A 57,671-nucleotide genomic window follows, 5' to 3' on the forward strand; every position below is an offset into this window, starting at 1 on the left:
GCGATCCAGCATTCCGCCTCCGAACACTTGCCCTTGTCGGCGCCAGCATACGGAATGTGGAGATTCGGCCCACGGAATTCTTCGAAGAACCTTTTTTTTGGGGGTGACATGCGTACTTGCACGTCCGCGTGTTTTTGTCGAGAAGCAGGGTAGACGAAGCGATGTCCGCCTGTAGAGGTCAAGTCTCAACTATTCTCAGCATGCGTCCATCTATGGAAGGAAGGGATTTGAACCGCACGGGTTCACCTCTATCGCTACTCCGCCGCCAGTGCAGCCATGGTCTGCGTGAGTGAAACAACCGATCACGTCAGGTGAGCGTGTGTGAACCAGCTTGCGTGGTTGTGAAATGCGCACGCTCTGGAGGTTGGCCGTCCATTGCCTTGCGCGTGTGCAATACGGGTATCGGTCGTGTTCCGATGGCGCTGGCAGTCGGCAGTCGGCAGTCCGACGGTAGCGGATCGGAAGGCAGGCATGCACACACAGGTTGAAGGCGGCGGTTTCGTGACGGGACCGCCGATTTCGGGTTCCGCGCGGTATTTCCCGCCGTGGTTTTGGCACAGTCGGTGGCAGATGGCCTGATGCAACGCTAGGCGGCTCCAGCCGGCCGCTATGTCGGCCACGGAAAATGAGGAAGCCCCCATGAGCGGAGAACGCATCAACAATCGCCCCGTCCAGGCGACGCCCACCCCATCGACGCCCACACCTGCACCCGCCCATACCGCCACGGGGGAAGGGCCGAGCGCGCCCGGCCGCCTTGCAAGCCGCCCTGCAGAGCTCGCGGGCCTCGGCCGGCCGCCTGGGGCATCGTCTTCGTCCAGGTCGTCCGCCAGCAGCCGCTCCAGGCGCGCGAATCTCCAAAGCCGGAATGCGGCGGCAGATTCCCCGTTGGATGAACCGGCTATCGCCGAGGCGAGAAAGACGCTGGACCACGCGATGCGGTACTCCTTTACGTGGCACCAGGTCGCCGCGACGGTGCTGGGCGTGGCGTCGAGGATGTTGCCGCTGGCCAAGAAGGGGGTGAAAACGGCCGACGAGGCCGTGCCCGCGCTTGAGCTGCTTCGGACCCGCAAGCTGATCGCCAATGGCGATGAAGCGTTGGCAGAAATCCTGGATTTGCGCCTCAAGGCGGCGATGATGGGCGTTCAGGCACACAGCAATGTGCTGGCAGAAGCATGGGACCGCAAACAAATGCGCGGCGACAATATGCCCGCGGAGGCGTTACGCGAGCCAGCCTCCGTCACCATCCTGGAAACGCCGGCCGAATTGAAGGTCGCCCATGACGATCTAGTGGCCTATCGCAAGGTGCTGGATCGCTTTGCCGAGACCTGCCGAGACCCGAATACACCCAGCGCCATACGGCCACAGCTCAAGTCGATGTTGCCAATGGTGGCCGCATATCAGGCGCAAAGCAGCCGGTCGCTGCGGATCATGCAGGCCAATGCGGTGTTGAGCACCACCGAGCGCCTAATCCGGATGGCCCACGACCACGGCCTCCAGGACGTCATTGAGCGCACGCAGTCGTTGCGCAATGCACTCCATCACCGTGGCGACGAGGTACCGACCGCACTTTCCGCGTTGGATGCCAAAGCCCATGAGGGCGTGGGCGAAGGGGCCGAGCCGCAAGACCGATTGAGTGCAGAAGACCTGGCCAAGGCGATTGCCGTGGTAGACGAATACGGCAGCGGCGTCGCTCGGGTCGGCACGCTGCTGTGCCTGGACGCGGCCGCACTGATTAAGGCGGACGATACGTCCGGGCTTTGGCAGGCCATGACCGAGGTATCGCTCGCGATTGCTGCGTATCGGGAGAACCTCCTGGACGTCTGCGAGCGGGCGGGTGGCACCAGGCCATCGCCATCTTCCAGCGGCACCGCGCCATCGGCGCCTGTGTCGGAACGCGTTGCTCGCCCCACGGGAGGTGCCAGCGGGCCCAGCCGCAAGCCACGCAAAGGGCGCAAGGGCGCGGGCGGTGCCTCCGTCGCCGCGCCCGCCGAGCCATCCTTGCCTGTCACGCCGGCTCCAGGTGCCGACGCCAAAAAACAGGCGGACATGCTGCTGAAGAAATATCCGTCGGATCGGCTGATGGCGGCACACTCGGCGGCCGACGTGCTGGAAGTTGCGCGGGGCGCCGGCAAGGACACCGCCAGCGTGGCAAACATGATGCGAGACCCCAAGCGCGATGCTGTCAAGACGGCGGACTTCGTGCGTGGAATGGCTCGGGGCTGGTTTGGCGAAGCAGGCCCGCTGCGTCGCCTGCAGGCGGCGCTGCCTGCCGGCGATGAACGCGTAGCGCAATTGACGGAACGCCTTCGGGCCCTGGAATTGATGGAGCACCACCTGAACGCGTGGGAAGCCGATGAGCTGAAGTGCGATCGGCTGCCTCGGCTCAACCATCTCGACCGCTTGCTCAAGGCAGCGGAGATCCAGCACGTGGGCGCGCCGGTCCGTCTGCCTTCAGCAGGGGATGTTGGTGAGCGTGGTTTGCTGTTCGAGATCGCAATCCAGCCCAAGCCACTTTCTAACCGCACGGCGGCGCTTCCCTTGTTCGTGCATTTGCATTTGGCGGAACCGGTCGAGGCGAGTGCGCTGTCTACACTCGAATACAGCGACTTCGCACGGGTGCACTTGAAAACGAAAGAGCAAAGAGCGCTGGGTGCCAAGTGGGAAGACACGATGCACAGACTTGGAAACACCGAGGCAAAGGTGCACCGCGAGCAGATCGGCCCGAGGCTGTTGAGCGAACTGTTTGCGCGGATTCAAACGAAAGCCAGCGTTGCCAGGGCCTAGGGTTTTGCCCCATAAATTCGCCCGTGTAGTCGGACGAATCTATCGATGGTGCAGTCGGCTGTGTCAGTCCAGGCGAAGGGGCTTACAAGCTTCGTGCAGGTGTCGACAAACTTGATGATCTTGTAGGTGAGCTTCTTCGCGCTGTCGAACTCCCTATTGGCCGGGCTTCACCACGGGTATCCACAATGTCAAAATCAAAAGCGCCATCGATCCGGGCACGCAGAACGTCCATCAACGCTGCATGAGGTGTTGTACCCGAAAATGTCCGTAGCCAACGACGGGTAGCAAAGTGGCTGGAGAATTTCTGGTGATCTCACGTTGCAATGGCTGCGTATCTGCTTAGCTGTGAGCGGACAAAAGAAGGGCGACCCACTGGCCGCCCCTTTTTTAGCGATGCGCGTCAGCGCCAGCGCGCCGCGCCTATACGCACTCCAATTAGCGGGACTTCTTTGCAATGTCTTTCGCTGCTTCCTTGACGTCACCCACGTCCTTGCGAGCTTGGCCGCCGGCCTGCTGGAGGTCGCCCTTGAGCTCACGTGCAGGATTGTTCGTCACTTTGCCAAGGGCCTCGTTGACCTTGCCCTTCACTTTCTCGACTGTGCCTTTCACTTGGTCCTTGTTCATGCTCTGCTCCTTTTGAAAATGCGCTCTTGCGCACTGCGGATGCATAGCACTTGGCGTGCCTGGGCTGGATTGTCCGCCACCGTCTTGAGCGCTACTTGCCGAGTTGCTCCGCGAGCCCCCAGAAGTATTCCCTCGGGGCCTTCGATGTAGCACAACCGGTAGGTGAGCCCGTCCCTCGCACCACGCTTACCTTATGTCGAGGTTTCTCCAAGCAACGGCACTACGCATCCGGTGTCCCAAGCGCTTGATTGATCCGCAGCGCCACCAGCGTCCCCACAACGCCTGAGAGCAGGTACAGGCTCACCGCTCCGAGCCCGAACAGCGACGACAGGCCTAGCGCCACGAGCGGCGCGAATGCCGCGCCAAACAGCCAGCCGAAATCGGTCGTCAGGGCAGCACCGGTATAGCGGAATCGGCTTTCGAAGTTGGACGTAACCACGCCGGCCGCCTGGCCGTAAGACAGCCCCAGCAGACCGAAGCCGACCAGGATGAAGATGTCCTGGCCCGCAACACCGCCATCGAGCAGCCATGGCGCGGCCAGGCTAAAGATGCCGATCAGCACGGCCATGGCCGCCAACGTGGTGCGTCGGCCGAAACGGTCTGCAATCAGGCCGGAGACCAGCGTACCCACGAACGCAATCGCTGCGCCGATGATCTGGACGGTCAGCACGGCAGGCACGCTCTGTGTCTTGCGCAGCGACACCCATGACAGCGGAAACACGGTGACCAGGTGGAACAGCGCATAGCTGGCCAGAGCAGCAAAGGCGCCCAGGAAGATGTTGAACCCCTGCGCGTTCACCATCTGCAGGGTGCTGATCGGTTCCAGCTCTCCTTCCTCGAGCAGTTGCGTGTATTCGTGCGTGACCACCAGCCGCAGCCGCGCAAACAGCGCCACAACGTTGATGGCAAAGGCGACGTAAAACGGATACCGCCAGCCCCAGTCGATAAATTCCTCAAACGTCAGGCTGGTATAGAGGAACAAGAACAGCGACCCAGCAATGATGAAGCCGGTGGGCGCGCCCAGTTGCCCGACCATCGCGTACCAGCCGCGCTTGTTTTCGGGGGCGTTCAGGGCCAACAGCGACGGCAGGCCATCCCACGAGCCGCCAAACGCGATGCCCTGCATGAGGCGGAAGAGCGCCAGCAAATAGATCGCCGAGTGGCCGATCGATGCGTACGAGGGCAGGAACGCAATGCCCACGGTGGCCGTGCCAAGCAAGAACAACGACGCCGTCAGCTTGGTGCTGCGCCCCCATCGGCGCTGGATACGCATGAACAGCGCCGTGCCGAACGGGCGGCCGATAAAGGCGAAGGAGAAGACCGTGAAGCTGAACAGCAGCCCCGCCAGTTCACTGGCGAACGGAAAGTAGACCCTAGGGAAAACCAGCACCGAGGCGATGCCGTAGACGAAAAAGTCGAAGTACTCCGACGCTCGCCCGATCACCACGCCTGTGGCGATCTCAGCCGGTGCAACTTCATGGTGTCCTGGTGCGGGGGGGGCAGTGGGCGACGCGCGATGCTGGTGGGTCAGACTTGCCATCGTGGAGTCTCCATCGAGATTCGGGGGAGGGGGATGTCGTACGGCGATCAAAAGTCCGTCATCACAAGACCAGAATAGCGCCTAAACTGCAACGACAAGTCGAAAGATCGTTGGGCCACCCCAGCGCGACGTTAACCAAACGCCACTTCCGAGACCCATGCCACGCTTCAATGCAGTAGTGACACCCCTTGGAGTTACGGGAAGGTCGCTCTGGCGAGGTGCAGCAATTGCCTTGTTGGTGACCCTCGCCGGTTGTAACAACGCCGTGCTGTTATCGCCGGCTGGCGATATGGCGGTGCGACAGCGGGACTTGATCATCATCGCAACATGCCTGATGTTGCTGATCATCGTTCCCGTGATTTTTCTTACGCTGTTGTTTGCGTGGCGATATCGGGAGAGTGCCGAAAATGCGCACTACAACCCCGATTGGGACCATTCCACCGTGCTGGAACTGGCAATCTGGGCCGCGCCGCTGCTGATCATCATCACGCTGGGCGCAGTCACCTGGGTCAGCACCCATCAACTCGATCCGTATCGGCCACTGACGCGGCTGGACCAGCACCGTCCGGTGCCCGCTGAGACCAAGCCGCTCACTGTGGAAGTGGTGGCAATGGACTGGAAGTGGCTGTTCGTCTATCCCGAGCAAGGCATTGCCACTGTCAACGAGCTGGCTGCGCCGGTCGACCGCCCGATTGCCTTCCGGATCACGGCTACCACGGTCATGAATGCGTTCTTCGTGCCGTCGCTGGCAGGTATGGTGTATGCAATGCCGGGCATGGAAACGAAGCTTCATGCGGTGATCAACCGGCCCGGTGTTTATGACGGATTCTCTTCCAACTACAGCGGCGCGGGCTTCTCGCACATGCGGTTCAAGTTCCACGGGCTGTCGAACGAAGCGTTCGATCGGTGGGTCCAGCAGGTCAAGTCGTCGGGCACGCCGCTGTCGAAGGACACCTACCTGAAGCTGGCCAAGCCCAGCGAGAGTGAACCCGTGCAGCGCTACGCCAGCGTGGCGCCAGACCTCTACGACCGCATCCTGAACCGCTGTGTGGACGGCCAGGCCTGCCTGGCGGACACCATGGCGAGCAACCGCAACGTGAGGCGCTTCGACCCGTCGGCGGAAATCTGTACCGCCAGCAATACGGCCGATGCCATGCCCATGTTTGCGCCGGATGCGGCCATCAACGATGGTCGAAGACTGTTGCGTTAGTACAGGGCCGCGCGTCGTCTCGGCCCTTTCAGCTTTTCAGCTCTTTCAGTCCCTTTGACGTTTTTCGCCAACATTGATCGGCCAGAATTGGTCAATACAGGCCCAGGTGACATCCATGACCGAGCGTTCCGAACTCGCCAACATGATCTTTGGCCGCCTGACGTGGGAGGCCATTCCGTATCACGAACCGATCCTGCTCGCCACCTTCGCGGTCGTCGCCCTCGGCGGCCTTGTGCTGGTCGGCGCGCTGACGTACTTCCGCGTCTGGGGCTACCTCTGGCGTGAATGGTTCACCAGCATCGACCACAAGAAGATCGGCATCATGTACGTCGTGCTGGGCATCGTGATGCTGCTGCGCGGCTTTGCCGATGCCGTGATGATGCGGATACAGCAGGCCGTGGCGTTTGGCGACAACCTTGGCTATTTGCCGCCGCACCACTACGACCAGATCTTCACCGCGCACGGCGTGATCATGATCTTCTTCGTGGCCATGCCGCTGGTGACGGGGCTCATGAACTTTGTCATGCCGCTGCAGATCGGCGCGCGCGACGTGGCGTTCCCCTTCCTCAACAACTTCAGCTTCTGGATGACCACGGGCGGCGCCATTCTGGTGATGATGTCGTTGTTCGTGGGCGAATTCGCGCGCACCGGCTGGTTGGCCTATCCGCCGCTATCGGGCATCCTTGCCAGCCCAGATGTGGGGGTCGACTACTACATATGGGCGCTACAGATAGCGGGGGTCGGTACCGTGCTATCGGGCATCAACCTGCTGGTGACCATCGTCAAGATGCGGGCGCCGGGCATGACGCTGATGCGCATGCCGATCTTCACGTGGACGGCGCTGTGCACCAACGCACTGATCGTTGCTGCCTTTCCGGTGCTGACGGCCGCCGTGACGCTGCTCGCCTTGGACCGCTACGTCGGCACCCATTTCTTTACGGTCGAGCAGGGCGGCAGCGCGATGATGTATGTGAACCTGATCTGGATCTGGGGCCACCCCGAGGTCTACATCCTGGTGCTGCCCGCGTTCGGCATCTTCTCGGAAGTGGTGGCCACGTATTCGCGCAAGCGCCTGTTCGGCTACGCGTCCATGGTCTATGCGACCGTCGTGATCACGGTGCTGTCGTACCTGGTCTGGCTCCATCACTTCTTCACCATGGGGTCGGGCGCCAGCGTCAACTCGTTTTTCGGGATCACGACGATGATCATCTCGATCCCGACAGGGGCGAAGATCTTCAATTGGCTGTTCACGATGTACCAGGGCAAGATCCGCTTCGAGCCGCCCATGCTGTGGACCATCGGGTTCATGGTCACGTTTGTCATTGGCGGCATGACCGGCGTGCTGTTGGCGGTGCCGCCGGCGGACTTCTCGCTGCACAACAGCCTGTTCCTGATTGCGCATTTTCATAACGTGATCATCGGGGGCGTGCTATTCGGCCTCATGGCCGGCATTACGTACTGGTTCCCCAAGGCGTTTGGCTACCGCCTCGTGTCGTCGTGGGGCAAGGCGTCGTTCTGGTTCTGGTTTGTCGGCTTCTACGTTGCGTTCATGCCGCTGTACTGGCTGGGCATGCTTGGTGTAACACGCCGCATGAACCATTTCGACGATGCGTCATTGCAGATCTGGTTCCAACTCGCCGCAGTCGGTGCACTGTTGATCGCCATCGGCATAGCGTGTTTCCTGATTCAACTCGTGGTGAGCTTCCTGCGCCGCGAAGAACTGCGTGACACGACGGGTGACCCATGGAACGGTCGCACGCTGGAGTGGTCGACCTCGTCACCGCCTCCGCAGTACAACTTCGCAATGACGCCGCTCGTGCATGATTCCGATGCCTGGTGGCAGATGAAGCAGTATGGTTATCGGCGTCCGCAGGAAGGGTTCAAGCCGATTCACATGCCGAAGGGCACCGCAGCGGGCATCGTGCTGGCGGGGCTGTCCACGCTCTGCGGCTTTGCGCTGATCTGGCATATCTGGTGGCTGGCCATCGTGTCGTTCGCGGCCACGATCTTCTCGGCAATCATTCACACCTTCAACTACAAGCGTGACTACTACATTCCGGCGGAAGAGGTGATCCGGACAGAAGCATCACGCACCCAACTGATGGCAGGCCATGGCTGACACGACCGCACCCCTGCATGTGACCGGCCCAACAGGTACGACCACGGTGGACGACATACCGCCGGGCGGCTACCAGTTCCACGTCACCGAAGAACCCCATGTGCCAAACGGCACGCTGCTCGGGTTCTGGCTCTACCTGATGAGCGATTGCCTGATATTTGCGTGCCTGTTTGCCGCCTATGGCGTGCTGGGCCGCGAGTACGCAGGCGGACCCACCGGGGCGGAACTGTTCGAGCTGCCGCTGGTGGCGCTGAACACGTCGTTCCTGCTGCTGTCGTCCATCACATACGGCTTTGCGATGCTGCAGATGCAGCAGAACAAGGTCCCCGCCATGCAGATCTGGCTGGCCATCACGTGGGTGTTCGGCGCAGCGTTTCTTGCGGTGGAACTCTATGAATTCGCGCACCTGATACACGAGGGCGCGGGGCCGACGCGCAGCGCATTCCTGACCTCGTTCTTCTCGCTGGTCGGCACGCACGGGTTGCACGTGACGTTCGGCCTGATCTGGCTGATTGTGCTGATGCTGCAAGTGTCGAGGCACGGGCTGATCACGGCCAACAAGCGCCGGCTGATGTGCCTGTCGATGTTCTGGCACTTTCTGGACGTTGTCTGGATCGGCGTCTTTACCTTCGTCTACCTGATGGGAACGCTGCCATGAGCGCGCAAGATCAAACGATGAACGGTCACGGTGATGCCCACGGAGGTCATCATCACGAGGAAGAGATCGGACCGCACGCCACGCTGGGCGGCTACCTGACGGGTTTCATGTTGTCAGTTTTCCTGACGGCGATTCCGTTCTGGCTGGTCATGGGCCACGTCTTCGATAGATCATCGACCACGGCGGTGGCGATCCTGCTCATCGGCGCAGTGCAGATCGTGGTGCACATGATTTACTTCCTGCACATGAACGCCAAGTCCGAGGGCGGCTGGAACATGCTCTCGCTGATGTTCACGCTGGTGCTGGTGGTCATCACGCTCAGTGGTTCGCTCTGGGTGATGTACCACCTGAATGCGAACATGATGCCGCACATGCGGCCGCCGGCGCAGTCGGCCCCCGTCAGCCTGCCGCCCCGAACGCAATAGGCCTGCATGCAAGCTCCACAAATCATCGTCACCGACGAGGCGGATGACGAGTCGACCAAGATCATCGGCAACGGGCTGAACCACTTCAACGATATGCACGTCGGCTATGGAGACCGGCAACCGCTGGCGGTGCTGGTCCGCGATCCGCAGAGTGGCGACGTGGTTGGCGGCGCGAGCGGGCGGACATCGTTGGGGCTGCTGTTTCTTGATCTCTTCCATCTGCCCGAGTCGTTGCGCGGCATGGGCATCGGCACAGAGGTGTTGCGCAGGTTTGAAGAAGAAGGGCGCCGCCGCGGGTGTCGCTCGGCGGTGGTTTATACGATCAGTTTTCAAGCGCCGCAGTTTTACGAACGCAACGGCTGGGTACGGTTCGGCGAGATACCGTGCGACCCGCCCGGCACGAGCCGGGTTTTCCTCAGCAAGACGTTGTAAGTCGGGCCCTCAAGGTTTCGGGTTCTCCTGCACAGAGCGGCTTCGCGGTATTCAAGAAAGCAGCTCACTACCGGCTCGGCATCGCTCGTGCGTCTTGATGAAAGCACGGGCGATTCCTTTTTTGCCGCCGGCCAGCGGCACACCACTTTGGCGGGAAACGTGCCCCAGTACGCGCAGCCCAGGTCGATCTGCTGGCATTGGATGACCTGGACCTGCTCTCCGGTATTCATCTCACGCAGGATGATGCCGATGTCTCCCGGCCGCTTGCCGGCCCCGTGGGCAAGCTGGTGGCTGCGCTCTGAGTTGTTGGCGCCCACCGGCGCCCTACACGAAACGCGCGGTGGCACACTTCGCGCACGTTCCCTACGATGACAAGGCAAGTCATACATAACGGGGAAGCGCGCCATGTCCATCTTTGACGAGAACGAGCACCGCGAGGCCTTCTGGGAAACCGTGCGCCAGGCGATTGAAGCGCGCCACCAAGCCGATGAGGCGCGTCGCGCCGGGCGGTTGACTGGGCTGGCAATCGGCCTGTCGGTGGCCGCGCTGGCGGTTGCGCTTATGGCTTGGCGACGCCGGTCCGCAGACGATGCGGCCTAGGGCCGTCTTGCTGTTCCACGCCGATTCTGAGCGCTGCCTTTCCAATTCCCGTTTGCGAACAGGGTTTTGCGCGTCTAAAATGAGAATGATTCTCATTTGTATGGACGCGATGCGTGCGTGTTCTGCGTGCGTCCGGTTGATTTCCGGGAGCCCGCATGCCTGCCGTTCAGCCCCAGCCGCTGTACGACACCGACACGTCCATCGACGCGCTTTATGTGCAGCACTGCGATTGGCTGTTTGCGTGGCTGCGCAAGAAGCTCGCGTGTGCGGAAGAGGCGGCGGACGTGTTGCACGACACCTTCATGCGTGTGCTGGCTGCGCCAGACAAGCTCAATGAAATGCGCGAGCCGCGCGCCTATCTGACCACGACTGCCAAGCATTTGATGATCGACCGGGCGCGTCGTCGACGCGTCGAATACGCGTGCCTGGATGAACTGACGTTGCGGTCCACGCAGTTCGGGCATGCGCTGTCGCCGGAGCAACGCCTTGCGCAGGCGCAGACGTTGCAGCACACGAGCGCGATGCTGGAAACGCTGTCGCCCAGCGCGCGCGAGGCGGTCCGGTTGCGCTACATCGAAGGGCAGTCCCATGCGTGCATTGCCCAACAGCTTGGCAAGTCAACGCGCATGGTGCGCAAGTACCTTGTGCAGGCCGTCGAGCGTTGTGCGACCTGTCGCGATGACCTCATCCAAAAAAAGTTCTGAGGCCGGTTCCGCTTTCGCAGTGTGGATCGTCGATGGCTGTGGAAACCACACGCATCTTCCAACACACCATGCCAAAGCAAACGAACACAACAACGGTTTTTCCATCCGATACGCTCTGCTGTACGACGCTGCGCCCGATCGCACTCGCCGCGCGGCTGGGTTGCGCAGTGCTGCTGGGGAGCGCGCTGCCAACGCAAGTGATGGCGCAGCGTACCACCGGCGAAGTCAGTGCCACGCTGCCCGCTACCACAGCAGTCGGCCGAGGCGAAACGGCGCAAAGCCCCGGTAAAGGCTTCGTTGCCAAGCAGAGCGCAGCCGGCACCAAGACGGATACGCCCATCATCGAAACGCCGCAATCGATCTCGGTGGTGACGCAGCAGCAACTGGACGACCAGAAGCCGCGCGGCATTTCGGAGGCGCTCAACTACACGTCAGGCGCATTCACCGCACTCGTGGGCGCATCCAACCGCTACGACTACGTTGCGTTGCGCGGCTTCAACGACAGCAGTGTCGACAACACCTTGCTCGATGGCCTGCGCCTGATGAGTGACCAGGGCAGCTACAGTTCGTTTCAGGTCGATCCGTATTTCCTGCAGCGCATCGATGTGCTCAAGGGGCCGGGTTCGATCTTGTACGGCCGTGCGTCGCCGGGTGGGGTGGTGGCGCTCACGAGCAAGAAGCCGCTCTTCCAGCCGTATCACGAGGTAGAACTCACGGTTGGCAATCGCAACCGCCTGGAAGGGGCGTTCGACATCTCGGGACCAGTCGACCAGAACGGCGTGATGGCTTTCCGCGTAACAGGTCTGGCGCGGGGCATGGACACGCAATTCGACCACGTGCGCGAACAGCGTTTTGCGATTGCGCCTTCGCTGGCGATCAACTTCACGCCCGATACGCACCTGCTGCTGCAGGCGTATCTGCAGCAGGATCCGGAGGGCGGCTATCACAGCGGCGTGCCGGCAGAAGGCAGCATCTTCCCGCGCAATGGCCGCTACATCTCCCGCTACTTTTTCGATGGTGACCCCACGGTCGAAAAGTACCGCCGCACCGAGCGCATGGTCGGCTATCAGTTCGAGCACGCGTTCAATGATCAACTGACGTTGCGCCAGAACTTCCGCTACGTGTTCGGCGATACGCGCCTGCGGCAAATATACGGCTTCGGCTGGGCCAGTGCGGACGAACTGACGCGCTATTACTCGGGCGCCAAGGAAGCCACGCACGCTTACACGGTCGATAACCAGTTGGAAGGCAAGTTCGTCACGGGTGCGGTCAAGCACACGATGCTGTTCGGCGTCGATTACCAAAGGCGCCACGTGGATGGCTTCTGGGAATCCGGCAGCGCCGACCCCATCAACGCCTTCAACCCGATGTATGGCAGCCCTGGCCTGACCGGCGTCACGGCATCCCCCATCGATCGCTGGCTGGAGCAGACCGGCTTGTACCTGCAGGATCAGATTGCAATCGACCGCTGGCGCTTCACGCTGGGCGTGCGAGAGGACCACGCCAAGGCGTCCAACCTGTACGGTACGGGCACGCCATCGGAGTGGAGCGGCTCGAAGTTCACCAAGCGTGCGGGCGTGGTCTATCTGTTCGACAACGGCATCGCTCCGTACTTCAGCTATTCGGATGGCTTCAACCCGAGCCTGCGTGCAGATCAGCAGGGCAATCTGCTGCAGCCGGCCACGGCCAAGCAGTTCGAGGCAGGCGTGCGTTATCAGCCGAAGGGCTCGAGCACGATGCTGTCGGCGTCGGTGTTCAATCTGGATCAGGAGAATGTGGCGACCAAGCCGGTGGGGCAGATCTACTACGTGCCCAGCGGTAAGATCCGCACGCGCGGCGTCGAGCTGGAAGCGCGGACGCAGGTGACGGACACCGTGGCGGTGCTGGCCAACTACACCTTCACCAACATGAAGTTCATTGAGTCGGCTGAAGGCTTCGTGGGCAATACGCCGTATCAGGTGCCGCGCCATATGGCATCGGCGTGGGTCGATTGGACGTTCATGCCGGGCTACACCGCCGGCGTGGGGCTGCGCTACGTCGGCACAAGCTGGGGTGACAACGCCAACAGCTTCAAGGTGCCGCCGTATACGCTGGTTGACCTGATGCTGCGCATTGACCTGGCACGCTGGGATCCGTCTCTCAAGGGCGCCAGGCTGCAATTTTCCGCCAAGAATCTCTTTAATAAAAACTACGTGGCATCCTGCTTGAGCAGCTCCTATTGTTATTGGGGCGACGCACGTAATGTAATGGCCACCGTTTCTTATCAATGGTAATTACATTTTCTTCACACAGGCATCCTGTTCTGCGTGTAGTATTGTGACTTGACTTGTTGCCCGGCGATTCATTTTCATCGCATCGCCGGGCATATCCAATGTGTTCTCAATATCGCGTTTGCGATATTCATGATCATTCAGCGGCCGGCACGCATCGGCCGTGATCAATCCTCACCTGAATTCACCCAGCCTAGGCGCGGCCTGAAGCGGCTAGCCGACGGAAAGCGTGCGCGCTCCGCCCGCTTGCCCGGCTGGCGTTGCTGGTGCCGTCTTTTTGTAAATGCAGCCTTTGCAAAATCAGGAGGTTCAAGCGTGATGAAATCCGATGTTTATGACTTTATTGCAATTGGTTTGGGGCCATTCAATTTAAGTCTGGCATGTCTGGCAGAGCCAATTGATGGTCTGGACGGTGTGTTTCTTGAGCGTGCCGAGGAATTTAATTGGCACCCTGGCATGCTGATTGATAACACCACATTGCAGAATCCATTCTTGGCCGATCTGGTGAGTCTGGCAGACCCGAAAAGCCGCTTCAGTTTCCTGAACTACTGCAAACAGGAAGGCAAGATCTATTCGTATTACATCCGCGAGAACTTCTACCTGAGCCGAGCGGAATACAACCGCTACTGCAAGTGGGTCATCGCCCAACTTAACAGCGTGCGTTTCCACCACGACGTGGAGGCGCTGGACTATGACGCTCATCGTGGGTGCTATGTCGTCAGCGGGTTCCGTGGCCCGGAGCGCGAGCCGTTCGTACTGCGTGCACGCAAGCTGGTGCTTGGCGTGGGGTCCTCACCTTCGTTCCCCGCATGCGTGCCGCGCGATGGGCATCGCTACCTGCACACTGCCGACTACATTGACGTGCGGGAGGCGCTGCGCGAGAAGCGATCCATCACCATTGTCGGCAGTGGGCAGAGCGCAGCGGAGGTCTACTACGACCTGCTCAAGGAGAGTGACAAGCACGACTACAGCCTAGTCTGGATCACGCGCTCACCGCGCTTCTTCCAGATGGAGAACACCAAGCTGACGCTGGAGATGATTTCTCCGGACTATATCGATTACTTCTTCAACCTGCCGGACAGCCGAAAAGAAAGCATCATCCGCAAGCAGGACAGCCTCTACAAAGGCGTCAACGCAAGCCTGATCAACCAGATCTACGATCTGCTCGACGACAAGCGGCTCGGCGACAGGCGCAAGGCGGGACCGCTGCGCACGCATCTCATCACCAACTGCGAGCTGCAGGCCTGTCGCCACAACCCCGCCACAGACACGTACGAGATCGAGTTTCAGCAGCTCGACAGCGGCGCGCGCTATGCACATCGCACCGAAGGGCTGGTGCTCGCCACCGGTTATGAACAGAACATCCCGGCGTTTCTGGAGGGCATTCGCCACCGTCTGCGGTGGGATGCCAAGGGCCGCTATCAGCTTTCGCGCAACTATGCGGCCGATCTCAACGGCAACGAGGTCTACGTGCAGAACGCCGGCCTGCACACGCATGGCCTGACCAACCCCGACCTCGGGATGAGCTGCTACCGCAACTCCTGCATCATCCGAGAGCTGACGGGGGTGGAGCACTACAAGATCGAGCAGCGCATCGCCATCCAGGACTTTGCGATACCGGCCACGCCCGATTTCATTCCGCTGGCTGCCAAGGGATTGGCCCAGCAGCGCGTGCCGGAAACGGTCGAGGAGACCGCCGGGGTGGCCGCATGACATTGCGCCTCTACATCATCCTGATGACAGCGTTTGCCGTCATTAGCGATGCGATCCTGATTCCCTTCTATCCGCAGTTCTTTGCATCGCGCTATGGGCTGGACAGCCCTGTGCATGTAGGCGCGTATGTCGCCGGTATCTCCATCGCAGTGATGTGCACGTTGCCCCTCTGGGCGCGTGTGGCCAAACGCGTGGAGCCGCTGCACCTGCTGGTCTACACGCAGTTTGCGGCGGGTACCTTCAGCCTGTTGAGCGACTGGGCGCCCGACGTGGTGACGTACTGGGTGCTGTCGATGCTGATGTTCATGTGCAAGAGCAGCTACCTGCTGATGTATCCGTACATGATGCGGCTCACTCCCAAGGCGCAGCACGCCGCCACGGTGGGCATCCTCTCGGTGGTGGTGCACTTTGGCGCCATCTTCGGGGCGGTGGTGGGCGGTTTCGTTCTGCAGACCTGGGGGCCGCGAGCAAGTATCGTCGCCATGGCGGTGGGCGATTTCTTCCAGATGGGGGTGTGCCTGTACCTGATCCGCAGCGGCAAGATCGTGCGTGTCAACTCGGGCGAGCATGCTGAAGCCGCTGCCACCGAGCCACGTCGCACACGTTGGCGTGATCGCCTGCCGATCCTGCGTCTGGCGCTCGTGATGCTGGTGTTTGACTTCAGCGCGTACCTGATTCGCTCGTTTTTTGCCGTGTACTGGCAGCAGGTGTCGGGCCACGACAGTGAGTTTGTTTCAGGCATGGTCTTCGCCATACCGGGTGCCATGGCCATCATGGCGCTGCGCTTGCATGCCCGCATCCGGGCACGCGGCGGTCAGCTGCCCGACCACACGCTGGGCAATCTGCTGCTTGGCGCTGCCGGTTTGCTGCTGCAGGCCGCGCCCAACCCAGGGCTGGTCGTACTCGGCCGCGTGTTGTATGGCTGGGCGCTGTTCCAGATCATCGTCAAGCTTGACGTGAACCTGTTCCGGCTATCCACACCGCAGCGCTATGCGCACGACTACAGCATCACCAATTTCTTCCAGAACCTGGGCGTGCTGCTGTCTTCGTTTGCGGCAGGGGCAATCGTCAACCGCTACGGGTTGCACGTGCCGTTCCTGCTGGCGGCGGGAGGCTTTGCACTGACAGCATTGCTCGATCGCCTGATCCTGAAGGTGCCGAGTGCCACGCACGGCAGCGAAGCGGGCAGGGCAGGCGAACCCGCCAACCTGGAGGCGCCTGCCCATGCCAATTGATAGGCGTGCCATCCACCGCCGCACCGACGCGGGACCTGTGCCGTACACGGATGCCGAGGGCTACACCTTCCGCTTGCTGCGCATTCCGGAAGACATCCCGACGCTGCACCGCTGGTTCCAGCCGGAGCGTGCATCGTTCTGGCTGATGCGCGACAAGACTGAGGCCGAGATCGGTCAGATCTATCAAGAGCTGATGGACTCGGGGCATGCCACGGCCTACCTCGTCTGGCAAGCGGGGCGACCGGTCTTCCTGGCCGAGTGCTACGACCCCGCGCACGACCGCATCCGCGCCTTCTACGACGTGCAGCCCGGCGATTTGGGCATGCATATCTTCATCGGGCCGCCGGATGTGCGCGTGCCGGGCTATACGCGCACGGTGTTCTTCGCGTTGATGCGTTTCATGTTCGAGCACCTGGGGGCGGCGCGCATCGTGGTCGAGCCCGATGCCGCCAACGAACGGATCCACGCCATCAACCGGGCCGCCGGTTTCGTCTACGACCGCAACGTCGCCTTTACCGAAAAGATCGCCAGCCTCGCCTTCTGCTCCCGGCGGGATTTTGAACAGGCTACCGCCGCGACTGCAACCACCGCTTAACAAGCCAGAGGATTCGCCATGAATGTGACTGTCCAGAACCAGCTTTCCCAACACCCGGCCCAGGCCGCGGCCCATCTCACGCCCGAAGTCTGGGCACAGGCCAACCGACTGTTGCTGCGCAAGGCGATTGCCGAGTATGCGCACGAGATCATCCTCGAACCCGAACACCTGAAGGACACGGTCAACGGCTTCGGGCTCTACCAGGTGTTTTCCGATGACGGCAAGGTCTGCTACCAGTTCGAAGCCCAGCGATTGGCGCTGCGCCACTGGTTTATCCAGCCGGAGTCGATTCGCCGCCTTGTCGACGGCGTTGAGCAACCGCTCGATGCATTGCAGTTCATCATCGAATGCCGCCAGCGTCTTGGCATCCGCGACGACCTGCTGCCCATCTACCTCGACGAAATCAGCAGCACGCTCTTCGGCAGCGCCTATAAGCGCATGAAGGCCGACGCGCCGAGTAGCGCGCAACTTGCCGACGCCACCGACTTCCAGACCATCGAAGTCGCGATGATGGAAGGGCACCCAGGCTTTGTCGCCAACAACGGGCGTCTGGGCTTCAACGCCGTCGACTACCAGGCCTATGCGCCAGAGGCAGGGGCCGACATCCGCGCGATCTGGCTGGCGGTACACAAAGACCACGCCACACCATCGACGCTTTCCACGCTGGATTACGCACAACTGCTGAACGAAGAACTGGGCCAGGACACGGTTGACGATTTCACGCGTCAAGTCGCTGCCAAGGGCGTCGATCCGGCCGACTACCACTTCATGCCTGCACATCCTTGGCAGTGGTTCAACAAGTTGTCCATCGCATTCGCGGGCTACGTGGCGCAGCGCAAGATCATCTGCCTCGACTACAGCGCAGATCACTACATCGCGCAGCAATCGATTCGCACGTTCTTCAACACGAGCGATCGCACCAAACGCTATGTGAAAACCTCGCTGTCGATCCTGAACATGGGGTTCATGCGTGGGCTGTCGCCGTACTACATGTCGGGCACACCGGCCATCAACGAGTTCATCAAGGGGCTGGTGTCGAGCGATGCGTTCCTGCGTGAGAACGGCTTCACCATCCTCCAGGAAGTGGCTGCCATCGGCTTCCGCAACTTCTACTACGAGGCGGCGATTCCAACGGATACGCCGTACAAGAAGATGTTCTCCGCACTGTGGCGCGAGAATCCGCTGCAACTCCTGCAGCCAGGTGAACGCCTTATGACGATGGCCGCGTTGCTGCACGTCGACAAGGACGGCGTTGCGTTGATGCCGGAGCTGATCCGGCGTTCCGGCTTGCCGGCGCTGGCGTGGGTGCGCCAATACCTGCAGGCGTATCTGACGCCGCTGCTGCATTGCTTCTACGCGCACGACCTGAGCTTCATGCCGCATGGCGAGAACCTCATCCTCGTGATCGACAACCACGTACCTGTGCGGGCCATCATGAAAGACATTGCGGAGGAGTCCGCCATCCTTGAAATCAAGGCGCGTGAATGGCTGCCCGAGCGGGTACAACGCCTGGCCGTGGACGTGCCGGACAACTTCAAGCTGCTCGGCATCTTCATCGACGTGTTCGATGGTGTGTTGCGCCACATCAACCACGTGCTGGTGGAAAACGGCTGCTGCAGTGAAGATCAGTTCTGGGGCGCGGTGGCAGATTGCGTGTACGACTATCAAGACGCCCACCCAGAGCGCGCCGCCAAGTACGCGCACTACGACATGTTCGTGCCCGAGTTCCTGCACTCGTGCCTGAACCGCCTGCAGCTTGGCAACAACGTGCAGATGGTGAATCTGGCCGACCCTGCATCGAGCCTCAAGATGGCGGGCAACCTGGTCAACCCGATCGCCAAGTTCCGACGTGCGGCGCAGGTCCGTTCGGCGGCAGCGACTGAAGCTGCGGAGGCGGCTGCATGACGGACGGCATGCGCGCCTTCGCAGAAGACGCCATCGGCCCCGGCTTCGCCATGGCTCAAGCCTGGCGGCCACCGCCTGCCCCGAATCTCACGCATGTCTGGGAGGCGGCGCGGCGCGTCATCTCCAGTTTGCGCGGCGAGCAGGGCGGTGAAGTGCCGGCCGGCGCACTGTGCCTGGGCGACGACGCTGCATTGCAGGCGCTATGCGATCACTGGGCGCGCGCCTATCCGGAAGCCGGCGCGCATTACCTCGCTCTACGGTGCTGGGGCTTGGCGATCTGGCAGCCGATCTATCTGTGCGTGATCGCTGCACATCTGGATGCGCCGGTGCCCAGGTTGGCAGGTCTTGCGCAGCCAGTGAAGAACGGCTTCCCGAGTGGCCTGCATTTGCCTGCGCATGTGCCAGTCGATGGCACGTTCGCGGTGCGGATGGAAGTCGCTTCTGCTGAACTGCGCATGTTCTGCGCGGCAATGCGGCGCGCGCTGAAACCCCTGGTGTCGTTACACGATCGCGCCGCCGATCGTCTGCAAGCCGAATGCGTGCTCGGGGCGCTCATGGCGGTGCGTCCGCATGCGTCGTTGTCCGATGCCGATATGGGATCTGCGGGCGAAGCCTGGCTCGCGAGTCTTGGCATCGCTGGTGGCTGTGGCTTCTTTGCGTACCGGGCTCGTGACGGCACGCCTGCGATCGCTCTCGACCGCAAGGTCTGCTGCCACGATTTCCGCCGCCACGACGGAGAAAAGTGCAGCACGTGTCCGAAGCTCTCGCTGGACGCACGCATCGCCCGCCTTCGGGTTGAGGCGTCCTGAGCGTTTTCGCGCGAGCCCGGTCCCCCGATACCTGATGCGGCGCACGCGGTTCTAGCCTGGGCCGAACCGCTCGCCGTTCCGTGTTGGAGACTCTCCGATGACTGATGTTGGACGCCTGGCGCACGTGATGCCAGCGCATACCCAATTGCCCGTCGCCGCGTATTTCGACGATGCCTTGTTCGCGTGCGAACTCGAAACCATCTTCAAGCATTCTGCGTGCTACGTCGGCAACGAAAAAGCTGTGCCCGAGTCTGGCGATTGGCGTCGCCTCGCGCACGAAGGAGGCGGCCGCGTGCTCGTGCGCAACGCCGGCGGCGTGGAGTTGATGTCCAACGTCTGCCGGCATCGTCAAGCGCTGATTCTCGGCGGTGAAACTGGGAAGATAACCGGCCCAGCCAATGCCACAGGCAACCTGCGCGCAGCCGGCGGAAATATCGTCTGCCCCTTGCACCGCTGGACGTACACCGATCGCGGCGAGCTGATTGGTGCGCCACAGTTCACCAGCACGCCATGCAAGAACCTGCAGCGCTTTCGACTGCGCAACTGCCATGGCTTGCTGTTCGAAGGCCCGCGCGATCCGGCCCGCGACATGGCGCCGCTGTTCGCCCGTCCCGAGTTCGACTTCGGTGACTACGTGCTCGACCACGTGGAAGTCCATCAGTGCAACTACAACTGGAAGACCTTCATCGAGGTCTATCTGGAGGACTATCATGTCGCGCCGTTCCACCCGGGCCTCGGCCATTTCGTCACATGCGACAACCTGGAATGGGAATTCGCCGACTGGTACAGCATGCAGCGCGTCGGCATCCACCAGGCGCTCAGCCAACCAGGCTCGGATATCTACGGCGCGTGGCATGACCGGCTGCTGGACTATCGATGCGGTGCATCGCCCGACTTTGGCGCGATCTGGGTCACGTATTTCCCGACCCACATGATCGAGCTGTATCCGCATGTGCTGGTGCTCTCCACGCTGTATCCGAAAGGGCCGCAAGATACGGTCAACGTGGTCGAGTTCTATTACCCGGAAGAGATTGCCGCGTTCGAGCGTGAATTCGTCGAAGCGCAGCGCGCCGCCTACATGGAAACCTGCATCGAAGACGACGAGATCGGCGAGCGCATGGACGCCGGCCGTCGGGCCCTGATGGCGCGCGGTGTGTCGGAAACGGGGCCGTACCAGTCGCCGCTCGAAGACGGCATGCAGCACTTCCACGCGTGGTACCGGCGCGTGATGGGCACGTTGCCCGTCGCTGACGTGTGACGGGGAGCAACTGCTTCAGATCAAGGCGCAAGGCAAGGGCGGCGTTACAATTCGCCGCTTCCTACCAAGGTGTTTCATGCCACGCGGCCTTGTTCTCGCCACGCCTCAGCTCACATCGGACGGCACGCCATTCTCCGCCCAGTACGACGACGTCTATCACAGCGCTGAAGGCGGTCTGGCACAGGCGCATCACGTCTTCCTGGGCGGCAACCGGTTGCCGGGCGCATGGCAGGGCAAGCGCCCCTTCACCATCGTCGAAACCGGCTTCGGCCAGGGCCTGAATTTCCTGGCCACGTGGGCTGCATGGCGCGACGACCCGCAGCGTTGTGCGCGGCTCGATTTCGTCTCGATCGAGAAGCATCCGTTCGATCGCGCAGGCTTGTCGATCGTGCATCCGAAAGGCGGCGCGCTGGCCCCGCTGGCTGAGACGCTCCGCCAATCATGGCCTGTGCCGGTGCCCGGTGTGCATCGCCTGGCATTTGAAGGTGGCCGCGTCACGCTCACGCTGCTGTTCGGTGATGCGATGGAGACACTGCCGCAGCTGTCGTGCGCTGCCGACGCTTTCTATCTCGACGGTTTCTCTCCTGCCAAGAACCCCGATCTGTGGCAGCCGCACGTGTTCAAGCAGCTCGCGCGGGTCGCTCGCGCCGGCGCGACATTAGCCACGTACACCGCCGCAGGCTTCGTGCGACGCGGCTTGCAAGAGGCAGGCTTCGCGGCGCACAAGGCGCCCGGTTTCGGCACCAAGCGCGACATGACCGTGGCGCAGTTTCCAACACATTGGCGCACGCGGCGTGGGCCGGCTGAAGCGCCAGTTTGGAGCCAACATCACGCCATCGTGATCGGCGCGGGGCTCGCGGGCTCCTCGGTTGCGGAACGGCTCGCGTCGCGCGGCTGGCGCATCACGCTCATCGATGCAAACGAGGGCCCCGCGCGCGGCACGTCGGCGCATCGCGCTGCGGCCATGCATCCGCATGTGTCTATCGATGACAGCGTGCTCTCGCGCCTATCGCGCGCCGGCAACCTGCTCGCACGCCGCCATTGGGACGCACTCGATCGCGCCGGCTTCGCGACTGGTTTCCAACCCACCGGCGTGCTCCAACTCGCCGAACATGCCGACGACGCCGTTGAGCAGCAGCGCATCGTGCAAGCCCTCGGCTACCCCCGCGATTACATCGATTGGCTCAATGTGGACGAAGCCGCCCGGCGCGTCGGCGCCAGCGTGCCGCAGGGCGGCTGGTGGTTTGCGCAAGCCGGCTGGGTCGCACCGCCCGACGTTTGTCTGGCCAACCTGGCCGCCGCCGGCGCTGCAATCAACGCGCGCTGGAACACGCACGTTGAATCGCTGCGCAAAGACGGTGATCAATGGCAGGCTCTTGATGCCCAAGACGATGTGATTGCGAGTGCGCCGGTCGTCATCCTCGCCAACAGTCTTGGCGCGGCACGTCTGGCACCGCTTAAATCCGCGTCGCTCAAGCCAGTGCGCGGTCAACTCACCGATGTGCCGTTCGCCAGTCTGGAAACGGGTGCCGCTTGGCCGAAAGCCGTTGTTTGCGGCGATGGCTACCTGCTGCCCGCCGAGCCGGGCGCGAAGACGGTACGCACGGGGTCGTCATTCCAACCGGGTGAATCCGATCTGGCCGAGCACGTTGCCGATCATGCGGCCAATCTCGGGCGACTGGCCCGGTTGCAGCCACAGCAATCAGACGCGCTGGCGAAGCTGGACCCTGCACAACTGCACGGCTATGTCGGTGTGCGTTGCGTCTCCGCCAATCGCTTGCCATTGATTGGCCCGCTGGCGGATGAGGCTGCCGCCATGGCGCCCGGCTTTCGTCTGCGCGGTGCGCATGCGCAACTGCCTCGCCTCGCCGGGCTGTATGCCGCACTTGCGTATGGCTCGCGCGGCCTCACTTGGTCGGTACTGGGCGCGGAGTTGCTGGCAGCCCAGATCGACGGCGGTCCGCTGCCGCTGGAATCGGATCTGGCCGCGGCGCTGGACCCGGGTCGCTTTATCCGGCGCGCATTGCAGCATGGGCGCATGCAAGAGCAGGGCGCCGCACCCCCGGAAAATGAGCCCGCAGATACGCGGGATCAACGCGCTGTTTGAAGGGTTTTCCAAGCGTTCCGACCCAAAAAATCAGGGCTGGCGAACGTTCCATGCCATAATATGCGTTTTGCGTTTGCCAGCCTGAACGCGCCCGTTGTGCCGCGCATTGTGCAGTCAAGCGGCCCTCGCGCCGCATTCCTGCAAGCCCGGCAAGACCAAGAACTTTCAACCACGGCTGCTGCTGGCGCTGCGCCGTTCGACGTAACCATCTTCTGAATCTGGAATTACGACCATGTCGACTATCGAAAACCTCGGCAAGCTTGATCGCAAAGTGACCCTGGCTGTCCCGAAGGCCGAAGTGGAGCAAGAGAAGCAAAGCCGTCTGGCGCGTCTGTCCAAGACCGTCAAGATGTCCGGCTTCCGCCCGGGCAAGGTCCCGATGAAGATGGTCGAGAAGCAATATGGCCAACAAGTCGAGTTCGAGGTGCGCTATGACAAGGCCGCCCGCCAGTTCTTCGACATCACCAACGAGCAAGGCGTGAAGGTCGCCGGCCAACCGCGCTTCGAACTGAAGACCGAAGGCGTGGCCGATGACGAAGTCGCCTTCGACGCGACCTTCGAGGTGTATCCGGAAGTCAAGCTCGGCGATCTGGCCGGCGCGGAACTGACCCGCACCAAGACCGAAATCACCGATGCCGAAATCGACAAGACCCTCGACATCCTGCGCAAGCAACGCGTGCACTACCACCCGCGCGGCGAAGCCGGCGAGCACGGTGACGGCGGCGCAGCCGTTGCGCAAGACGGCGACCGCGTGACGGTCGATTTCGTGGGCACGATCGATGGCGTGGAATTCGCTGGCGGCAAGGCCGAGGGTTTCAGCTTCGTGCTGGGCGAAGGCCGCATGCTGCCGGAGTTCGAACAAGCCACGCTGGGCCTGAAGCAAGGCGAGTCGAAGAAATTCCCGCTGGCGTTCCCCGAGGACTACCACGGCAAGGATGTCGCCGGCAAGACGGCTGAATTCACCGTCACGCTCAAGCAAGTCGAGTGGGCACACCTGCCGGAAGTCAACGAAGCCTTCGCACAATCGCTGGGCATCGCCGACGGCAACCTCGACAAGATGCGCGCCGACATCCGCGAAAACCTCGAGCGTGAAGTCAAGCGCCGTACGCATGCGCTGCTCAAGGACCAAGTCATGGAAGCGCTGCTGAAGGTCGCGGAGCTGGACGTGCCGAAGTCGCTGGTCGAGCAAGATCAAGAGCGTCTGGTCGAGATGGCCCGTCGCGACCTCGAATCGCGCGGTATGCCGAACGCCAAGAACATGCCGATTCCGGCCGAGATGTTCACGCAACAAGCCGAGCGCCGCGTGAAGCTGGGTCTGGTGCTGGCGGAAGTCGTGAAGGCCAACGGCCTGGAAGCCAAGCCGGAGCAGATCAAGGCCGAGATCGAAGAGTTTGCCAAGAGCTACGAAGATCCGAAGGAAGTCATCCGCTGGTACTACGGCGACCAACAGCGCCTGGCCGAGATGGAAGCCTACGTGCTCGAAAACAACGTGGTAAATTTTGTGTGCGACAAGGCCAAGGTCACTGACAAGGCTGTGTCGTTCGAAGAGCTGACCGCCACGCCGGCGCAAGGCTGATTCGATCGATAGAGTTTCCGAAATAAGCACCGGAGAACCGCATGATCCGCAATGAACTGATCGACCAGCTTGCCCGCACCCAGGCTTCCGCGCTCGAGACGCAGGGGCTCGGTCTGGTGCCGATGGTGGTCGAGCAGTCGGGCCGCGGCGAGCGCGCCTACGACATCTACTCGCGCCTGCTCAAGGAACGAGTGATCTTCATGGTGGGCGAGGTCAACGACCAGACTGCCAACCTGGTGGTGGCACAGTTGCTGTTCCTGGAAAGCGAGAATCCAGACAAGGACATCTCGCTGTACATCAATTCGCCGGGTGGTTCGGTATCGTCCGGTCTGGCGATGTATGACACGATGCAGTTCATCAAGCCAGACGTGTCGACGCTGTGCATGGGCATGGCTGCAAGCATGGGCGCGTTCCTGCTGGCAGCCGGTGCGAAGGGCAAGCGTCTGGCGTTGCCGAACTCGCGCATCATGATTCACCAGCCGCTGGGCGGTGCGCGTGGCCAGGCCTCGGACATCGAGATTCAGGCGCGCGAGATCCTGTATCTGCGCGAGCGTCTGAATACGGTGCTTTCGGAGGCGACCGGTCAGCCAGTCGACAAGATCGCCCGCGACACGGATCGCGACAACTTCATGAGCAGCGAGCAGGCCAAGGAGTACGGTCTGATCGATCAGGTCATCGCCAAGCGCTGAAGTGTCGAAATCCTGCGCCGATGTGCGCGGTAGACGGTGTTGCCGGTGCGTTCTACGGCACACCGGCTAACCGCACCAAACATGTCAAGCGGTGTCAAAAACGAGGCTTCGCGCCTCGTTTTTGCTTTGAACAACACCTGCGGATCGTCGCCAGATAATTTGGCGTATGATGCTGCCAAGAACTACTGGTAATCGTTATGGCGGACAAGAAAGGCTCGACTGGCGAAAAGTTGCTGTATTGCTCGTTCTGCGGCAAGAGCCAGCATGAGGTCAAGAAACTGATTGCCGGCCCCTCGGTCTTCATCTGCGATGAATGTATCGACCTGTGCAACGAGATCATCCGGGACGAAGCTGCCATCTCCGAAAAGGAAGGTGGCCTGGCGGTCAAGTCCGATCTGCCCACGCCGCATGAAATTCGCCAAAGCCTGGACCAATATGTGATCGGTCAGGAGCAGGCCAAGAAGATCCTGGCGGTCGCGGTTTACAACCATTACAAGCGTTTGAAGCACCTCGGCAAGAAGGACGATGTCGAGCTGTCGAAGAGCAACATCCTGCTCATCGGGCCGACTGGCTCGGGCAAGACCTTGCTTGCCCAAACGCTGGCGCGTCTCTTGAATGTGCCGTTCGTCATCGCAGACGCCACCACGCTGACCGAAGCCGGTTACGTGGGCGAGGATGTCGAAAACATCATCCAGAAGCTGCTGCAGAATTGCAATTACGAGGTGGATAAGGCCCAGCGCGGCATCGTCTACATCGACGAGATCGACAAGATTTCGCGCAAGTCTGACAACCCTTCCATCACCCGGGACGTTTCTGGGGAAGGCGTGCAGCAAGCTTTGCTTAAACTGGTCGAAGGAACGATGGCGTCGGTGCCGCCGCAAGGTGGTCGCAAACATCCGAACCAGGACTTCCTGCAGGTCGACACGACCAACATCCTGTTCATCTGCGGTGGCGCGTTCGATGGTCTGGAAAAGATCATCATGCAGCGCTCTGACAAAACCGGCATTGGTTTTGGTGCAGAGGTGCAGAGCAAGGAAGAGCGTGACGTCAGCGAAGTGCTGCCGCAAGTGGAGCCGGAAGATCTCATCAAGTTTGGTCTGATTCCCGAGTTGATCGGCCGCCTGCCCGTGGTGGCGACGCTGGCCAAGCTCGACGAGGCTGCCTTGATGGAAATCCTGGTTGAGCCCAAGAACGCAATCGTCAAGCAGTACCAGAAACTGCTGGCAATGGAAGGGGTGGAGCTGGAAATCCGTCCGAGCGCGCTGACGGCAATCGCCCGCAAGGCGATCAAGCGCAAGACGGGGGCGCGCGGTCTGCGCTCCATTGTCGAGCACGCTTTGATGGATGTGATGTATGACCTCCCCAACCACAAGGGTGTGCAGAAGGTGGTGATCGATGAAAATACGATCTCCGACGACGGCAAGCCCTTGCTGATTTACGAAGAGCAACCCAAGGTTGCAGGTTCCAACTGACGCGAATGCCCGGCCGGGATGCGCCGTATGCGTCCCATGCAGGAAGCCGTTCGCTCGCGAGCGGCTTTTTTTGCTTCGGGAAACCGGGTCGGCATGCGACTTGCAGCAGCGGTCTTGTAAAACCGTCGCTGTGCCCAATTTAGCCCTTACATGACTTTCTGGGGAAAATAATGTCCGGAACCCAACTTTTACCCGCTGAGCAGATTCGCCTGCCGCTGTTGCCGCTGCGTGACGTGGTGGTGTTTCCGCACATGGTGATTCCGCTGTTCGTGGGGCGCCCCAAATCCATCAAGGCGCTGGAAGCTGCGATGGAGGCGGGCAAGAGCATCATGCTCGTGGCGCAAAAGACTGCCGCCAAGGACGAGCCGACCGACAAGGATCTCTACGAGGTCGGCTGTATCGCCAATATTTTGCAGATGCTGAAGCTGCCGGACGGCACCGTGAAGGTGCTGGTCGAGGGCACGCAGCGCGCCAACATTCTGTCCGTCACCGACGACGAATCGCACTTTTTCTGCGAAGCCGTGCCCGTCGGCCCGGAACCCACTGAATCGGCGGAGACCGAGGCGCTGCGTCGCGCCATCGTGTCGCAGTTCGATCAGTACGTGAAGCTGAACAAGAAGATCCCGCCGGAGATCCTGACTTCGCTGTCGGGCATCGATGAGCCGGGTCGTCTGGCCGACACCATCGCCGCGCATCTGCCGATCAAGCTCGAGCAGAAGCAGAAGATTCTCGAGATGTTCAACGTGACCGAACGTCTGGAGAGCCTGCTGTCGCAACTTGAAGGTGAGATCGACATCCTGCAGGTGGAAAAGCGCATCCGCGGCCGCGTCAAGCGCCAGATGGAGAAGAGCCAGCGCGAGTACTACCTGAACGAGCAGGTCAAGGCCATCCAGAAGGAACTGGGCGAAGGCGAAGAGGGCGCCGATCTCGAGGAGCTGGACAAGAAGATCAAGGCCGCCCGCATGCCGAAGGAGGCCAAGAAGAAGGCCGAGTCCGAGTTCAAGAAGCTCAAGCTGATGTCGCCGATGTCGGCCGAGGCAACGGTCGTGCGCAACTACATCGACACGTTGGTGGGTCTGCCGTGGCGCAAGAAGAGCAAGGTCAACAACGACCTGTCGAATGCGGAGCAGGTGCTCGACCAGGATCACTATGGTCTGGAAAAGGTCAAGGAACGCATCCTTGAATACCTCGCGGTGCAGCAGCGCGTCGACAAGCTGAAGGCGCCGATTCTGTGCCTCGTTGGGCCGCCGGGTGTTGGTAAGACCTCGCTCGGGCAGTCCGTGGCGCGTGCCACGAACCGCAAGTTCGTGCGCATGGCGCTGGGCGGCGTGCGTGACGAGGCCGAGATTCGCGGTCATCGCCGTACGTACATCGGGTCGATGCCGGGCAAGATCCTGCAGAGCCTGACGAAGGTGGGCGTGCGCAATCCGCTGTTCCTGCTCGACGAGATCGACAAGATGGGCGCGGATTTCCGCGGCGATCCGTCGTCGGCCCTGCTCGAAGTGCTGGACCCGGAACAGAACCACACGTTCCAGGACCACTACATCGAGGTGGACTTCGACCTGTCGGACGTGATGTTCGTGGCGACGTCGAACTCGCTGAACATTCCGGCACCGCTGCTCGACCGGATGGAAGTGATTCGCCTGTCGGGCTACACGGAAGACGAAAAGGTCAATATTGCCCGCCGCTACTTGCTGCCCAAGCAGATCAAGAACAATGGTCTGAAGGAAGGCGAGATCGAGGTGACCGAAGCCGCGCTGCGCGACATCATCCGCTACTACACGCGGGAAGCTGGTGTGCGTTCGCTGGAACGCGAGGTCTCGAAGATCTGCCGCAAGGTCGTCAAGCAGCTGCTGCTGAAGAAGGAAGGCGGTACGTCCGTGAAGGTCGATTCGGACAATCTGGACAAATTCCTCGGCGTGCGTCGATTCGACTTTGGTCTGGCCGGCAAGGAAGACCAGGTGGGCCAGGTGACCGGTTTGGCATGGACCGAAGTGGGCGGCGATCTGCTGACCATCGAAGCTGCGGTGATGCCGGGCAAGGGCAACATCACCCGCACGGGTTCGTTGGGCGACGTGATGAAGGAGTCGGTTGAGGCTGCGCGCTCGGTGGTGCGTTCGCGTTCGGCTCGCCTGGGTATCAAGGATGAGATGTTCGAGAAGCGCGACATCCACATCCACGTGCCCGAAGGCGCGACGCCCAAGGACGGTCCGTCGGCGGGTATTGCGATGACGACGGCGCTGGTGTCGGTGCTGACCGGTATTCCGGTGCGCGCTGACGTGGCGATGACTGGCGAAATCACCCTGCGCGGCGAAGTGCTGCCGATCGGTGGCTTGAAGGAAAAGCTGTTGGCGGCACACCGCGGTGGCATCAAGCTGGCGCTGATTCCGGAAGAGAATGTCAAAGACTTGGCGGACATTCCGGACAACGTGAAGAACAGCATCGAGATTCAGCCGGTACGCTGGATCGACAAGGTGTTGGAACTCGCGCTGGTACGCAAGCCGGAGCCGCTGCCGGAAGAAGAAGCCAAGCCGGCACCCGCCAAGGGCGACGACGGCAAGTCGCAGGAAATGGTGCATCACTGACACCGTAGCCTGCCAAGGTTGAAGAAGGGCCCGACATGTTCGGGCCCTTTTTCTTTGCGCAGGCTGCGACTTGCGGCACGCAGTTCTTCGCCTTGACACGTCGATTGACGGCCACTTTAATGAATCCACACTAAGCGGGTGTTCGGGGAGGTGGCGCGATGAACAAAACAGATCTCATCGACCATGTGGCGACGCAAACTGACATGTCAAAAGCCGCCGCGGGGCGCGCCATCGACGCGCTGATCGACGGTATCAAAGATGCGTTGTGCGAGGGCGGGTCAGTCACGCTGGTCGGCTTCGGCACGTTCCTGGTCGGCAAGCGATCTTCGCGGAATGGGCGCAACCCGCGCACGGGGGCGGCCATCACGATCGAAGGCGGTAAAGTTGCGAAATTCAAACCTGGCAAAGCGCTAAAAGATGCGCTAAACTAGCGGGCTTTGGTGCTCGTGGGTGACAACACGGGCGCCGGACAGTCCGGCTCACGCCGGCAGTACGAACGGGTGCTTAGCTCAGTTGGTAGAGCAGCGCCCTTACAAGGCGCGGGTCGGGAGTTCGAGCCTCTCAGCACCCACCATCGTTCGTATTGCCGCTCACGCGTCGGGTGGTCCGACCCAATCTGGAGCGGTAGTTCAGTCGGTTAGAATACCGGCCTGTCACGCCGGGGGTCGCGGGTTCGAGTCCCGTCCGCTCCGCCAGATTCCTGTACAAAGGCCCGATGCGTTCGGGCCTTTGTCTTTTCAGCGGCGAATGCGTTGCAGGTCCTGCTTGCGCGCTGTGCCGTGATTGTCCGGAATGTCGGCGGCACCTGATAGAATCGTCGGATTTTCCATCTTCCATTCACCTCCGGTCCAGCATGCTTGATTTCGTACGTACGCATCGGCGCTTGATGTTTCTGGTGCTGCTGATTCTGGTGTTCCCGTCGTTTGTGTTCTTCGGTGTGCAGAGCTATTCGAGCTTCATGGACAGCTCGCATGACGCCGCCAAGGTAGACGGCAAGGTCATCTCCACCAACGAAGTCGACGCGCGCGTGCGCGAGCAGACGGAGCGTCTGCGCCAGATGCTGGGTGCGCAATATGATCCGCGCCAGTTCGAAGGTCCGCAGATGCGCCGCGACGTGCTCGACGGCATCATCCAGCAACGCGTGCTGGCCAATGAAGTCGTGCGCGCGAACCTGACGATCTCGAACGAGAAGATTCGCGACACGATCCTGCAGATTCCGGCCGTGGCAGCGCTGCGCAAGCCGGATGGTTCCTTCGATCAGGAAGCCTACGTACGACTGCTGTCTGCGCAGAACATGACGCCCGAGCAATTGGAGGGCAATCTGCGCTTCGAACTTTCGCAGCAACAGATTCCGCAATCGATCGTGTCGTCGGCGTTCGTGCCGAAGTCGCTGGTCGACCGCCTGATCCAGGCACGCGATCAGCAACGCGAAGTGCAGGCGCTGCTGTTCAAGCCGGCCGACTACGCTGCAAAGGTCAATGCAGACGACAAGGCGATTCAAGCGTATTACGACGCGCACCAGGCGGAGTTCTCTGTGCCGGAGCAAGTCAAGGCCGAGTACGTCGTGTTCTCGGGCGAAGACATGATGAAGCAGATTCCGGTCACGCCTGAGCAGATCAAGGAGTACTACGACCAGAACGCTGCGCGCTTCAAGACGCAGGAAGAACGCCGCGCCGCGCACATCCTGATCAAGCTGCCGGACAACGCCAAGCCGGCCGACAAGGAGGCCGCCAAGAAGAAGGCCGAAGAAGTGCTTGCCGAAGTGCGCAAGAGCCCCGCGAGCTTTGCCGAGCTGGCCAAGAAGTACTCGGGCGATCCGGGTTCGGCTGCGCAGGGCGGTGAGCTGGGTTTCCTCGGCAAGGGCGCGACCGTGCCGCCGTTCGAGAACGCGCTGTTTGCCCTCAAGCAGCCGGGTGACATCAGCGACGTGGTCCAAAGCGATTTCGGTTTCCACATCATCAAGCTGGAAGAAGTGAAGGGCGGCGGCGTGCAGCCGTTGGAAGCCGTCAAGCCGGAGCTTGAGCGCGAACTGCGTACGCAACTCGCCAACAAGAAGTATTCGGAGCTGGCTGACGCGTTCTCCAACACGGTGGAAGACCAGTCCGACAGTCTGAAGCCGGTGGCTGACAAGCTCAAGCTGCAGATTCAGACGGCCGACAACGTGACCCGCACGCCGAGCCCGGCGCAGTCCGGCAGCCCCATCGGTAACGACAAGGTGGTCAAGGCCCTGTTTGCCGACGACGTGATCAAAAATCACCGCAATACGGCCGCCATCCAGGTGGGCCCGACCACGCTGGTGGCAGCGCGTGTGGCGGAGTATCGCCCGGCCACGGTCAAGAAGCTGGCCGACGTGCGTGAGCAGGTCAAGGCCAAGGTGATCGCCGAGCAAGCTGCCGCGCTGGCCAAGAAGGCGGGCGAAGAGAAGCTGGCCGCCGTGAAGCAGAGCAACAGTGCTGATGGCTTCAGTGCCGCGCAGACGATCTCACGCCAGCAAGCGCAAGGCACGCCGCCGGTTGCACTGACGGCCATCCTGCGCGCTGATGCGACCAAGCTGCCGGCCACCATCGGCGTCGACCTGGGCGCTCAGGGCTACGCGCTGTATCGCATCAACAAGGTGCTGCCGCCGGCCAATGTGGATGAGGCGCGCCGTGCTGCCGATGCACAGCAACTGGCGCAGGCCGCTGGTCAGACCGAGTTCAATGCCTACTACGAAGCACTGAAGGCGCGTTCGAAGGTGAAGATCAACAGCAACGTGGTTGACACCAGCAAACCTGCCAACACGGCAGAGGATTGATACTGCGCGTTGCAGTTAGCCTGACGAAAAAAGCCCCCTCCGAAACGAGGGGGCTTTTTATTTGCGTATTTCTTTGGGGGGGCTAGTCTAACGGCTTGCCGATGCGCGCGAGGCGCGGCATGTACCAGTGGTCTGGGTCGAACGATAGTGCAACGTGTGAAGCGCGGGCGATCAGGTTCTTGCGCGGTACGAGGCCGAAATAACGCGAGTCTCGGCTGTTGTCGCGGTTGTCGCCCAGCATAAGGTAGTGGTCTTGCGGGACCGAGATGGGGCCGAAGCTGCGCAATGCACGGACTTCCGGCAAGACCATCACGGTGTGCTCGCGGCCGGGCAACGCCTCGGACCAGAGTTCGTGCGGCAGCGTTGCTGTCGCTTGGGGCAGCGTGCCGGGTGCCACGTCTGGCAACGCGGTATAGGTGATGCGCCGGTGATTGATGTAGAGCGCTTCGCCGCGCATTTCAACCACATCGCCAGGCAGACCGATCAATCGCTTGACCAGCTTCGTGCCGTCTTCGGGCGAGGCGAAGACAACGACATCACCCCGTCGGGGCTCGCTGCCGCGCTTGAGCCAGATGGTGGTGGCCGGTACACGCATACCGTAAGCCAACCGGTTCATCAGAATGTAGTCGCCCTCGATGAGGGTGGGGTTCATTGAACCGCTGGGCACGATCGCCCAGTCTGCAATGCAGGCGCGGAAGGCAAAGAGCAACGACATGCCGACCAGGAACCGCTTGTTGTCGCGTGCTGCACGCAGCCCGTTTGCCAGAAGCTTCATGGTGTTCGCCCGTGTGAGATGTAGCCGCCGTGCCCGAGTCAGGAATCCGCGGCGCGGCGGAATCGTCATCTTCCGACCCGCGCCTTGAGAAGAGGTTCCAGTTTGGGCCATACGTTATCCAGCATCGTCGGCTGCGCTGCGGCAATGGGGTGGATGCGATCTTCCTGGAACCAGTCTGGCCGTTGCGCAACGCCTTCGAGCAGAAATGGCACCAGTGGCAATTTGTACTGTTGCGCCAGCTTGCCGAACATGGCGAAGAAGCGTTCGCTGTAATCGGGGCCGTAGTTGGGCGGGATGCGCATGCCCACCAGCAGCACCTTCGCGCCCGCCGCTTGCGAGGCTTCGATCATCGCCTTCATGTTGGCCTCGCTGGAGGCCAGCGAGAGGCCGCGCAGTGCATCGTTGCCGCCAAGTTCGAGAATCACGACTGCGGGTTTTTCGCGTGCCAGCACGGCGGGCAGGCGCGAGCGGCCGCCGGCAGTGGTGTCGCCGCTGATGCTGGCATTGGCGACGCTATAATCGGGCTTCCGTTCTTTGAGGCGCTTGTCGAGCAAGGCGACCCAGCCTGTGCCTTGCGCAAGGCCGTATCCCGCCGACAGACTGTCACCCAGCACCACCACGCGATGCGATGCCGGCGCGCTTTGTGCTGCCGCCGTCTGTGCGAGCGGCAGCATGCCGAACACCGCGCAGCCAAGCGCTGCTACGAGTAACTTCACGCTGCGTCTTCTACTACCTACCAGTCCAATCATGTCGTCTTCCGCTACCTGGGTGATTGAAGTCGATTCGCTGCACAAGACTGTGCGCGATGCCACCGGTGAGTTGCCTATTCTGAGCGATGTTGCTTTCCGTGTGGAAACGGGCGAGACGCTGGCCATCGTTGGCGCTTCGGGCTCGGGCAAATCGACGCTGCTTGGTTTGCTCGCAGGCCTGGACTTGCCGACATCGGGTTCGGTCAAGCTGCTGGGTCATGACCTGTTCAAATTGGATGAAGATGGCCGTGCGGCCGTGCGCGGCAGCCACGTTGGCTTTGTCTTCCAATCGTTCCAGTTGTTGCCGCATTTGACAGCGCTCGAGAACGTGATGTTGCCGCTCGAATTGCAGGGCGATGTGAGTTCCGCCGAGATGCGCCGTCGCGCCACGGTTCTGCTGGAGCGCGTTGGCCTGGGCGCACGGCTGTCGCATTATCCAAAGACGCTGTCGGGTGGCGAGCAGCAGCGCGTGGCCTTGGCACGCGCGTTTGTGACGGAGCCCGACATTCTCTTTGCCGATGAGCCGACCGGCAGTCTCGACACCGCCACGGGCGAGGCCGTTATCGCGCTGATGTTTGAACTCAACCGCAGCGCCGGTTCCACGCTGGTACTGGTGACGCACGACCGCTCCGTCGCGGCGCGTTGCAGCCGTATTCTCACCATCGAAGTGGGGCATCTGATCGGCGACGAGATCGTCACCGAACTCTGAACGTTTGCGTCAGAGTGCGGCTTTGGCGCGGCGGATCAACGCTGCCGTCGATGCATCATGCGCCACAGAGGCGGGGGCACCTTCCAGCTCTGCCTGGATGGGCTTGGCGAGTTTCTTGCCAAGCTCCACGCCCCATTGATCGAACGAGTTGATGTTCCACACTGCGCCTTGCACAAAGGTACGGTGCTCGGCGCAGGCAATGAGCGCGCCGAATGACGCAGCGTCGAGCCGTTCCATCAGGATGGTCGTGCTCGGGCGATTGCCCTCGAACACCATGTGCGGCACCAGTGCTTCGTCGGTGACGCCGCCCGCGCGCACTTCATCGGCGGTGCGGCCAAGCAGCAGCGCCTCGCCCTGCGCGAAGCAATTGGCGAGCAGCTTGGCGTGATGGCCGGGCAGGCTGCGCACGGGCTCCAGCGTGGTGATGAAATCCACCGGCACGATCTGCGAGCCTTGGTGGATCAACTGGAAATACGCATGCTGTCCATTGGTGCCTGCTGTGCCCCAGACGATGGGGCCGGTGTCGGTATCGATGGCCGCCCCGGTGCGCTGGACAGATTTGCCGTTGCTCTCCATCTCCAGTTGTTGCATGAAGTCGGTCAGCAACTCCAGCGGTGCACAGTAGGGCACGGTACAGGCGCTCGCCGCGCCGAAGAAGCTGCGATACCAGACCGACAGCATCCCAAGAATGAGCGGCAGGTTTTCGCGCGGCGCTGCCGTGGCGAAGTGGCGGTCCATTGCGCGCGCACCGTCGAGCATCGCTTCAAACTGCTGCGGCCCGATGGCAAGGACGATCGACAGGCCCACTGCCGACCACAGCGAGAAACGCCCGCCGACCCAATCCCAGAACGTGAACATGTTGTCCGGGTCGATGCCGAACTGGACGACAGCCTCGCGGTTGGTGGAGACGGCGACGAAGTGGTGCTTGAGCTGGTCTTCTGTCACGCCGTGGTCGACAAACCAGCTCCGCATGCTGTGTGCGTTAGCCATCGTTTCCAGCGTGGTGAACGTCTTGGAGCAGACGATGGCGAGCGTGGTGTCCGGGTTCAGGTGGTCGAGCGTTTCGGCCAAGTCCGTGCCGTCGACGTTGGAGACGAAATGCACGCGTACCTGTGGTACGGCCAGATGGTCCAGCGCACGGCACACCATGCGCGGGCCGAGGTCCGACCCGCCGATGCCGATGTTCACCACGTCCGTAATGCGCCGCCCGGTGTGGCCTGTCCATGCGCCGCTATGCACGCGGTTGGCGAAGTCGTGCATCTGGGCGCGCACGCGTAGCACTTCGGGCATGACGGGCTCGCCGTCGGCACGATAATCGTCTTCAGCTTGTCCGCGCAGGGCCAAGTGCAGGACGGAGCGGTGCTCGGTGTTGTTGATGCGGTCGCCGCGCAGCATGGCGTCGCGCAGCGTCAGCACGCCGGCTTCGTCGGCGAGTTGCAGCAGCAGGTTGAGCGTGTCGGGGGTGATGCGGTTTTTTGAGTAGTCGACCGTCAGGCCCGCGGCTTCCAGCGTGAAGGCGCGTACCCGTTCCTCGGCGTCCGGCGCGGCAAACCAGTCGCGCATATGGGTCGCGCGGATCGATTCTGCATGTTGCGTCAGGGACTGCCAGGCGGGTAGGGCTGTGGGCATACGGCGTGATGTGACGTGAGGTTGATGCAGGAAAACGAATGCGCAGTATAACGGCGCTGTATGACGCCTTTCTATCGGCGAACGTCCGACGCCAGCAGGGCGTTGAGTGCGCGCCGTGCCGGCGCGCAAAGCTCGCTTGCGTGCAGGCCGATGGGGCCGATGCCCGCCAGGACAAGATCGTCGGCTGCACGGCCATGCAGCCATACCGCCGCGTGTGCGGCTTCGCGCGCACCCATGCCCTGCGCAAGCAGGGCGCCGATCATGCCGGTCAGCACGTCGCCCGTGCCGCCGGTTGCGAGCCCCCCGTTGCCGGTTGGGTTGATGGCCGGCGCGATGCCAGGCGCCGCGATGACCGTGCCCGAGCCCTTGAGCACGACCACCGTACCCGTGCGATTGACAAGCGCCTTGGCGGCGGCCAATCGATCGTGCTGCACGGTGCGTGCATCGGTATGCAACAGGCGCGCGGCTTCCAGCGGATGCGGCGTCAGCACCAGCGGCACGCCGCTTCCCGCCAGTTGCGTGAGGCGCGCCAGCAAGGCGGGCGTTTTCGCAAAGAGGTTGAGTGCATCGGCGTCAAACACGGCGGGCGTGCGCGCCGACAGCATGCGGTCCAGCAGATGCTCGAGCGCGACTTCCGATTCCTTGCCGCTACCCATGCCGGGACCCACGGCCAGCGCCTGCATGTCGCCCAGATCGAGGGTGCCCCAGGTGTGCAGCATCAATTCCGGTTGCGCGGGGTCGACACGGGGTGCATCGGTGGCAAGCGAGACAACGTGCACCTTGCCCGCGCCCAGATGGAGCGCTCCGCGCGCCGACAGCAGCGGCGCGCCGACCATGCCGGCCGCACCGCCCACGATTGCCGTACTGCCGTACGTGCCCTTGTGGCCGTTATGCCGCCGGCGGGGCACGTGCGCGAGCCAGCGTGACGGCGTGTTCACGAATGCGTCGGCTTCAATCACCCCGTCATAAGCGGCCTGCGCGGCTTGCAGGTCGGCCAGCGCAATGTCCCCGGCGGCATCGCGGCCTTCGCCCGTCAGCAAGCCCGGTTTGACGGCGAGGAACGTGATGGTGGCGCGCGCCTGGATGATGGGCGAAGTTGGGCCGGGAGGCTGGCCCGTATCGCCGTTCAGCCCCGAGGGAATGTCCAGCGCATACACCGGCAAGCTGCTGGCGTTGAGGGTCTCGACCAGCGCCGCATACAACCCTGTCAGCGGCCGGGCGAGCCCGACGCCAAACAGCCCGTCCACGATGGCGGCGGTGGCAGCCGGCACCGAAGCTGCAGCGTGCAGATGTTCGATGGGGACATTGGCCGCACAAGCCTCTGTCCAGGCGCGGCGCGCGTCGTCGGGTAGCTTGGCAGGGTCTGCCGCAAGCCACACGGTGACGGCGCGGCCGGCCAGATGCAGCACCGTCGCCGCAACCAGTGCATCACCACCGTTGTTGCCTGGGCCGGCAACGACCAGCACGTGCCCATGTGGCGCGCGCGTCTGTAGCCAATCGGCGGCGCCTTCGCCGGCCCGCGCCATCAGGGTGAAGGGTTCGAGGGATCGGTACGCAGCCGCTTCCAGCGCGCGGATGCCGGCCGTGCCGAAGAGCAAGTCGGCGCCGTGGTGCGCGGCCAGGGCGCCGTCGATCAGGATTTCGCGCCAGGTAGGGTGTGAGGACATGGCAACTACGCTTTCAACAGTGCAGACATGACGATCTATTCTCTTACAATAGCCCGCGTTTCCGGTCCTTTCCCAGCCCGTTGCAATGTCCAAATCGCCGACCACCCCGAAAGCTGATCTGCCGCAATCCGCAGCCAATGAGGACGCAGGGAAGGGCGGCCCGATCGTGTCTTCGTCACACCTGGTGTCGGCACGCAGCCCGGAGCTGTCGGAGTTCGAGTTCGCGCTCAACACCGCCTACAACGCCTACAACCGCTGGTGCGTGCGCTGCATGGCCGCCGCGGGCGTGCGCGACCTGACCTTCCTCGATGTGCTGGTAGTACACCACGTCAACCACCGCGGCCGCGCCAAGCGCCTGGCCGACATCTGCTTCGTGCTGAACGTGGAAGACACCCACCTCGTTACGTATTCCCTCAAGAAGCTGCAGGGGATGGATCTGGTGGAAGGCACGCGCAACGGCAAGGAAGTCACTTACACCACCACCGCGGCCGGCGAAAAGGCCTGCGCCCGCTACCGCGAGATCCGCGAACAGTGCCTGACCAGCAATATTTCGCCCGGCGGCGAGGAAAATGCCGAGATTGGCGAGCTGGCGCGCCTGCTGCGCGTGCTGACGGGCCTGTACGAGCAGGCGGCACGGTCCGCCACGTCGCTGTAAAACGGGCGTTTTCGGTCAGTTCCGGCCGAGGCGGGCGTATTTCCGGCCGATTTGAGGGTCGGTAAGACGGGCCGGGCAAGGTACAATAGCGGTTTTCCCGCGCACGCCGGGAAACCCCTCCTTCCAGCTACTGCCTGCCTTGCCCACCATGGCGCATTTCTCGTGCTTTCCCGGCGCTCTCGCGCTGTCCGCCTTCCGCCAGCAACGCCTGCTTTCCACCCTCAAGCGTATCGATCCGGACATCGATGCCGTCAGTGCCCAATACCTGCATTTCGTGGCCGCCGACACGCCGCTGTCGGCCGATGAGTCTGCCCGTGTGCAAGCGCTGCTGACCTACGGTTCGCCCGCCCCGGCCGATGTCGAGGGCGACCGCTTTGTGGTCATCCCGCGCTTCGGCACGATCTCGCCGTGGGCCAGCAAGGCGACCGAAATCGCCCGCCACTGCGCGCTGCCGCAAATCCACCGCATCGAGCGCGGCGTGGAGTTCACCGTCACGTGCAAGAAGGGCCTCATCCGCAGCCTGACCGGTGCTGCCAAGCACCTGGACGACGCCACCCGCGCCGCCGTGGCCGAACATCTGCACGACCGCATGACGGAAACCGTGATCGACTCGCGCGAAGCCGGTTACGGCCTGTTCGACGTGCTGCCCGCCAAGGCGCTGCGTTTCGTTGATCTGGGCAGCGGAGACGTCGCCGCCGGCCAGCGCGCACTGCAAGCGGCCAACGTCGAGATGGGCCTGGCCCTGTCCGACGATGAAATCGACTACCTGGTCGACGCCTACCGCAAGCTCCAACGCAACCCGACCGACGTCGAGTTGATGATGTTCGCGCAGGCCAACAGCGAGCACTGCCGTCACAAGATCTTCAACGCCGACTGGACCATCGACGGCCAGACGCAGGACAAGTCGCTCTTCGCGATGATCCGCAATACGCACCAACTCGCGCCGCAGGGCACGATCGTCGCGTATTCGGACAACGCCGCCGTAATGGAAGGTGGCATGGCCGAGCGCTGGTTCCCGCATGCGGGCACGGAAGGCGAGACGGGCGCGCCGCAATACGGTCGCCGCGAAGCGCTCACGCACACGCTGATGAAGGTCGAGACGCACAACCACCCGACGGCCATCTCGCCGTTCCCGGGTGCGTCAACGGGCGCGGGTGGTGAAATTCGCGACGAAGGCGCAACCGGGCGCGGCGCCAAGCCCAAGGCGGGCCTGACCGGCTTCACCGTGTCGAACCTGTTGCTGCCGGAAGCCGTGCAATCGTGGGAGAACGCGCGCGACACGGCCCAGCCCGTGGCACACCGCAACCCGAATGAAGCCGCACCGGGCCCCGTCGGCAAGCCGGATCGCATCGCCTCGCCGCTGCAGATCATGATCGAAGGCCCGATCGGCGGCGCTGCGTTCAACAACGAATTTGGCCGGCCCAATCTGGGCGGCTACTTCCGCGTCTACGAGCAGAACGTGGGCGGCACCGTGCGCGGCTATCACAAGCCGATCATGATCGCCGGCGGCATCGGCAATATCGACGCCGGCCACACGCACAAACACGGCCTGCCTGCCGGTACGCTGCTGATCCAGCTGGGCGGCCCCGGCATGCGCATCGGCATGGGCGGCGGCGCTGCCAGCTCGATGGCCACCGGCACCAATACCGCTGACCTGGACTTCGACTCCGTCCAGCGCGGCAACCCCGAAATGCAGCGCCGCGCGCAGGAAGTCATCAACGCGTGCTGGGCGCTCGGCGAAGACAACCCGATCCTGTCGATCCACGACGTGGGCGCGGGCGGCATCTCCAACGCCTTCCCGGAAATCGTGGACGGCGCCGAGAAGGGCGCGCGCTTCGACCTGCGCCAGGTGCATCTGGAAGAGTCGGGGCTCTCCCCGGCGGAAATCTGGTGCAACGAATCGCAAGAGCGCTACACGCTGGCGATTGCCCCGGGCGATTTCCCGCGCTTCCAGGCCATGTGCGAGCGCGAGCGCGCGCCGTTCTCGGTAGTCGGTTTCGCCACCGATGAACAGCAACTGCAAGTGGTCGACAGCGACACCGCGGCCGACGTCCCCGAGCACTTCCCGGTCAACATGCCGATGGACGTGCTGCTCGGCAAGCCGCCGCGCATGCACCGCGACGTGCGCCGCATCGCGCAGGAACTGCCGGAAGTCGATGTCACCGGCCTGGACCTGGAAGTCGTCGCACGCGACGTGCTGCGCCACCCGACCGTTGCCAGCAAGTCGTTCCTGATCACCATTGGCGATCGCACCGTTGGCGGCCTGAACACGCGCGACCAGATGGTCGGCCCCTGGCAGGTGCCCGTGGCCGACGTGGCCGTCACCACGCTCGACTTCAAGGGCTACGCCGGCGAGGCCATGACGATGGGCGAGCGCACCCCGCTGGCCGTCATCAACGCGCCCGCATCGGGCCGCATGGCCATCGGCGAGTCCATCACGAACATCGCCGCCGCGCCGATCGACTCGCTCACGCAACTCAAGCTGTCGGCCAATTGGATGGCCGCGTGCGGCGTGAATGGCGAGGACGCCCGCCTGTACGACACCGTCAAGGCCGTCGGCATGGAACTGTGCCCCGCACTGGGCATCAGCATTCCGGTGGGCAAGGATTCGCTGTCGATGCGGACCAAGTGGGAAGACGAGGAGGGTGGGAAAACTCGCGCGAAGGAAGTCGTCGCGCCGGTGTCGCTCATCGTCTCGGCGTTCGCGCCGGTGACGGACGTGCGCAAGACCCTCACGCCGCAGCTCAAGCAGGTCGAATCGGTCAATGCACCGGCCGACACCACGCTGATCCTGATCGACCTGGGCCGCGGCAAGAACCGCATGGGCGGCAGCATCCTGGCGCAGGTCACGGAGCAGATCGGCAACAGCGTGCCCGACGTGGACGACGCCGAAGACCTCAAGCGCTTCTTCGCCGCCATCCAGCAACTGAACGCGAGCGGTTCGCTGCTGGCGTATCACGACCGCTCGGACGGCGGTCTGTGGGCGACCGTCTGCGAAATGGCCTTTGCCGGACACTGCGGTGTGTCGATCAATGTCGACATGCTCACGCTCGACGGCGCGCATGAATCCGACTACGGCGACGCCAAGAACTGGGCGCAGCAAGTCTCCGGCCGCCGTGCCGACCTGACGCTGCGCGCGCTGTTTGCCGAAGAACTCGGCGCCGTCATTCAAGTGCCGCTGGCGCAGCGCGACGCTGTGTTCGCAGTGCTGCGCGAGCACGGCCTGGCTGGCTGCAGCCACGTGATCGGCGCGCCCAACGCCAACGACCATATCGAAATCTGGCGCGACGCCAAGAAGGTGTTCAGCGCGTCGCGCATCGAATTGCAACGCACCTGGACGGACGTCTCCTGGCGCATCGCCAGCCTGCGCGACAACCCCGAGTGCACGCAGAGCGAGTACGACCGCATCCTCGACGCCGAAGACCCGGGCATCTCGCCCAAGCTCACGTTCGACATTGCGCAAGACGTGGCCGCCCCGTTCATCGCCACGGGAGCCCGACCGCGCATGGCGATCCTGCGCGAGCAAGGCGTGAACTCGCAGATCGAAATGGCCTACGCGATGGACAAGGCCGGCTTCGACACCTACGACGTCCACATGAGCGACCTGCTGGCCGGCCGCACGAACCTCGCCAGCTTCAAGGGCTTTGTCGCCTGCGGCGGGTTCAGCTACGGCGACGTGCTGGGCGCGGGTGAGGGCTGGGCGAAGACGATCCTCTTCAACAGCATGCTCGCCGAGCAGTTTGCAGCGTTCTTCAACCGCACCGATTCGATTGCGCTGGGTGTGTGCAACGGCTGCCAGATGATGGCGAACCTTGCGCCGATCATCCCGGGCGCGGGCGCATGGCCGAAGTTCACGCGCAACCAGTCGGAGCAGTACGAAGGCCGTCTGGTGACCGTGCAGGTGGAAGCGTCCCCGTCGATCTTCTACGCGGGCATGGAAGGCAGCCGCATCCCCATCGTTGTCGCGCACGGTGAAGGCTATGCCGACTTCTCGCAGCAAGGCGACATCGGCAAGGTGGCCGTCGGCCTGCGCTACGTCGACAACCGCGGCGAAGTCACGCAGACGTACCCGCTGAATCCGAACGGCTCGCCGCAGGGCATTGCTTCGGTGACGACGCACGACGGCCGCTTCACGGCACTGATGCCGCACCCGGAACGCGTGTTCCGCGCCGTGCAGATGAGCTGGCATCCGAAGGAATGGGAAGCCGCCGGCGACGGCAGCAGCCCGTGGATGCGGATGTTCCGTAATGCGCGGAAGTGGATGGGCTGACCTGTCTGCCGCAGCACTGCAAGAACGCGCCGGGGCGACTCGGCGCGTTTTTTTTTCGCCCTTGGTCAGGGCGACGGACCCCGCACATCACGCCCTACCGATGGCCTGGGCAATATTTCCTAGGCAGGTGTTATATTTCGCGCGCATGCGCCCCGGCTCTATAAGCCGAAAAAACTCCATCCACCGGACGGCGCGCCAGAGAACGACAACACAAAAACGGGTCACTCGCGCCACGGTCCTGTCTTCCAACGATCAGCGCCCGACCCATGGGTCTATGCAACGAGGGGATCAACATGAACCGGGTCTATCGGCTGGTCTGGAGCCGCGATTTGCGCGCTCCGCAAGTGGTATCCGAATGTACAAAGGCGTCGCACGGGGGCGTTGACGCCAGCCACGACACGGCGCACGCGCGTCGGCGCACGTCCATCATTTCCATTGGCGTATCGCTCGGCCTGGCCGGCGCGGCGCTCCCGAGCTGGGCTGCGACGTGCTCGCCCAGTACGATCGCAGCTTGCAGTGCCGCGGGGGGAAACGGCATCCCGAACCGCAGCGGTAATGGCGGCAGTGGCAATGGCGGTGGCGGCGGTTCGTCCGCGCTGGGCGGCGGTGGCGCTACGGTGCAGGTTCCGGGCGGTGCAACGTCGGGCGGGACGGGCGGCACCGGGGCCATGAACGACAGTGACCAGGGCGGCCCGGGCGGGGTGGCCGGCGCGGTAGTCGCCGGTGATATCGTCATCAACGGGAACGTGCAGGGCGGTTCAGGCCAAGCGTTCGACGGATTCAACTTCGCTGGCGGCGCCGGTGGCGGTGGCGCTGGTGTGTATTCCACGGGGACCAGCGTCACTGTCAACAACGGAGTGACCGTGCAGGGCGGCACGGGCGGAATTGGGGGGGCCGGCACATCGGGACCGGCCTCCAACGGCGGGGGCGGCGGCGGGGGCGGCGCAGCCTTGGTGATGGTGACGCCGGCTGCCGACGTGACCAACCAAGGCACACTGGTTGGCGGCAACGGCGGTAACGGGGGCGGAGGCGGTAACCCGGGTGGCGGCGGTGGCGGTGGCGATGGGTTGCTGACCTTGGGCTCGGGCTCTCAGGTGACCAACATTGGGACGATCGTGGGCGGTGTAGGCGGCGCTGCCGGTGGCGGTGGCAGCACGGCCGGGGCCAGCGGTGCGGGCGTCAATCTGGCCGGCGGGTTCAACGTGCTGAGCAACTTCGGCACCATCACGGGCGGCGCGGGCAATGGTGGCGCCGCAGGCGCGGGTGTCATTGCCAATGGCGATGTCATCGTCAATGGCGGCACCATCAGCGGCGGGCTGTTCAGCGATGGCGTGACGCGTGCGGCGGCCATCCGGTTCAACGGGACGAACAACACACTGCAACTGGTGACGGGTTCCAACATCATCGGCAACCTTGATGTGGCCGCGGGGGCAGCGGCCAAGATCACCTCCGGCAGTGCAGGTCTCACGCTGTCCAACAACGTCACGCTGGGCGACGCCACGTCGCGCGTCACGCTTGATTCGACCACGACGAATCTCGTGGTGTCAGGCGTCATATCGGGCGCGGGCAGCGTGGGTGTGAGCGGCAATCGAACGATCACCCTCACGGGCAACAACACCTATACAGGTGATACCACCATCAACGCCGGCACGCTGCAGATCGGCAGCGGCGGGACCACCGGCTCGGTGGCGGGCAACATCGTCAACAACGGCACACTGGCCTTCAATCGCAGTGATGCGGTGACGTATGCCGGCACCATCAGCGGCTCGGGCAATCTGGTGCAGGCGGGGGCTGGCACGTTGACCATCTCGGGCACCGCCGGCTATGCCGGCAGCACGGCCATCAACGCCGGCACGCTTGCGTTGTCGGGCGCCGGCAGCATTGCCGCATCCAGCGGCGTCGTCAACAACGGCACGTTCGATATCTCGGCGACAACTTCCGGGGCCACCATCAATGCGCTGACGGGCACGGGCACCGTCGCCCTGGGCGGACAGACGCTGACGCTGGCCAATGCCGCCGGCACGTTCAGCGGCGTCATTGGGGGTGCGGGTGGCCTCACGGTTGCGGGTGGCGCGCAAACGCTGTCGGGGGCGAGCGTATTTACCGGCGCAACGACCATCAACGCGGGCACGCTTGCGTTGACCGGCGCGGGCAGCATTGCGACCTCCGGCGGTGTCGTCAACAACGGCACCCTCGACATCTCGGGCACGACCTCCGGCGCCACCATCAACACATTGACTGGCACGGGGACTGTCGCCCTGGGCGGACGCACGCTCACCCTGGCGAATGCAGTCGGCACCTTCAGCGGCGCGATCGGCGGGACGGGCGCGCTCACGGTAGCCGGTGGCGCGCAAACGCTGTCGGCGGTCAATGGATTTACTGGTGCGACAACCATCAACGCGGGCACGCTCGCGCTGTCCGGCGTCGGCAGCATTGCGGCTTCCAGCGGCGTGGTGAACAACGGCACCTTCGACATCTCCGGGACGACTTCAGGCGCCACCGTCAACGCACTGACCGGTACGGGCGCAGTCGCCCTGGGCAGCCGGACGCTTACGCTAGCCAATGCCTCGGGCACGTTCAGCGGTGCAATCAGCGGCACCGGGGGCCTCACGGTGAGCGGCGGTACGCAAACGCTGTCCGGCGTGAACACCTATAGCGGTGCAACGACGATCAACGCCGGCACGCTGGCGTTGTCGGGCGCAGGCCGCCTGGCGTCAGGCACGACAGTCGCGCTCACGGGGGCAAGTTCGGCACTCGATCTGTCCGCCGGCGGCAACCAAACGGTGGCGCATCTTTCAGGCGTGGCGGGTAGCCGCGTGGGGCTGAACGGCAGCGCACTTACGCTGGCTGACGATTCCTCCCAAACCTTCAGCGGCAGCCTGAGCGGCAACGGGTCGTTGATCAAGCAGGGCGCGGGCACGCTTACGCTCAACGGTGCCAGCAGCGCCTTCTCTGGTACGACGACGGTGGCGGGCGGCACCCTGGCGGTTGGCGATGCGGCGAATGCCAGCGCGTTGCTCGGCGGCAATGTCCTGGTCAACGCGCTGGGCACGCTGCGCGGCCATGGCACGGTGTCGGGCGACGTGAGCAGCAGCGGGGTGGTTGCGCCTGGCGGCTCCATCGGCACGCTCTCCGTGGGTGGCAACTACACGCAAAGCTCGGGCGGGACGCTCGCCATCGAGGTCAGCCCGACGGACGCATCGCAACTGCGCGTGGGCGGCGCCGCGACGCTCGGCGGTTCGCTGGCCATTGTGTTCGATCCCGGCACCTATACCGCGCGCCGCTACACCGTGCTGAGCGCGGCCAATGGCATTACGGGCCGCTTCGCAAACGTCAGTACGGCAACGGCAGGGGCCAACCTGGGCACGTTGCAGTCGTCGGTAGATTACGGAACGAACGCGGTCGACCTGCTGCTTGCCGAAGCAACGGGGCCTGGCGCCCCCGGCGGCACGACCGTGGTGGCACCGACCAAGACCTCCATCTACACGGCGCTTGGCACGACAGCGTTGCTGCAGGCGCAGGGCGCGAGTTCGGCGCTGCTCGCTCGCTTGTCCGAGCCACAAGATGCCTTGGGTGGCTCCAACGACGTGTGGATCGCTGCCAGCGGCTCCAGCACCAAGGTGGGCGGGACGGGGAATGCGCCGGGCTTCCTCACGCACGCCTATGGGTTCCTCGCAGGTGCAGAGGGCCGCCTTGGCGCCGCCACCGTGGGCGCGGCTGGCGGCTATACGCACACCACGCTCGGCGAAGACACCACCGGGGCCTCGGGCGCCATCGACACGCTGCGTGTGGCGCTGTACGGGGCGCAGCCGATGGGCGCCGTCAACCTGTCGGCCACGGTGGGCTACGGGCTTGATTTCTTCTCGCAGAAGCGGCCGTTTGGCAGCGTGGGTACCGCGGAGGGCGACCACCTTGCGCACGAGTTCACCGCCGCAACGCAGGCCAGCCTGCCGATGGAGGCGGGCGGTATCCGGCTCGCACCCCATGTAGGCCTGCGGTATGCCTATGTACGAGGCAGCGGCTTTGGCGAGAACGGCGCCAACGGCCAGAACCTGCAAGTCGGCCCCGACAGCGCGCGCAGCCTCCAGCCTTACGTGGGTGTCACGCTCGACAAGGCCTTTGGCGATGCCATGCGCCCCGTCAACGTGCAGCTTCGCGTGGGCTATGCACACGAGCTGATGAACGCCGGCCGTGTCGTCCAGGTACAGAGCCAGGATGGCACCGTCTTTGCCGCCCCCGGCACCGACCTGCCGCGCTCGTTCCTGACCACCGGTGCAAGCGTCACACTCCAGGCCGCCAAGGCGACCACGGTGTCCTTGGGTATCGATGCCACCCTCAATACGAGCCATGTGTCTGCGCAGTCCGCGTATGTGCGGATCAACCACAGGTTCTGACGGAGGGGGGGGCGTGCCGACGGGCACGCCGAACCGATCGACGAACGACGCGCCGGGGCAACCCGGCGCGTTTTTTCTTGTGCACGCGGCGCGCCACGCGCCTGACTGGCATGTTGACCTGCATCAATGGCAAGAACGAGATCGCGCCTAGATTTCCGTAGAGAGGGGCTGTAGAGCGCCACACGCCTACAGAGCGCGGGACGCATTCTTGGAGACCCAAATGAACACGATTCGCACACTCGCTTCCACGCTCGTCGTGGCGGGTCTAACAGTGGCTGCGGCGGGCATCCACGCGCAAACGCTGGAAAAGATCGCCGCGACAGACAAGATCACGGTGGGTTATCGTGAAGCGGCGGTTCCGTTCAGCTACTTGCTGGCCCCGAACAAGGCCGTCGGATTTTCCGTCGATCTGACGCACGCCATCGTCGACGACGTGCGTGCCCGGTTGAAGAAGCCGTCGCTGCAGGTCGACTACATTCCGGTGACGGGCACGAATCGGATTCCGCTGCTGGTCAACGGCACCTACGATCTGGAATGCGGATCGACCACCAATACCAGCGCGCGCGGCAAGGAGGTGGCCTTCTCAATCAACTTCTTCTACGCGGGCACGCGTCTCTTGACCAAGCGCGATTCGGGCATCAAGAACTACCCGGACTTGGCGGGCAAGACAGTCGCCAGCACGGCTGGCAGCACGAACGAGAAGGTGCTCAAGAAGTTCGCCGTCGACCACAACATCGACGTCCAGATCATTTCCGGCAAGGACTATGCGGATGCGCTGCAACTGGTCGAAACCGGCCGTGCGTCGGCATTGGCGTTGGATGACGTGCTGCTGTATGGCCTGCGTGCCAATTCGGCGAACCCGGCGGCGCTCGAAATCGTGGGAGAAACCCTGCAGGTCGAGCCTTACGCCTGCATGGTTCGCAAGGACGACCGTGCCTTCAAGCGGCTGGTGGATGCAACCATCACGCGCCTCATGAAATCCGGCGAGTTCACGGCGCTGTACAAAAAATGGTTCGCGTCGCCCATCCCGCCGGCCGGCGCAAACCTGGACATGCCGATGAGCGACGCGCTGCGCGCCAACCTGAAAAAACGCAGCGACAAGCCGGCGTTGTGATCGCACTCGCTATCGACCAAACCTTTCGACGACACCGCGCCATAACGCTTCCCGCTCAGCGCCCAGGTGCGCGCCGCTCGCATCGCCGGCCGCGTCCTGGCCCACCGCAAGATGGACCATGGTGAGCCTGGATTGCGGGTCTACGTAGATTGCCTGCCCATGGATGCCGAGCAGCACGAACCGCCGCGCTTGTCCCGGCAGGAGCCAGACCTGGTAGCCGTACCCGTAGTAGCGGTTGCCGTGATACGACATCTGCCCGGGGCGGAACGGATCGGGCTGGCGCGCTGCGTCGGTCATGTCGAGCAGGAACTCACGCGGCACGACTGACCGGCCTTGCACCACGCCATCGTTGGCAAGCATGGACCCGAGGCGCGCGTAGTCCCGCGCCGTCGCATTGAAGCCGCCTTGGGCAAACGCCGATCCGTCGGATTGGCGCAGGAGGTAGGTCGCCTTGGCTTCGGCCCCCATCGGCTTCCATAGCTTGTCGTCAACGAAGTCGCACAGGCTGCGGTGCGTCGCCGCCTGCAGCGCCAGCGCCAACACTTCGGTTTGCGCGCCCGCATAGTTGAAGCGTGTGCCCGGCGCATCGGCGCGCTCGTTGACCTGGGCCGCTGCCGCGAGCACGCCTTGCTTTGCTGCCGTCTTGAGAAAGCGTGCCCGGTCGTCGGTCGGGGTGTAGTCCTCGACGTACTTCGCACCGGAGGCCATGCGTAGCAGATCGACGATGCGTGTTCCACCGTACAGGGTGCCCGCAAGCTCGGGCACATATTGGTCCACACGGTCATCCAGCGAGCGTAGGCTTCCATCCTCCAGCGCCTTGCCGATGGCCAGTGCAACCAGCGTCTTGGCCATCGAGTTGGACAGCATGCGCATGTCTTGCGTGCGGTCGTAGCCGTAATGCTCGGCCAGGATGACGCCGTCCTGAATGATCAGCACAGCGGTCGCGCGCTGATGCTCCATGTAGTCGGCCAGCGTGTACTCACGATTGCGGAAGCGATACCGAACATCCGGCTCCTTTTCTGCAGTCTTGAGGGGTGCCGGTTTGTCGGCCGGCGCCAGGTCGCAAGACGGCGAGATGCGGTCCATGCCGCTGAAGGCCCCCACGATGTACTGCGCCTCGTGGATGCGTGCCGCGCTGGGCGCAAGCGGATAGCCTTGTGCCTTGCCCAGTCGATCTTCATCGGGAGAGGCAAAGGCGACGCCGCAAGCGAGCAGCGCGCACATCGCACAGTGTTGGAGAGCGTTCATTGGCTGGGTCGGGGTGAGGTTGCTGACGGCGGCAAGCCGTGAGACTACACCGGCCGCAAGGCGGACCGCCTACGCATTCGTGCCCAGCGGTTCCAGATACGGCCCCAGCAACTCGCTCATCCAGTTCATGAACACCTGCATCCGCACCGGCAAATTCCGCCGGTTCGGGTACACCAGTGACACCGGCATCGGCAGCGGCCGGAAGTCGGGCATCACCTCCACCAGCGTACCGTCCGCAATGGCGGACGACAGCCCCGCATACACGGGCGCCTGGATCATCCCGAGCCCCGCGCGGCACGCTGCGTCGTAGCTCTCGGCAGAACTGACAGTCACCGCGCCCTTCATCGGCCGGAATGCGGAGCGGCCATCGACCGCGTATTCCCACCCGGGCGATTTCGTCCCCAGCGTCTGCACGTAATGGACGATGCGATGGCGGTCGAGGTCTTCGAGCGTCTTTGGCATGCCATGGCGCGCGATATAGCTGGGGCTCGCACAGTTGACCTGATGCAACTGGCCGAGCGGACGCGCGATGAGGCTGCTGTCGGTCAGGTTGCCGATGCGCAGCACGCAGTCGAAGCCTTCACGCACGGGGTCGACGCGGCGGTCCGTGCTGGAGAGTTCGATTTCCAGTTCGGGATGCGCATCCAGCAGCGCCGGCAGGGCAGGTATGACGATGCGGCGTGCCACTCCCACCGGCATGTCAACGCGCAGACGGCCGCGCAGTGCTTGCGGGCTCTGGCGGAACATCGTCTGCAGCTCGTCCATGTCCGCCAGCAGGTCTTGGCAGCGCTCATAGAAGGTCTGGCCGTCCTGGGTGAGCTGTACCTTGCGGGTGGTCCGGTGCAGCAGGCGCGTGCCCAGCATCGTTTCCAGTTGCTGCACCGCGACCGAGGCGGCCGGCTTGGGAATGCTCAGGGCTTCCGCCGCACGCGTGAAGCTGGCAAGTTCGGCCACGCGCACAAAAATCTGCATGGCTTCGAGTCGGTTGGTGGACATGGCGCGGGTAGGGCTGATTGTTATCTGTATGCAAACAGAGAGATACGATACGCGAGATTTATTCTATTGGAATCGCTCAATACCATGCTCTCACGGTGTTCGACACCCTTAACCCAACCGGAGAGCAACATGACGCAACCCCACACCCCCATCGCGATCGTCACCGGCGGCAGCCGCGGCCTTGGCAAGAACATGGTCCAGAAGCTGGCCCAGCGCGGCACCGACGTGATCTTCACCTACCGCAGCAACCGTGCTGAGGCCGATGCGCTCGTGGCCGAGCTGGCCGCACAGGGCCGCCGTGCCGTCGCCTTGCAGCTCGACGCCGGCAAGATCGCCACGTTCCCCGCTTTTTCCGACGCCGTGCGCGGCGTGCTGATGCAATGGAAGGCCGAGCGCTTCGATTACCTCGTCAACAACGCCGGCGTTGGCGTGCATGCCTCGGTGGCCGAAACCACCGAAGCCCAGTTCGATGAACTGATGAACGTGCACTTCAAGGGCGTGTTCTTTCTCACGCAGATCCTGCTACCGCTCATGGCGGACGGCGGGCGCATCGTCAATATCTCGTCGGGGCTGGCGCGCTTTGCGTTGCCCGGCTACGGCGCGTATGCGGCGATGAAGGGGGCGATCGAAGTGCTGACCAAGTACCTGGCCAAGGAACTCGGCCCGCGCGGCATTGCCGTGAACGTGGTGGCGCCGGGCGCCATCGAGACCGACTTCGGCGGCGGTGCCGTGCGAGACAACGCCAACCTGAATGCGATGGTGGCCTCCAATACTGCGCTCGGCCGTGCTGGTGTGCCGGACGACATCGGCGGCGTGGTCGCCTCGCTGCTGTCGCCGGACAACCGCTGGATCAACGCCCAGCGCATTGAGGCGTCGGGTGGGATGTTCCTGTAAGCCACGTGAAGCGAGGTACGAGGGGTCGATAGCGGCGCGCTACGCTCAGAGAGTCGCGCGCCAGCGTCCGACTGTCGCGCCCGACGGTTTGATGCTCGCTAGGTTCACTGTCCAACCGTCGCGACCGACAGTCTCAGACTCAACCGAGAGCATCGGAAGCTCACGCTCGACGCTCTGACAGCGACGTTCGACAGTCCGAGGCTCAAGCGCGAGCGTTGGAGGCTCATCATCGACCCGCTGACAGTCGTGTCCGAGCGTTCGAGGCTCGCGAGCCAATGTCGGAGCGTCGCATTCGACAGTTTTACACCCGGCTTCCACAGTCCGAGGCTCGAGCGCGAGCGTTGGAGGCTCATGTTCGACGCTTTGACGCTGGCACGCGGCCCTGCTAGCACCGCACACGACAGTCAGGCCGCCATCAAAGCCCGTGACATCGCCTTGCACACGCATGCGGCAGATACGTCCGCCGCCCCCGCGCCTAGATGGTGTGGCCGTTCCTTGCCCTATGCGACGCCTTGAATTTCTGTTGCAAGGAGGAAAAAGAGGGGAGGCTTGTCTGAGCGCAGCGAGTTTGCCTCCCCTCCCTCCTTGCAACAGAAATTCAAGGAATCTTTCGCCGCATCGGGCGCGCTTTTCTTTGCTTACTTTCTTTGGCAAGACAAAGAAAGTGAGTCAGCCCCGGCAGGGGATGAAACAGGGGTGGACCAACAAGCCCCCACCCCAGCAAAGCGCAACACGCAATCTCAAGCCACCGCCTTAGCCGCAGCCCGCCCCCGCAACCACTCAAACGTCAGCAGCAGACACGTCGAAAACACGATCAGAATCGTCGCCAGCGCAGCGATGGTCGGCGAGATGTTCTCGCGAATACCGGTAAACATCTGGCGCGGCAGCGTGACCTGATCCGCCCCGGCCAGGAAGAGCGTCACCACCACTTCATCAAACGATGTGGCAAACGCGAACAGCGCGCCGGAGATCACGCCCGGCGCAATCACGGGCAGGGTGATGCGGAAGAACGTCATGACAGGGTTCGCACCCAGCGACAGGCTCGCCCGCACCAGGTTGTGGTTGAAACCCTGCAGCGTCGCCAGCACCGTCGTCACCACAAACGGCACGCCGAGTGCCGCATGCGCGAGGATCAGCCCGATATACGTGTTGGCCAGCCCCAGCGGCGCAAAGAACAGATACATGCCCACGCCGACCACCACCACCGGCACGATCATCGGCGACACCAGCACCGCCATCAGCAGGCCCTTGCCACGGAAGTCCGCCTTGTTCAGGCCGATGGCGGCCAGCGTGCCGAGCACCGTTGCCACGATCGTGGCTGCGGGCGCGACGATGAAGCTGTTCTTGGCCGCCATGCGCCATTCGTCAGACGTGACGAGGTTCTGGTACCAGCGCAGCGAATAGCTCGGAATCGGGTACGAGAGGAACGTGCTTGACGAGAACGACAGCGGCACGATCACCAGCACCGGCAGCACGAGGTACAGCAGCGTCAGCACGGCCAGGCCGCGCAGTGCGAAGTACCAGATGCGCTCGATGAGCGAGGTGTGCGGGGCGAACATCGGTTTGGCGAGTTTCATTGTCGATGTGCTCCGTTAGCCGACGCGAACCTTGGGCCGCGTGAAGCGCCCGTACACGGCGTAAAGCACCAGCGTGGCCAGCAAGAGCAGCGCACCCAGCGCGCACGCCATGCCCCAGTTGATGGTGACGTTGGTGAAGTAGGCCACGTAGTAGCTGACCATCTGGTCGTTCGGCCCGCCGAGCAGCGCGGGGGTGATGTAGTAGCCGAGTGCCAGGATGAACACCAGCAAAGCGCCGGCGCCGATGCCCGGATACGTCTGCGGCACGTACACGCGCCAGAACGCGGCAAACGGATGGCTGCCCAGCGACACGGCCGCGCGCTGGTACGTGGGCGGGATCGACTTCATCACGCTGTACAGCGGCAGGATCATGAACGGCAGCAGGATGTGCGTCATCGAGATGTACACGCCCACACGGTTGAACAGCAGCGCGAGCGGCTCCTTGATGATGCCGAGGTCCATCAGGCCGTGGTTGATCAGGCCCTCGGTCTGCAGCAGCACGATCCACGCCGCCACGCGCACGAGGATGGACGTCCAGAACGGGATCAGCACCATCACCATGACCAGGTTGGCGCGACGCTCCGGCAGCGAGGCAATCCAATACGACAGCGGATAGCCGAGCAGCAGTGCGAACACGGTCACCATCGCGCTGATGACGAAGGTGCGCATGAACACCGTCACGTAGATCTGCTCGTCGGGGTCGGTGGCTTCGATATGGCCGAAGGCATCTTGCCGGTGGTCCAGCGCAGCCAGCAGATAGAACGGCGACGTGCGGCTGCTGTTCTTCGCAATGGCCTGCCAGTAGGCGACGTCGCCCCAGCGCTCGTCGACTTCGAGCAGCTTGGCGCGGGTCTGGCCGGGCGTCAGCGCGAGCGGCTTGCCCTGCTCATCGGCCAGGGGCATGGCGCGCGCTGTCTTGGCCACCAGCGAGCGGAAGCCCGGGATTTCGGTATTGAGGCGGCGGGCCAAGGCGCCCATCGCTTCGCCTTCGCTCACGGCGGTCAGGTCTGCGGCCAATGCCACGTAAGCGGTGTCGGCGGGAGGCGTCTTGCGGTCCCAGTTCTTGAGCGCGGCCCCCGTCTTGGGCAGTGCGTCGGCCACCTCGGGGTTCTGCACGGCGCGCGTGAGCAGGGCGCCGATCGGCACGACAAAGATGAGCAGCAGGAAGATGGCGAGCGGTGCCACCAGCGCCAGCGCCATGGCACGCCTGCGCGCCTCAGCGCTCTTCAATTCGCGTTTGAGTTTGGCCGTCGATTCAGGAACCGATTCAGCCGCGATTGTCATGGTGTTCAATGCTGCCTCGCCATCGCTACGGGAATTCGTCCGGCGGATGCCGTGCCACTTCTGTTGCCACGGCCCGGCATCCGCGCGGTCACTGCGTTACACCGCGATACGGTTACTTCGACGCCCACGAGGCGAAGCGCTGTTCCAGCTCGTCGCCGTGGTCGGTCCAGAACTGCAGGTTCTGCAGCACGGCGTTCTTGGCGTTCTCCGGTGAGTTGGGCATGTTGGCCTGCGTCTTGGCGTCCAGCGCCTTGATGGCGGCGACGTTGGCCGGGCCATAGGCGATGTGCTTGGCGTATTCCTGCTGCGGCTTCTGCGACAGCGTGTAGGCGATGTACTGCTCGGCCAGCGCCTTGTTGGGCGTGCCCTTGGGGATGGCCCAGTAGTCCAGGTCGTAGATGCTGCCGTTCCAGACCACCTTCAGGTTCTTGCCTTCGCGCTGGGCGGCGTCGATGCGGCCGTTGAACGCGGTGGACATCACCACGTCACCCGCCACCAGGAACTGCGGCGGCTGCGCGCCGGCTTCCCACCACTGGATGTTCGGCTTGAGCTGATCGAGCTTCTTGAACGCGCGGTTCTGGCCGTCCTTGGTGGCGAGCACCTTGTAGACATCCTTGACCGGCACGCCGTCAGCCATCAGCGCGAATTCCAGGTTGCCGCGCGCACCCTTGCGCATACCGCGCTTGCCCGGGAATTTCTTCACGTCCCAGAAATCGGCCCAGCCGGTCGGGGCGGTCTTGAGCTTGTCGGCGTTGTACGCCATTGCAGTCGACCAGACGAAGAAGCCCACGCCGCAGGTGCTCGGCGATTCCGGGATCAGATCGGTCTTCTTGGCGATCTTGCTCCAGTCGAGTTTCTCGAACAGGCCTTCGTCGCAGCCCCGGCCGATGTCGCCCGATTCCACTTCCACCACGTCCCAGTTGACGTGCTTGGCTTCCACCATGGCCTTGATCTTGGCCTGCTCGCCGTTGTACTCGACCACGGTCACCTTGTTGCCGGTCTGTGCTTCGAACGGCTTATTGAAGGCCGCCTTTTGCGCGTCACCATTGGCGCCGCCGAAGTTGACGACGGTGATTTCCGCAGCGTGCGCGCCGAATGCAATGGCGAACGCGCCGGCAAGTACGCTCAGACGCGTCTTTGCGATGTGTTTCATTCCTGGCTCCTCTTTTTGGCGTGTGGGTACAACGTGTGGTCGTGGCATGCGGGCAGGGTTGCCCGCGTGCGTCATGCAAAAACGCGCAGGTGTTCGGGGGCGAATTCAAGCTGGATCGGCGCGCCCGGCGCGAAGCCTTCGAGCGCGCGCGTGCCCAGCGGCACCTTGACGAAACATTCGGGTTGATCAGGCAGGGCGCAGCGCATGCGCACGTGATCGCCAAAGTAGACGAGGCCGCGCGTCTGGCCCATCAGCGCATTGCCGGCAGCGGAGGCCCCCTCGGCCAAGCGCATGCGCTCGGGGCGGATGCAGCCGGTGGCGGTGGCCCCCACGTTGGCGCCGGCGATGTTGCGGCCCGTGATGCGGGCGCCGTCGTTCAGTTGCAGCTCGCAATAGTCGCCGTCGACGCGGGTGACGGTACCGCGCAACGTGTTGCTGTCGCCGATGAAGTTGGCGACGAACTCGTTGCAGGGGCGTTCATAGAGGCTGTCCACCGTGTCGAGCTGCTGCACGATGCCCTTGTCGAATACCGCCACACGGTCCGACATGGTGAGCGCCTCGCCCTGGTCGTGCGTCACGTAGACGAAGGTCACGCCCAGCTTTTCGTGCAGCGACTTCAGCTCGTACTGCATGTGTTCACGCAGTTGCTTGTCGAGCGCGCCCAGCGGCTCGTCCATCAGCACGAGCTTGGGCTCGAACACCAGCGCGCGGGCCAGTGCAATGCGCTGCTGCTGGCCGCCCGAGAGCTGTGCCGGATAGCGCTTGGCAAAGCCTTCCATGCGCACCATCTGCAGGGCCTTGTGCACGCGCTCGGCACGTTCGGCCGCCGGCAGCTTGCGCACGGTCAGCGGGTATTCCACGTTCTGCGCCACTGTCAGATGCGGAAACAGCGCGTAGTTCTGGAACACCATGCCGATGTTGCGCTTGTGCGGCGGCACGTTGTTGAGCAGCGCACCTTCCAGGCGGATCTCGCCGCCGGTCGGGAATTCAAACCCGGCCAGCATCATCAGGCATGTCGTCTTACCCGAGCCGGAGGGGCCGAGCAGGGTCAGGAACTCGCCTTGGTAGATGTCCAGGTCCAGATGCTTGACCACGAGGGTCTCGCCGTCATAGGTCTTGCGTACACCGCGAAAGCTGACGATCACGTCGTCGGTCTTCATTGCTGCTTCCTCCATACCATGTCGGTCATCGAGCCGTAGCGCTGCCGGCCGCAGGCGGCATTCGCGGGCGTGCCCATCCCGCTTCGCCCCGGCTTACTGCTCATGCCGCTCGTCCTGCCGTTCTCCGATCCGTTTGGGTCGGTCAACATGCCGTGTTGTGACGAATTGTGGAATGGACTATAGCGGCTCATTGTTCTGCCAAGTGGACCCAATCCTGGTTATTTGATGGAGCCATTTTTGGCGGCGCCTCGGGCACCGCTCATGGGCGTGCGGCCTGTGGCACCACAATAGGGAAAACCCCGAATGCCTTGCCCGAGCAAGCTCGGCGGCCGATCGTGCGATGGTGATGATGTGTCTGAGTGTAGGTCGTACGCCAGCACACGTGCGACAGGCATAACAGAGCGCGGATGGAACCAATTTCGCCGGAACAGCGGGCCGCTCACGCTGCGTGGAAATGGTGCGCCGCGTCGTCACGCAAACGGTGCACGGCGTTGGGCGGAGCGCGCGGCCGCTCCGACAGCAATGTTGTCGTGCAGCAACCCGCGCTCAGGCCGCCGGCTCGTCAGCCAACGCCAGTGCCAGGTAGACGCTCACGGTCAGCCCTCCACCGGGTGTTTCCGACAGTGCGACCGTACCGCCATGCAGACGGGCGATCTCGCGGACGATGGCCAGGCCCAGGCCGCTGCCGTCGTGGCCTTCTGATGCCGCACCGCGATAGAAGCGGCCGAATACTGCATCGCGCTCGAGCAGGGCAATGCCGGGGCCGTCGTCTTCCACTTGCAGCACGGCCTGCTCGCCGAGCATCACCATCGCCTGCCGCTTGACCCGCAGCGTGACGCGCGCCCTGTTGCCGGCATAGAGGATGGCGTTGTCGAGCAGGTTGCCGACCAGCTCCTGCAACCATTGGGGTTCGCCCGCCACCGTCACGGGTTCGCCTTCAAAGCCGAGGTCGACACCGGACTTGCGCGCGACGGCCGCCAGTTCCAGCGCGACGTCGCCGGCCAGCGTGTCGAGGCGCAGCGGCTGGAGTTGCGGTGCGTAGCCACTGTCGGTCTCCAGGCGGGAGAGCGACAGCAGTTGCTGCACGCCCCGCGCGGCCTGGCGCACCGTGCCATGCAGCGGCTCCAGATGGCGGCGGATGCGTTCTCCATCGGGCTCGCGCAGGGCGAGTTCGGATTGCGCCTGGATCACGGCCAGCGGCGTCTTCAATTGATGCGCTGCATCGGCAAAGAAGCGCTTGCGGGCTTGCACCATGCGCAGCAGGCGCGCCACATATTGATTAATGGCCTCGAC

41 protein-coding genes and 2 tRNA genes (1 of these 43 running past the window's edge) are annotated in these 57,671 nt (G+C 63.2%); 30 read left to right on the forward strand and 13 right to left on the reverse strand.

The window, feature by feature from the left end; genetic code table 11:
- The first annotated feature begins 639 nt into the window (after positions 1-639).
- Positions 640-2,784, forward strand: a complete 2,145-nt coding sequence (locus R2N16_RS20415; protein ID WP_487384028.1) for a hypothetical protein — start codon at positions 640-642, stop codon at positions 2,782-2,784.
- 435 nt (positions 2,785-3,219) lie between these two features.
- Here R2N16_RS20415 and R2N16_RS20420 read toward each other — a convergent pair whose 3' ends face one another.
- Entirely contained in the window at positions 3,220-3,408 is a 189-nt protein-coding gene (locus tag R2N16_RS20420; protein ID WP_316668017.1) for a CsbD family protein, read from the reverse strand.
- Between the two features lie 220 nt (positions 3,409-3,628).
- On the reverse strand, positions 3,629-4,948 hold the full coding sequence (locus R2N16_RS20425; protein WP_316668019.1) for an MFS transporter: 1,320 nt from the start codon (positions 4,946-4,948) through the stop codon (positions 3,629-3,631).
- A gap of 157 nt (positions 4,949-5,105) precedes the next feature.
- On the opposite strand from R2N16_RS20425, the gene cyoA reads away from it, so the two are divergent.
- The 23 genes from cyoA to R2N16_RS20540 all read left to right on the forward strand — a co-directional run bounded on the left by cyoA (position 5,106) and on the right by R2N16_RS20540 (position 32,104).
- Positions 5,106-6,158 (forward strand): ubiquinol oxidase subunit II, encoded by a 1,053-nt coding sequence (cyoA, locus tag R2N16_RS20430; RefSeq protein ID WP_316668021.1) that lies wholly within the window; start codon positions 5,106-5,108, stop codon positions 6,156-6,158.
- 115 nt (positions 6,159-6,273) lie between these two features.
- Positions 6,274-8,277 (forward strand): cytochrome o ubiquinol oxidase subunit I, encoded by a 2,004-nt coding sequence (cyoB, locus tag R2N16_RS20435; protein WP_316668023.1) that lies wholly within the window; start codon positions 6,274-6,276, stop codon positions 8,275-8,277.
- Positions 8,270-8,935, forward strand: coding sequence for a cytochrome o ubiquinol oxidase subunit III (gene cyoC / locus R2N16_RS20440; protein ID WP_316668025.1), 666 nt, complete (start codon positions 8,270-8,272; stop codon positions 8,933-8,935). The genes cyoB and cyoC overlap by 8 nt, the downstream gene beginning before the upstream one ends.
- On the forward strand, positions 8,932-9,360 hold the full coding sequence (gene cyoD, locus R2N16_RS20445; protein WP_316668027.1) for a cytochrome o ubiquinol oxidase subunit IV: 429 nt from the start codon (positions 8,932-8,934) through the stop codon (positions 9,358-9,360). The genes cyoC and cyoD overlap by 4 nt, the downstream gene beginning before the upstream one ends.
- Before the next feature lie 6 nt (positions 9,361-9,366).
- Positions 9,367-9,792, forward strand: a complete 426-nt coding sequence (locus tag R2N16_RS20450) for a GNAT family N-acetyltransferase (protein WP_316668029.1) — start codon at positions 9,367-9,369, stop codon at positions 9,790-9,792.
- Between the two features lie 405 nt (positions 9,793-10,197).
- The gene (locus R2N16_RS20455; RefSeq protein ID WP_316668031.1) at positions 10,198-10,392 is read left to right on the forward strand and encodes a hypothetical protein; all 195 of its coding nucleotides are present in this window, start codon (positions 10,198-10,200) and stop codon (positions 10,390-10,392) included.
- A 155-nt stretch (positions 10,393-10,547) separates the two neighbouring features.
- A complete protein-coding gene (locus R2N16_RS20460; protein ID WP_316668032.1) occupies positions 10,548-11,096 on the forward strand; it encodes a sigma-70 family RNA polymerase sigma factor in 549 nt (182 codons plus the stop codon).
- A 68-nt stretch (positions 11,097-11,164) separates the two neighbouring features.
- Positions 11,165-13,369 (forward strand): TonB-dependent siderophore receptor, encoded by a 2,205-nt coding sequence (locus tag R2N16_RS20465; RefSeq protein ID WP_316668033.1) that lies wholly within the window; start codon positions 11,165-11,167, stop codon positions 13,367-13,369.
- Positions 13,370-13,498: 129 nt separating this feature from the next.
- On the forward strand, positions 13,499-15,079 hold the full coding sequence (locus R2N16_RS20470; RefSeq protein WP_316668035.1) for a lysine N(6)-hydroxylase/L-ornithine N(5)-oxygenase family protein: 1,581 nt from the start codon (positions 13,499-13,501) through the stop codon (positions 15,077-15,079).
- Positions 15,076-16,314 carry an MFS transporter gene (locus R2N16_RS20475; protein WP_316668037.1) on the forward strand — a complete coding sequence of 413 codons (1,239 nt, stop codon included), beginning with the start codon at positions 15,076-15,078 and terminating at the stop codon, positions 16,312-16,314. Before R2N16_RS20470 ends, R2N16_RS20475 begins: the two co-directional genes overlap by 4 nt.
- Positions 16,304-16,909 carry a GNAT family N-acetyltransferase gene (locus tag R2N16_RS20480; RefSeq protein WP_316668039.1) on the forward strand — a complete coding sequence of 202 codons (606 nt, stop codon included), beginning with the start codon at positions 16,304-16,306 and terminating at the stop codon, positions 16,907-16,909. Before R2N16_RS20475 ends, R2N16_RS20480 begins: the two co-directional genes overlap by 11 nt.
- A gap of 18 nt (positions 16,910-16,927) precedes the next feature.
- Positions 16,928-18,814, forward strand: a complete 1,887-nt coding sequence (locus tag R2N16_RS20485) for an IucA/IucC family protein (RefSeq protein WP_316668041.1) — start codon at positions 16,928-16,930, stop codon at positions 18,812-18,814.
- Positions 18,811-19,623 carry a siderophore ferric iron reductase gene (locus R2N16_RS20490; RefSeq protein ID WP_316668042.1) on the forward strand — a complete coding sequence of 271 codons (813 nt, stop codon included), beginning with the start codon at positions 18,811-18,813 and terminating at the stop codon, positions 19,621-19,623. The genes R2N16_RS20485 and R2N16_RS20490 overlap by 4 nt, the downstream gene beginning before the upstream one ends.
- 97 nt (positions 19,624-19,720) lie before the next feature.
- Positions 19,721-20,881, forward strand: coding sequence for an aromatic ring-hydroxylating oxygenase subunit alpha (locus R2N16_RS20495; protein ID WP_316668044.1), 1,161 nt, complete (start codon positions 19,721-19,723; stop codon positions 20,879-20,881).
- Between the two features lie 76 nt (positions 20,882-20,957).
- Positions 20,958-22,988, forward strand: a complete 2,031-nt coding sequence (gene mnmC / locus R2N16_RS20500) for a bifunctional tRNA (5-methylaminomethyl-2-thiouridine)(34)-methyltransferase MnmC2/FAD-dependent 5-carboxymethylaminomethyl-2-thiouridine(34) oxidoreductase MnmC1 (RefSeq protein WP_316668046.1) — start codon at positions 20,958-20,960, stop codon at positions 22,986-22,988.
- Positions 22,989-23,220: 232 nt separating this feature from the next.
- Complete coding sequence (gene tig / locus R2N16_RS20505) at positions 23,221-24,564, forward strand: trigger factor (protein ID WP_316668048.1); 1,344 nt, start codon at positions 23,221-23,223, stop codon at positions 24,562-24,564.
- Positions 24,565-24,605: 41 nt separating this feature from the next.
- Complete coding sequence (clpP, locus tag R2N16_RS20510; RefSeq protein ID WP_024975598.1) at positions 24,606-25,253, forward strand: ATP-dependent Clp endopeptidase proteolytic subunit ClpP; 648 nt, start codon at positions 24,606-24,608, stop codon at positions 25,251-25,253.
- A 197-nt stretch (positions 25,254-25,450) separates the two neighbouring features.
- Positions 25,451-26,725 (forward strand): ATP-dependent Clp protease ATP-binding subunit ClpX, encoded by a 1,275-nt coding sequence (gene clpX, locus R2N16_RS20515; protein WP_316668051.1) that lies wholly within the window; start codon positions 25,451-25,453, stop codon positions 26,723-26,725.
- Positions 26,726-26,895: 170 nt separating this feature from the next.
- Positions 26,896-29,310, forward strand: coding sequence for an endopeptidase La (gene lon, locus R2N16_RS20520; protein ID WP_316668053.1), 2,415 nt, complete (start codon positions 26,896-26,898; stop codon positions 29,308-29,310).
- A gap of 158 nt (positions 29,311-29,468) precedes the next feature.
- A complete protein-coding gene (locus tag R2N16_RS20525; RefSeq protein ID WP_004627009.1) occupies positions 29,469-29,741 on the forward strand; it encodes an HU family DNA-binding protein in 273 nt (90 codons plus the stop codon).
- A 67-nt stretch (positions 29,742-29,808) separates the two neighbouring features.
- Positions 29,809-29,884 (forward strand) — tRNA-Val (locus tag R2N16_RS20530).
- 44 nt (positions 29,885-29,928) lie between these two features.
- A tRNA-Asp gene (locus R2N16_RS20535) sits at positions 29,929-30,005 on the forward strand.
- Positions 30,006-30,163: 158 nt separating this feature from the next.
- A complete protein-coding gene (locus R2N16_RS20540) occupies positions 30,164-32,104 on the forward strand; it encodes a SurA N-terminal domain-containing protein (RefSeq protein ID WP_316668055.1) in 1,941 nt (646 codons plus the stop codon).
- A gap of 82 nt (positions 32,105-32,186) precedes the next feature.
- Here R2N16_RS20540 and lepB read toward each other — a convergent pair whose 3' ends face one another.
- Together lepB and R2N16_RS20550 are read right to left on the reverse strand one after the other, a co-directional pair.
- Positions 32,187-32,879 carry a signal peptidase I gene (gene lepB / locus R2N16_RS20545; RefSeq protein ID WP_316668057.1) on the reverse strand — a complete coding sequence of 231 codons (693 nt, stop codon included), beginning with the start codon at positions 32,877-32,879 and terminating at the stop codon, positions 32,187-32,189.
- A gap of 65 nt (positions 32,880-32,944) precedes the next feature.
- Positions 32,945-33,553, reverse strand: coding sequence for an arylesterase (locus R2N16_RS20550; protein ID WP_316668274.1), 609 nt, complete (start codon positions 33,551-33,553; stop codon positions 32,945-32,947).
- A 73-nt stretch (positions 33,554-33,626) separates the two neighbouring features.
- Here R2N16_RS20550 and R2N16_RS20555 point away from each other — a divergent pair, with 73 nt between their 5' ends.
- A complete protein-coding gene (locus R2N16_RS20555; protein ID WP_316668059.1) occupies positions 33,627-34,337 on the forward strand; it encodes an ABC transporter ATP-binding protein in 711 nt (236 codons plus the stop codon).
- 9 nt (positions 34,338-34,346) lie between these two features.
- On the opposite strand, the gene pgi is transcribed toward R2N16_RS20555, so the two are convergent.
- The gene (gene pgi, locus R2N16_RS20560) at positions 34,347-35,966 is read right to left on the reverse strand and encodes a glucose-6-phosphate isomerase (protein ID WP_316668061.1); all 1,620 of its coding nucleotides are present in this window, start codon (positions 35,964-35,966) and stop codon (positions 34,347-34,349) included.
- A gap of 71 nt (positions 35,967-36,037) precedes the next feature.
- Positions 36,038-37,633 carry an NAD(P)H-hydrate dehydratase gene (locus R2N16_RS20565; RefSeq protein ID WP_316668063.1) on the reverse strand — a complete coding sequence of 532 codons (1,596 nt, stop codon included), beginning with the start codon at positions 37,631-37,633 and terminating at the stop codon, positions 36,038-36,040.
- A gap of 85 nt (positions 37,634-37,718) precedes the next feature.
- Here R2N16_RS20565 and R2N16_RS20570 point away from each other — a divergent pair, with 85 nt between their 5' ends.
- The 4 genes from R2N16_RS20570 (at position 37,719) to R2N16_RS20585 (ending at position 48,066) form a co-directional block, all read left to right on the forward strand.
- Positions 37,719-38,288: a winged helix DNA-binding protein gene (locus R2N16_RS20570; protein ID WP_316668065.1), complete on the forward strand. Its 570-nt coding sequence runs from the start codon at positions 37,719-37,721 to the stop codon at positions 38,286-38,288.
- Between the two features lie 148 nt (positions 38,289-38,436).
- Positions 38,437-42,558: a phosphoribosylformylglycinamidine synthase gene (gene purL, locus R2N16_RS20575; RefSeq protein WP_316668067.1), complete on the forward strand. Its 4,122-nt coding sequence runs from the start codon at positions 38,437-38,439 to the stop codon at positions 42,556-42,558.
- 293 nt (positions 42,559-42,851) lie between these two features.
- Positions 42,852-46,952: an autotransporter domain-containing protein gene (locus R2N16_RS20580; RefSeq protein ID WP_316668069.1), complete on the forward strand. Its 4,101-nt coding sequence runs from the start codon at positions 42,852-42,854 to the stop codon at positions 46,950-46,952.
- A 220-nt stretch (positions 46,953-47,172) separates the two neighbouring features.
- Positions 47,173-48,066, forward strand: a complete 894-nt coding sequence (locus tag R2N16_RS20585; RefSeq protein ID WP_316668071.1) for a transporter substrate-binding domain-containing protein — start codon at positions 47,173-47,175, stop codon at positions 48,064-48,066.
- A gap of 9 nt (positions 48,067-48,075) precedes the next feature.
- On the opposite strand, the gene R2N16_RS20590 is transcribed toward R2N16_RS20585, so the two are convergent.
- Positions 48,076-49,314, reverse strand: coding sequence for a serine hydrolase domain-containing protein (locus tag R2N16_RS20590; protein WP_316668075.1), 1,239 nt, complete (start codon positions 49,312-49,314; stop codon positions 48,076-48,078).
- A gap of 69 nt (positions 49,315-49,383) precedes the next feature.
- The gene (locus R2N16_RS20595) at positions 49,384-50,310 is read right to left on the reverse strand and encodes a LysR family transcriptional regulator (RefSeq protein ID WP_316668077.1); all 927 of its coding nucleotides are present in this window, start codon (positions 50,308-50,310) and stop codon (positions 49,384-49,386) included.
- A gap of 129 nt (positions 50,311-50,439) precedes the next feature.
- Here R2N16_RS20595 and R2N16_RS20600 point away from each other — a divergent pair, with 129 nt between their 5' ends.
- Positions 50,440-51,204 carry an SDR family NAD(P)-dependent oxidoreductase gene (locus R2N16_RS20600; protein WP_316668079.1) on the forward strand — a complete coding sequence of 255 codons (765 nt, stop codon included), beginning with the start codon at positions 50,440-50,442 and terminating at the stop codon, positions 51,202-51,204.
- A 740-nt stretch (positions 51,205-51,944) separates the two neighbouring features.
- Here the strand turns inward: R2N16_RS20600 and R2N16_RS20605 are convergent.
- The 5 genes from R2N16_RS20605 to R2N16_RS20625 form a co-directional block, all read right to left on the reverse strand.
- Positions 51,945-52,781, reverse strand: coding sequence for an ABC transporter permease (locus tag R2N16_RS20605; protein WP_012762038.1), 837 nt, complete (start codon positions 52,779-52,781; stop codon positions 51,945-51,947).
- Between the two features lie 15 nt (positions 52,782-52,796).
- Positions 52,797-54,065 carry an ABC transporter permease gene (locus R2N16_RS20610; RefSeq protein ID WP_316668082.1) on the reverse strand — a complete coding sequence of 423 codons (1,269 nt, stop codon included), beginning with the start codon at positions 54,063-54,065 and terminating at the stop codon, positions 52,797-52,799.
- Between the two features lie 112 nt (positions 54,066-54,177).
- Positions 54,178-55,218 (reverse strand): ABC transporter substrate-binding protein, encoded by a 1,041-nt coding sequence (locus R2N16_RS20615; RefSeq protein WP_296223449.1) that lies wholly within the window; start codon positions 55,216-55,218, stop codon positions 54,178-54,180.
- Positions 55,219-55,289: 71 nt separating this feature from the next.
- On the reverse strand, positions 55,290-56,378 hold the full coding sequence (locus tag R2N16_RS20620; protein ID WP_316668087.1) for an ABC transporter ATP-binding protein: 1,089 nt from the start codon (positions 56,376-56,378) through the stop codon (positions 55,290-55,292).
- Positions 56,379-56,924: 546 nt separating this feature from the next.
- Positions 56,925-57,671 carry the 3' portion of a sensor histidine kinase gene (locus R2N16_RS20625; RefSeq protein WP_316668089.1) on the reverse strand. It continues 672 nt past the right edge of the window, so only the last 747 of its 1,419 coding nucleotides appear in the window; its start codon lies beyond the right edge, outside the window; its stop codon occupies positions 56,925-56,927.

The sequence above is a fragment of the Ralstonia psammae genome, assembly GCF_958405935.1.
Classification (GTDB): Bacteria; Pseudomonadota; Gammaproteobacteria; order Burkholderiales; family Burkholderiaceae; genus Ralstonia; species Ralstonia psammae.

What these genes read in the sequence shown, in the direction of transcription:
- tig (WP_316668048.1), top strand. Translation starts at nt 23,221, where the DNA reads ATGTCGACTATCGAAAACCTCGGCAAGCTTGATCGCAAAGTGACCCTG.
- R2N16_RS20620 (WP_316668087.1), bottom strand. Translation starts at nt 56,378, where the DNA reads ATGAAGACCGACGACGTGATCGTCAGCTTTCGCGGTGTACGCAAGACC.
- R2N16_RS20495 (WP_316668044.1), top strand. Translation starts at nt 19,721, where the DNA reads ATGACTGATGTTGGACGCCTGGCGCACGTGATGCCAGCGCATACCCAA.
- R2N16_RS20610 (WP_316668082.1), bottom strand. Translation starts at nt 54,065, where the DNA reads ATGACAATCGCGGCTGAATCGGTTCCTGAATCGACGGCCAAACTCAAA.
- purL (WP_316668067.1), top strand. Translation starts at nt 38,437, where the DNA reads ATGGCGCATTTCTCGTGCTTTCCCGGCGCTCTCGCGCTGTCCGCCTTC.
- clpP (WP_024975598.1), top strand. Translation starts at nt 24,606, where the DNA reads ATGATCCGCAATGAACTGATCGACCAGCTTGCCCGCACCCAGGCTTCC.
- cyoD (WP_316668027.1), top strand. Translation starts at nt 8,932, where the DNA reads ATGAGCGCGCAAGATCAAACGATGAACGGTCACGGTGATGCCCACGGA.
- R2N16_RS20615 (WP_296223449.1), bottom strand. Translation starts at nt 55,218, where the DNA reads ATGAAACACATCGCAAAGACGCGTCTGAGCGTACTTGCCGGCGCGTTC.
- R2N16_RS20485 (WP_316668041.1), top strand. Translation starts at nt 16,928, where the DNA reads ATGAATGTGACTGTCCAGAACCAGCTTTCCCAACACCCGGCCCAGGCC.
- R2N16_RS20550 (WP_316668274.1), bottom strand. Translation starts at nt 33,553, where the DNA reads ATGCTGCCGCTCGCACAGACGGCGGCAGCACAAAGCGCGCCGGCATCG.
- R2N16_RS20565 (WP_316668063.1), bottom strand. Translation starts at nt 37,633, where the DNA reads ATGTCCTCACACCCTACCTGGCGCGAAATCCTGATCGACGGCGCCCTG.
- R2N16_RS20490 (WP_316668042.1), top strand. Translation starts at nt 18,811, where the DNA reads ATGACGGACGGCATGCGCGCCTTCGCAGAAGACGCCATCGGCCCCGGC.
- R2N16_RS20480 (WP_316668039.1), top strand. Translation starts at nt 16,304, where the DNA reads ATGCCAATTGATAGGCGTGCCATCCACCGCCGCACCGACGCGGGACCT.
- cyoB (WP_316668023.1), top strand. Translation starts at nt 6,274, where the DNA reads ATGACCGAGCGTTCCGAACTCGCCAACATGATCTTTGGCCGCCTGACG.
- R2N16_RS20580 (WP_316668069.1), top strand. Translation starts at nt 42,852, where the DNA reads ATGAACCGGGTCTATCGGCTGGTCTGGAGCCGCGATTTGCGCGCTCCG.
- R2N16_RS20600 (WP_316668079.1), top strand. Translation starts at nt 50,440, where the DNA reads ATGACGCAACCCCACACCCCCATCGCGATCGTCACCGGCGGCAGCCGC.
- R2N16_RS20525 (WP_004627009.1), top strand. Translation starts at nt 29,469, where the DNA reads ATGAACAAAACAGATCTCATCGACCATGTGGCGACGCAAACTGACATG.
- R2N16_RS20475 (WP_316668037.1), top strand. Translation starts at nt 15,076, where the DNA reads ATGACATTGCGCCTCTACATCATCCTGATGACAGCGTTTGCCGTCATT.
- R2N16_RS20470 (WP_316668035.1), top strand. Translation starts at nt 13,499, where the DNA reads ATGATCATTCAGCGGCCGGCACGCATCGGCCGTGATCAATCCTCACCT.
- lepB (WP_316668057.1), bottom strand. Translation starts at nt 32,879, where the DNA reads ATGAAGCTTCTGGCAAACGGGCTGCGTGCAGCACGCGACAACAAGCGG.
- R2N16_RS20595 (WP_316668077.1), bottom strand. Translation starts at nt 50,310, where the DNA reads ATGTCCACCAACCGACTCGAAGCCATGCAGATTTTTGTGCGCGTGGCC.
- R2N16_RS20450 (WP_316668029.1), top strand. Translation starts at nt 9,367, where the DNA reads ATGCAAGCTCCACAAATCATCGTCACCGACGAGGCGGATGACGAGTCG.
- clpX (WP_316668051.1), top strand. Translation starts at nt 25,451, where the DNA reads ATGGCGGACAAGAAAGGCTCGACTGGCGAAAAGTTGCTGTATTGCTCG.
- R2N16_RS20415 (WP_487384028.1), top strand. Translation starts at nt 640, where the DNA reads ATGAGCGGAGAACGCATCAACAATCGCCCCGTCCAGGCGACGCCCACC.
- R2N16_RS20570 (WP_316668065.1), top strand. Translation starts at nt 37,719, where the DNA reads ATGTCCAAATCGCCGACCACCCCGAAAGCTGATCTGCCGCAATCCGCA.
- lon (WP_316668053.1), top strand. Translation starts at nt 26,896, where the DNA reads ATGTCCGGAACCCAACTTTTACCCGCTGAGCAGATTCGCCTGCCGCTG.
- R2N16_RS20605 (WP_012762038.1), bottom strand. Translation starts at nt 52,781, where the DNA reads ATGAAACTCGCCAAACCGATGTTCGCCCCGCACACCTCGCTCATCGAG.
- cyoC (WP_316668025.1), top strand. Translation starts at nt 8,270, where the DNA reads ATGGCTGACACGACCGCACCCCTGCATGTGACCGGCCCAACAGGTACG.
- pgi (WP_316668061.1), bottom strand. Translation starts at nt 35,966, where the DNA reads ATGCCCACAGCCCTACCCGCCTGGCAGTCCCTGACGCAACATGCAGAA.
- R2N16_RS20465 (WP_316668033.1), top strand. Translation starts at nt 11,165, where the DNA reads ATGCCAAAGCAAACGAACACAACAACGGTTTTTCCATCCGATACGCTC.
- R2N16_RS20585 (WP_316668071.1), top strand. Translation starts at nt 47,173, where the DNA reads ATGAACACGATTCGCACACTCGCTTCCACGCTCGTCGTGGCGGGTCTA.
- R2N16_RS20425 (WP_316668019.1), bottom strand. Translation starts at nt 4,948, where the DNA reads ATGGCAAGTCTGACCCACCAGCATCGCGCGTCGCCCACTGCCCCCCCC.
- R2N16_RS20420 (WP_316668017.1), bottom strand. Translation starts at nt 3,408, where the DNA reads ATGAACAAGGACCAAGTGAAAGGCACAGTCGAGAAAGTGAAGGGCAAG.
- R2N16_RS20540 (WP_316668055.1), top strand. Translation starts at nt 30,164, where the DNA reads ATGCTTGATTTCGTACGTACGCATCGGCGCTTGATGTTTCTGGTGCTG.
- R2N16_RS20590 (WP_316668075.1), bottom strand. Translation starts at nt 49,314, where the DNA reads ATGAACGCTCTCCAACACTGTGCGATGTGCGCGCTGCTCGCTTGCGGC.
- R2N16_RS20460 (WP_316668032.1), top strand. Translation starts at nt 10,548, where the DNA reads ATGCCTGCCGTTCAGCCCCAGCCGCTGTACGACACCGACACGTCCATC.
- cyoA (WP_316668021.1), top strand. Translation starts at nt 5,106, where the DNA reads ATGCCACGCTTCAATGCAGTAGTGACACCCCTTGGAGTTACGGGAAGG.
- mnmC (WP_316668046.1), top strand. Translation starts at nt 20,958, where the DNA reads ATGCCACGCGGCCTTGTTCTCGCCACGCCTCAGCTCACATCGGACGGC.
- R2N16_RS20455 (WP_316668031.1), top strand. Translation starts at nt 10,198, where the DNA reads ATGTCCATCTTTGACGAGAACGAGCACCGCGAGGCCTTCTGGGAAACC.
- R2N16_RS20555 (WP_316668059.1), top strand. Translation starts at nt 33,627, where the DNA reads ATGTCGTCTTCCGCTACCTGGGTGATTGAAGTCGATTCGCTGCACAAG.